53 protein-coding genes and 1 pseudogene (2 of these 54 running past the window's edge) are annotated in these 55,666 nt (G+C 68.1%); 26 read left to right on the top strand and 28 right to left on the bottom strand.

The window, feature by feature from the left end:
- Positions 1-188: the 3' portion of a VF530 family protein gene (locus AC07OC_RS15775; RefSeq protein WP_492253574.1), read on the top strand. Its footprint begins 148 nt before the window's first position; 188 of the gene's 336 nt are visible here — the last part of the coding sequence; its start codon lies off the left edge, out of view; it ends in the stop codon at positions 186-188.
- Positions 189-213: 25 nt separating this feature from the next.
- Here AC07OC_RS15775 and AC07OC_RS15770 read toward each other — a convergent pair whose 3' ends face one another.
- The 3 genes and pseudogenes from AC07OC_RS15770 to AC07OC_RS15760 form a co-directional block, all read right to left on the bottom strand.
- Positions 214-999: a trans-sulfuration enzyme family protein gene (locus tag AC07OC_RS15770; RefSeq protein ID WP_494601692.1), complete on the bottom strand. Its 786-nt coding sequence runs from the start codon at positions 997-999 to the stop codon at positions 214-216.
- Positions 1,000-1,090: 91 nt separating this feature from the next.
- Positions 1,091-1,414 (bottom strand): annotated as a pseudogene (locus tag AC07OC_RS15765) (PLP-dependent transferase); the annotation flags it as partial.
- Positions 1,415-1,463: 49 nt separating this feature from the next.
- Positions 1,464-2,387 (bottom strand): carbon-nitrogen hydrolase family protein, encoded by a 924-nt coding sequence (locus AC07OC_RS15760; RefSeq protein WP_218340211.1) that lies wholly within the window; start codon positions 2,385-2,387, stop codon positions 1,464-1,466.
- Positions 2,388-2,469: 82 nt separating this feature from the next.
- Between AC07OC_RS15760 and AC07OC_RS15755 the strand changes: the two genes are divergently transcribed.
- Positions 2,470-3,432: a LysR family transcriptional regulator gene (locus AC07OC_RS15755; protein WP_218340210.1), complete on the top strand. Its 963-nt coding sequence runs from the start codon at positions 2,470-2,472 to the stop codon at positions 3,430-3,432.
- A 54-nt stretch (positions 3,433-3,486) separates the two neighbouring features.
- Here AC07OC_RS15755 and AC07OC_RS15750 read toward each other — a convergent pair whose 3' ends face one another.
- From AC07OC_RS15750 to AC07OC_RS15740, 3 genes are all read right to left on the bottom strand, one after another.
- Positions 3,487-4,446 carry an alpha-E domain-containing protein gene (locus AC07OC_RS15750; RefSeq protein ID WP_218295432.1) on the bottom strand — a complete coding sequence of 320 codons (960 nt, stop codon included), beginning with the start codon at positions 4,444-4,446 and terminating at the stop codon, positions 3,487-3,489.
- Between the two features lies 1 nt (position 4,447).
- Complete coding sequence (locus AC07OC_RS15745; protein WP_218295433.1) at positions 4,448-5,959, bottom strand: circularly permuted type 2 ATP-grasp protein; 1,512 nt, start codon at positions 5,957-5,959, stop codon at positions 4,448-4,450.
- Between the two features lie 116 nt (positions 5,960-6,075).
- Positions 6,076-8,625, bottom strand: coding sequence for a DNA internalization-related competence protein ComEC/Rec2 (locus tag AC07OC_RS15740; RefSeq protein ID WP_494601690.1), 2,550 nt, complete (start codon positions 8,623-8,625; stop codon positions 6,076-6,078).
- Positions 8,626-8,781: 156 nt separating this feature from the next.
- Between AC07OC_RS15740 and AC07OC_RS15735 the strand changes: the two genes are divergently transcribed.
- Positions 8,782-9,246 (top strand): RidA family protein, encoded by a 465-nt coding sequence (locus AC07OC_RS15735; protein WP_494601688.1) that lies wholly within the window; start codon positions 8,782-8,784, stop codon positions 9,244-9,246.
- Positions 9,247-9,295: 49 nt separating this feature from the next.
- Here AC07OC_RS15735 and eno (AC07OC_RS15730) read toward each other — a convergent pair whose 3' ends face one another.
- The 4 genes from eno (AC07OC_RS15730) to AC07OC_RS15715 form a co-directional block, all read right to left on the bottom strand.
- Positions 9,296-10,588 (bottom strand): phosphopyruvate hydratase, encoded by a 1,293-nt coding sequence (gene eno, locus AC07OC_RS15730; protein WP_494601686.1) that lies wholly within the window; start codon positions 10,586-10,588, stop codon positions 9,296-9,298.
- Positions 10,589-10,593: 5 nt separating this feature from the next.
- Entirely contained in the window at positions 10,594-12,051 is a 1,458-nt protein-coding gene (pyk, locus tag AC07OC_RS15725) for a pyruvate kinase (protein ID WP_494601684.1), read from the bottom strand.
- A 79-nt stretch (positions 12,052-12,130) separates the two neighbouring features.
- Positions 12,131-13,093, bottom strand: coding sequence for a porin (locus AC07OC_RS15720; RefSeq protein ID WP_369642911.1), 963 nt, complete (start codon positions 13,091-13,093; stop codon positions 12,131-12,133).
- Between the two features lie 150 nt (positions 13,094-13,243).
- Positions 13,244-13,948, bottom strand: a complete 705-nt coding sequence (locus AC07OC_RS15715) for an acid phosphatase (protein ID WP_218340205.1) — start codon at positions 13,946-13,948, stop codon at positions 13,244-13,246.
- A gap of 375 nt (positions 13,949-14,323) precedes the next feature.
- Here AC07OC_RS15715 and AC07OC_RS15710 point away from each other — a divergent pair, with 375 nt between their 5' ends.
- The 5 genes from AC07OC_RS15710 to AC07OC_RS15690 all read left to right on the top strand — a co-directional run bounded on the left by AC07OC_RS15710 (position 14,324) and on the right by AC07OC_RS15690 (position 20,645).
- Entirely contained in the window at positions 14,324-15,643 is a 1,320-nt protein-coding gene (locus AC07OC_RS15710) for an ABC transporter substrate-binding protein (protein ID WP_218295808.1), read from the top strand.
- Positions 15,644-15,653: 10 nt separating this feature from the next.
- Positions 15,654-17,405, top strand: coding sequence for an ABC transporter permease (locus tag AC07OC_RS15705; RefSeq protein WP_218295440.1), 1,752 nt, complete (start codon positions 15,654-15,656; stop codon positions 17,403-17,405).
- A gap of 34 nt (positions 17,406-17,439) precedes the next feature.
- Positions 17,440-18,525: an ABC transporter ATP-binding protein gene (locus tag AC07OC_RS15700; protein WP_218295441.1), complete on the top strand. Its 1,086-nt coding sequence runs from the start codon at positions 17,440-17,442 to the stop codon at positions 18,523-18,525.
- Positions 18,526-18,656: 131 nt separating this feature from the next.
- Positions 18,657-19,742, top strand: coding sequence for an ABC transporter ATP-binding protein (locus AC07OC_RS15695; protein ID WP_494601682.1), 1,086 nt, complete (start codon positions 18,657-18,659; stop codon positions 19,740-19,742).
- Between the two features lie 21 nt (positions 19,743-19,763).
- Positions 19,764-20,645: a LysR family transcriptional regulator gene (locus tag AC07OC_RS15690; protein ID WP_218295443.1), complete on the top strand. Its 882-nt coding sequence runs from the start codon at positions 19,764-19,766 to the stop codon at positions 20,643-20,645.
- Between the two features lie 120 nt (positions 20,646-20,765).
- On the opposite strand, the gene AC07OC_RS15685 is transcribed toward AC07OC_RS15690, so the two are convergent.
- The gene (locus tag AC07OC_RS15685) at positions 20,766-22,544 is read right to left on the bottom strand and encodes a methyl-accepting chemotaxis protein (RefSeq protein ID WP_492244066.1); all 1,779 of its coding nucleotides are present in this window, start codon (positions 22,542-22,544) and stop codon (positions 20,766-20,768) included.
- A 418-nt stretch (positions 22,545-22,962) separates the two neighbouring features.
- On the opposite strand from AC07OC_RS15685, the gene AC07OC_RS15680 reads away from it, so the two are divergent.
- Positions 22,963-23,346, top strand: a complete 384-nt coding sequence (locus AC07OC_RS15680) for a hypothetical protein (RefSeq protein WP_494601680.1) — start codon at positions 22,963-22,965, stop codon at positions 23,344-23,346.
- Between the two features lie 29 nt (positions 23,347-23,375).
- Here the strand turns inward: AC07OC_RS15680 and AC07OC_RS15675 are convergent, their stop codons facing one another.
- The 4 genes from AC07OC_RS15675 to AC07OC_RS15660 all read right to left on the bottom strand — a co-directional run bounded on the left by AC07OC_RS15675 (position 23,376) and on the right by AC07OC_RS15660 (position 29,812).
- Positions 23,376-24,479 carry a DNA glycosylase AlkZ-like family protein gene (locus tag AC07OC_RS15675; protein WP_494601678.1) on the bottom strand — a complete coding sequence of 368 codons (1,104 nt, stop codon included), beginning with the start codon at positions 24,477-24,479 and terminating at the stop codon, positions 23,376-23,378.
- A gap of 117 nt (positions 24,480-24,596) precedes the next feature.
- Positions 24,597-26,954 (bottom strand): DNA topoisomerase IV subunit A, encoded by a 2,358-nt coding sequence (parC, locus tag AC07OC_RS15670; RefSeq protein ID WP_494601676.1) that lies wholly within the window; start codon positions 26,952-26,954, stop codon positions 24,597-24,599.
- Positions 26,951-27,799, bottom strand: a complete 849-nt coding sequence (locus AC07OC_RS15665) for a lytic transglycosylase domain-containing protein (protein WP_218295447.1) — start codon at positions 27,797-27,799, stop codon at positions 26,951-26,953. The genes parC and AC07OC_RS15665 overlap by 4 nt, the downstream gene beginning before the upstream one ends.
- 27 nt (positions 27,800-27,826) lie before the next feature.
- Entirely contained in the window at positions 27,827-29,812 is a 1,986-nt protein-coding gene (locus AC07OC_RS15660; RefSeq protein WP_494601674.1) for a DNA topoisomerase IV subunit B, read from the bottom strand.
- A gap of 237 nt (positions 29,813-30,049) precedes the next feature.
- Here AC07OC_RS15660 and AC07OC_RS15655 point away from each other — a divergent pair, with 237 nt between their 5' ends.
- The 6 genes from AC07OC_RS15655 (at position 30,050) to AC07OC_RS15630 (ending at position 35,063) form a co-directional block, all read left to right on the top strand.
- Complete coding sequence (locus tag AC07OC_RS15655; RefSeq protein WP_218295449.1) at positions 30,050-31,267, top strand: MFS transporter; 1,218 nt, start codon at positions 30,050-30,052, stop codon at positions 31,265-31,267.
- A gap of 9 nt (positions 31,268-31,276) precedes the next feature.
- The gene (locus AC07OC_RS15650; protein WP_494601672.1) at positions 31,277-31,465 is read left to right on the top strand and encodes a hypothetical protein; all 189 of its coding nucleotides are present in this window, start codon (positions 31,277-31,279) and stop codon (positions 31,463-31,465) included.
- A gap of 80 nt (positions 31,466-31,545) precedes the next feature.
- On the top strand, positions 31,546-32,100 hold the full coding sequence (locus tag AC07OC_RS15645; RefSeq protein WP_369642919.1) for a class I SAM-dependent methyltransferase: 555 nt from the start codon (positions 31,546-31,548) through the stop codon (positions 32,098-32,100).
- Between the two features lie 30 nt (positions 32,101-32,130).
- On the top strand, positions 32,131-33,027 hold the full coding sequence (gene dapA / locus AC07OC_RS15640; protein WP_369642920.1) for a 4-hydroxy-tetrahydrodipicolinate synthase: 897 nt from the start codon (positions 32,131-32,133) through the stop codon (positions 33,025-33,027).
- A 45-nt stretch (positions 33,028-33,072) separates the two neighbouring features.
- Positions 33,073-34,167 (top strand): NlpB/DapX family lipoprotein, encoded by a 1,095-nt coding sequence (bamC, locus tag AC07OC_RS15635; protein ID WP_369642921.1) that lies wholly within the window; start codon positions 33,073-33,075, stop codon positions 34,165-34,167.
- 104 nt (positions 34,168-34,271) lie between these two features.
- Positions 34,272-35,063: an MBL fold metallo-hydrolase gene (locus AC07OC_RS15630; protein WP_494601669.1), complete on the top strand. Its 792-nt coding sequence runs from the start codon at positions 34,272-34,274 to the stop codon at positions 35,061-35,063.
- A 153-nt stretch (positions 35,064-35,216) separates the two neighbouring features.
- Here the strand turns inward: AC07OC_RS15630 and AC07OC_RS15625 are convergent, their stop codons facing one another.
- From AC07OC_RS15625 to AC07OC_RS15615, 3 genes are all read right to left on the bottom strand, one after another.
- Positions 35,217-35,480, bottom strand: coding sequence for a hypothetical protein (locus AC07OC_RS15625; protein ID WP_218295454.1), 264 nt, complete (start codon positions 35,478-35,480; stop codon positions 35,217-35,219).
- Positions 35,481-35,681: 201 nt separating this feature from the next.
- On the bottom strand, positions 35,682-36,203 hold the full coding sequence (locus AC07OC_RS15620; protein ID WP_494601667.1) for a hypothetical protein: 522 nt from the start codon (positions 36,201-36,203) through the stop codon (positions 35,682-35,684).
- 31 nt (positions 36,204-36,234) lie between these two features.
- A complete protein-coding gene (locus AC07OC_RS15615) occupies positions 36,235-37,365 on the bottom strand; it encodes a JmjC domain-containing protein (RefSeq protein WP_218295456.1) in 1,131 nt (376 codons plus the stop codon).
- 53 nt (positions 37,366-37,418) lie between these two features.
- Between AC07OC_RS15615 and AC07OC_RS15610 the strand changes: the two genes are divergently transcribed.
- A complete protein-coding gene (locus tag AC07OC_RS15610) occupies positions 37,419-37,943 on the top strand; it encodes an FKBP-type peptidyl-prolyl cis-trans isomerase (RefSeq protein WP_494601665.1) in 525 nt (174 codons plus the stop codon).
- Positions 37,944-38,015: 72 nt separating this feature from the next.
- Here the strand turns inward: AC07OC_RS15610 and AC07OC_RS15605 are convergent, their stop codons facing one another.
- The 4 genes from AC07OC_RS15605 to coaBC all read right to left on the bottom strand — a co-directional run bounded on the left by AC07OC_RS15605 (position 38,016) and on the right by coaBC (position 40,871).
- Positions 38,016-38,522, bottom strand: a complete 507-nt coding sequence (locus AC07OC_RS15605; protein WP_218340193.1) for an outer membrane lipoprotein — start codon at positions 38,520-38,522, stop codon at positions 38,016-38,018.
- 192 nt (positions 38,523-38,714) lie between these two features.
- Positions 38,715-39,161 carry a dUTP diphosphatase gene (gene dut, locus AC07OC_RS15600; protein ID WP_218295459.1) on the bottom strand — a complete coding sequence of 149 codons (447 nt, stop codon included), beginning with the start codon at positions 39,159-39,161 and terminating at the stop codon, positions 38,715-38,717.
- The gene (locus AC07OC_RS15595) at positions 39,161-39,625 is read right to left on the bottom strand and encodes a hypothetical protein (protein WP_369642924.1); all 465 of its coding nucleotides are present in this window, start codon (positions 39,623-39,625) and stop codon (positions 39,161-39,163) included. Before AC07OC_RS15595 ends, dut begins: the two co-directional genes overlap by 1 nt.
- Positions 39,626-39,647: 22 nt before the next feature.
- A complete protein-coding gene (gene coaBC, locus AC07OC_RS15590) occupies positions 39,648-40,871 on the bottom strand; it encodes a bifunctional phosphopantothenoylcysteine decarboxylase/phosphopantothenate--cysteine ligase CoaBC (RefSeq protein ID WP_494601662.1) in 1,224 nt (407 codons plus the stop codon).
- 91 nt (positions 40,872-40,962) lie between these two features.
- Between coaBC and pyrG the strand changes: the two genes are divergently transcribed.
- The 6 genes from pyrG to AC07OC_RS15560 all read left to right on the top strand — a co-directional run bounded on the left by pyrG (position 40,963) and on the right by AC07OC_RS15560 (position 46,231).
- A complete protein-coding gene (pyrG, locus tag AC07OC_RS15585; protein ID WP_218295461.1) occupies positions 40,963-42,621 on the top strand; it encodes a CTP synthase in 1,659 nt (552 codons plus the stop codon).
- 10 nt (positions 42,622-42,631) lie between these two features.
- Positions 42,632-43,489, top strand: a complete 858-nt coding sequence (kdsA, locus tag AC07OC_RS15580; protein WP_494601660.1) for a 3-deoxy-8-phosphooctulonate synthase — start codon at positions 42,632-42,634, stop codon at positions 43,487-43,489.
- A 3-nt stretch (positions 43,490-43,492) separates the two neighbouring features.
- Positions 43,493-43,783: a DUF1330 domain-containing protein gene (locus AC07OC_RS15575; RefSeq protein ID WP_218295463.1), complete on the top strand. Its 291-nt coding sequence runs from the start codon at positions 43,493-43,495 to the stop codon at positions 43,781-43,783.
- Positions 43,784-43,966: 183 nt separating this feature from the next.
- On the top strand, positions 43,967-45,253 hold the full coding sequence (gene eno, locus AC07OC_RS15570; RefSeq protein ID WP_218295464.1) for a phosphopyruvate hydratase: 1,287 nt from the start codon (positions 43,967-43,969) through the stop codon (positions 45,251-45,253).
- A 104-nt stretch (positions 45,254-45,357) separates the two neighbouring features.
- The gene (locus AC07OC_RS15565) at positions 45,358-45,636 is read left to right on the top strand and encodes a septum formation initiator family protein (protein ID WP_218295465.1); all 279 of its coding nucleotides are present in this window, start codon (positions 45,358-45,360) and stop codon (positions 45,634-45,636) included.
- A gap of 85 nt (positions 45,637-45,721) precedes the next feature.
- Entirely contained in the window at positions 45,722-46,231 is a 510-nt protein-coding gene (locus AC07OC_RS15560; protein WP_218340189.1) for a hypothetical protein, read from the top strand.
- Positions 46,232-46,251: 20 nt separating this feature from the next.
- On the opposite strand, the gene AC07OC_RS15555 is transcribed toward AC07OC_RS15560, so the two are convergent.
- The 3 genes from AC07OC_RS15555 to AC07OC_RS15545 form a co-directional block, all read right to left on the bottom strand.
- A complete protein-coding gene (locus tag AC07OC_RS15555) occupies positions 46,252-46,746 on the bottom strand; it encodes a CZB domain-containing protein (RefSeq protein ID WP_218340188.1) in 495 nt (164 codons plus the stop codon).
- A 164-nt stretch (positions 46,747-46,910) separates the two neighbouring features.
- Positions 46,911-47,906 carry an Hsp33 family molecular chaperone HslO gene (hslO, locus tag AC07OC_RS15550; RefSeq protein ID WP_494601658.1) on the bottom strand — a complete coding sequence of 332 codons (996 nt, stop codon included), beginning with the start codon at positions 47,904-47,906 and terminating at the stop codon, positions 46,911-46,913.
- 26 nt (positions 47,907-47,932) lie between these two features.
- On the bottom strand, positions 47,933-48,457 hold the full coding sequence (locus tag AC07OC_RS15545; protein ID WP_218340187.1) for a gamma carbonic anhydrase family protein: 525 nt from the start codon (positions 48,455-48,457) through the stop codon (positions 47,933-47,935).
- A gap of 95 nt (positions 48,458-48,552) precedes the next feature.
- Here AC07OC_RS15545 and AC07OC_RS15540 point away from each other — a divergent pair, with 95 nt between their 5' ends.
- The 3 genes from AC07OC_RS15540 (at position 48,553) to AC07OC_RS15530 (ending at position 52,161) form a co-directional block, all read left to right on the top strand.
- Positions 48,553-49,356 carry a ferritin-like domain-containing protein gene (locus AC07OC_RS15540; protein ID WP_218295470.1) on the top strand — a complete coding sequence of 268 codons (804 nt, stop codon included), beginning with the start codon at positions 48,553-48,555 and terminating at the stop codon, positions 49,354-49,356.
- A gap of 91 nt (positions 49,357-49,447) precedes the next feature.
- Positions 49,448-50,713, top strand: coding sequence for an EAL and HDOD domain-containing protein (locus tag AC07OC_RS15535; RefSeq protein WP_218340185.1), 1,266 nt, complete (start codon positions 49,448-49,450; stop codon positions 50,711-50,713).
- Between the two features lie 167 nt (positions 50,714-50,880).
- Positions 50,881-52,161 (top strand): EAL and HDOD domain-containing protein, encoded by a 1,281-nt coding sequence (locus AC07OC_RS15530; protein WP_218340184.1) that lies wholly within the window; start codon positions 50,881-50,883, stop codon positions 52,159-52,161.
- 319 nt (positions 52,162-52,480) lie between these two features.
- Here the strand turns inward: AC07OC_RS15530 and AC07OC_RS15525 are convergent, their stop codons facing one another.
- The 3 genes from AC07OC_RS15525 to AC07OC_RS15515 form a co-directional block, all read right to left on the bottom strand.
- Positions 52,481-53,443: a Bug family tripartite tricarboxylate transporter substrate binding protein gene (locus AC07OC_RS15525; protein ID WP_218340183.1), complete on the bottom strand. Its 963-nt coding sequence runs from the start codon at positions 53,441-53,443 to the stop codon at positions 52,481-52,483.
- A gap of 57 nt (positions 53,444-53,500) precedes the next feature.
- The gene (xerD, locus tag AC07OC_RS15520) at positions 53,501-54,400 is read right to left on the bottom strand and encodes a site-specific tyrosine recombinase XerD (RefSeq protein WP_218340182.1); all 900 of its coding nucleotides are present in this window, start codon (positions 54,398-54,400) and stop codon (positions 53,501-53,503) included.
- Positions 54,401-54,463: 63 nt separating this feature from the next.
- Positions 54,464-55,429, bottom strand: coding sequence for a tripartite tricarboxylate transporter substrate binding protein BugE (locus tag AC07OC_RS15515; protein ID WP_218295475.1), 966 nt, complete (start codon positions 55,427-55,429; stop codon positions 54,464-54,466).
- Positions 55,430-55,552: 123 nt separating this feature from the next.
- Here AC07OC_RS15515 and AC07OC_RS15510 point away from each other — a divergent pair, with 123 nt between their 5' ends.
- On the top strand, positions 55,553-55,666 hold the start of the coding sequence (locus AC07OC_RS15510; protein WP_218295476.1) for an AEC family transporter. The gene runs 792 nt beyond the window's last position; 114 of the gene's 906 nt are visible here — the first part of the coding sequence; it begins with the start codon at positions 55,553-55,555; its stop codon lies beyond the right edge, outside the window.

Here is a 55,666-nt window from a genome sequence, read left to right as displayed (position 1 = left end):
TGGTCGGGCTGGCCGACTACTTTGGCTGGGATGAACTCGGCCGGCAAATCCCCATCCGCTGTTTCCAGAGCGACCCCAGCGTGGGCTCCAGCCTGAAATTCCTGCGCAAGACGCCGTGGGCGCGCGAGAAGGTCGAAAGCCTGTACCTCTTCATGCTGCGCGACCAAAGGCGCAACGCCCAGGAGTAGCAGCAGCAGGAGGCCCTCGCCGGCGTCAGCCCAGCGCCTGCACCACGTCGGCCTGGAGGTCCTGCACATCCTCGATGCCGATGCTCATGCGCACCAGCGCATCCGACACCCCGTTGGCGCGCCGCACGGCCTCGGGCATGCCGCGGTGGGTGGTGGATGCGGGGTGGCAGGCCAGCGAATCGGCATCGCCCACGGACACGGCCTGGGTCACGATGCACAAGCGGTCGAGGAAGTGCCGCGCGGCCTCGCGCCCGCCCCGCAGGTCGAACGCCAGAATGCTGCCGAAGTGGTGCATCTGGCGCGCCGCCACCGCATGCCCGGGATGGTCGCCCAGGCCGGGGTAATACACGCGCTCCACCGCGGGATGGCGGTCAAGGCCGTGGGCCAGCGCATGCGCCGATGCGCAGGCGGCCTGCACGCGCAGCGGCAGCGTCTTGAGCCCGCGCAGCAGCATCGCCGCCTCGTGCGGGCTGAGGCACCCGCCCAGCTGGCCCATGCCCGCCGAAAGAATCGCATTCATCAGCTCCACGGAGCCGACGGCCGCTCCGCCGGTGGCGTCGCCGTGGCCACTGATGAACTTGGTCGCCGAATGCACCACCACATCGATGTCCAGCGCCCGGGACCGGGTGAGGTAAGGCGTGGCGAAGGTGTTGTCGGCGATGCTGATCGCGCCCGCCCGCCGGGCCACCTGCGCCACCTGCTCCAGGTCGATCACTTCCAGCGTCGGGTTGCTGGGCGTCTCCACGTAGACGATGCGCGTGCCCGTGGGGAGGCCCTCCCGCAAACCCTCCACGGTGGCGAAATGCCGCACGCCGATGCCCAGGCGCGGCAGCAGCGTGCTGCATCACGCCATCGGTGCCGCCATAGAGCGTGCCGACGCAGGCGACGGTATCGCCCGCCGAGAGCAGGCCGATCAGGCTCGCGCTGATGGCCGCCATGTCGCTGGCGAACCCGACGGCGGCGGGGGCGCCTTCCAGCAGGGCCATCTTGCGCTCGAAGGCGGCGACGGTCGGGTTGGCGAAGCGGCTGTAGACGTAGCCAGGCGCGTCGCCATTGAAGCGGCTCACGCCCGCATCAAAATCGTCATAGGCAAAGGCCGAGGTTGCGACGATGGGTGTCGCGATGGCCCCCGTGCCGGGATCGGGTGCCTGGCCCGCATGGACCGCGAGGGTGCGGAAACCCCAGGCGTGTGATGGATCGGGGGCGGGGGGAATCTGTGTGGTCATGGCGTATGCGGCTTTCCTGGCACTCTCACTGCGGGCCTGGGCCGCGCGCTCAGTCGGTGAACGCCACGGTGTGCCTGGCGCGGCGGTCGACCTGCAGATTGAAGATATCCGGCCGTGCATAGTGGCCGACCACATCGAAGTCATAGCGCGCGCGCACCAGCTCCTCCACATCGATCTGCGCGGTGAGCAAACCTGTCCGGCCCTGCAGCGGACCCGCCAGCACGTCGCCCAGCGGCCCGACGATCACGCTGTTGCCGCGGATGAGCGGCCGGTCCGGCTCCCACCCCGGCGCCTCCACCCCCAGCTCGCGCGGCGACGGCTGCACCTGGCAGGCGCTGATCACGAAGCAGCGCCCCTCGTGCGCGATGTGGCGCATGGAGCACTGCCAGATGTCGCGTTCGTCCACCGTGGGCGCGCACCAAATCTGCACACCCTGCGCGTACATGGCGGTGCGCAGCAGCGGCATGTGGTTCTCCCAGCAGATCACGCCGCCCACGCGGCCCGCGGCCGATTCGACGACCGGCAGGGTGGAGCCATCTCCCATGCCCCATATCAGCCGCTCGGTGCCGGTGGGCATCAGCTTGCGGTGCCTGGCCACCAGCCCCTCCACCGGGTCGAAGTACAGGGCAGTGCAGTACAGCGTGCTGCCCGCGCGCTCGATCACGCCGAGCACGAGCGTGGCGCCGGTGCGTGCCGACAGGCCAGCCAGTGCCTGCGTCTCGGGCCCTGGCACGTCGATGGCGCTGGCGTGGTACCGGGCGAAGGCCTCACGCCCTTCCGGCAGGCGATAGCCCAGGCGCGTGCCAAAGATCTCGCCCTTGGGGTAGCCGCCCAGCAGGGCCTCGGGCATGACCACCAGCCGCGCGCCCGATGCCTGGATATCGGCCTCATGGGCGAGCACATCGGCCAGCGTCTGCGCGGTACCCGCGGGGGAAGAGCCGATCTGCAGGGCGGCAACGGTCGTGAGGGGCATGGTGGAAGTCCTTGGGAGAAAGAGGTCCCCCAGTGTTGCCAAAGCCCTAAGATGAATCAATCCGCCACCGTTGCTTAGTGATATGAATGATATTGATATCGGATTTGATCTCAACGTCCTGCGCGTCTTCGAGGCCTTGCACGAGGAAGGTGGGGCCACGCGCGCGGCGCTGCGGCTGGGCGTGACCCAGTCGGCCGTGAGCGCGGCGCTGGCACGGCTGCGCCATGTATATGGCGACCCGCTGTTCACCCGCACCGGCCGTGGCCTGGCGCCCACGCTGCGCGCGCAGGAGCTCAAGCCCGTGATCAGCGAAGCGCTGAACAAATGCAGGGAGAGCCTCGCCCTGGGCTCCACGCCCCAGGCGCGCTATCAGGGGCGGTCCGTGGTGATCGGCATGTCGGATGATTTCGAGATCGCGATGGGCCAGGCGCTGGTGAGGGCCGTGGCGCAGCACGCGCCCGGCCTGCGCCTGGCCTTTCGGCAGACGCACAGCCAGATCGTGGCCGAGATGCTCATGGCGCGCGAGATCGACCTGGCGATCACGGCCGGCGGATTCGCCACACGCTGGCTCAGCCACCAGGCGCTGGGCGAAGGGGGGTACGCCTGCCTCATCGACGCAGTGGCGCCGGGCCCCGTCGCCAGGGCGGGCAAGCGGCGCGGCGGCGCAGCCCCGCCCGGCCTGAGCGTGGAGGACTACGTGCACCGCGAGCATGTGCTCATCTCGTCGGGCGGCTTCATCGGCGTGGTGGACGAGGTGCTGGCCGCCACGGGCCACAAGCGCCGTGTGATTGCATCCACCACGCATTTCGCCGCCCTGCCCTACCTGCTGGCGGGAACCCGCGCGGTCGCCACGCTGCCCGCGCATGCGGCCCAGGCGATCGCGCGGATGACCGGCCTGCAGGTTCTGCCCTGCCCGATCGCCATGCCGCGCTATGCCATCGAGCTCGGCTGGCGCACCGATGCGCTCCGCGATTCGGCGGTGGCGCATGTCCGCACCATCGTGGCGCAGCAGTGGCCCCAGGGATCTGCTGCCATGGGGGCCTGAGCCCCCGGCCTGCGCCCGCCTGCCGTGCGGGGTTTCTTTCGGTATCGCGCCGGCTCAGTCGCCCGTGGTCACCAGGAAGTCGCGGCTGATGCCCCCTCCCAGGTCGTTGACCCGGTCAAGGAACTGCGTGAGGAACGCGTGCAGCCCTGTCGACAGGATTTCGTCGATGCGGCCATATTGCAGGTCGGCCAGGAGGCGGCCCGCGCGGCGCTGCGTTTCAGCCGACTGCTGATTGGCCACGACGCCCAGGTTGTCCACCACTTCGCGCAGGCAGGCGTGCAGCGAGCGGGGCATGTCGCGGCGCAGGATCAGCAGGTCGGCCACGCGGCCGGGGGTGATCACGTCGCGGTAGACCTTGCGGTAGACCTCGAAGGCCGAGACGCTGCGCAGGATGGCGCTCCAATGGTAGAAGTCGTTCTCCTGGTTGCGCTCGCTGGCCCGGCCGAAGAAGTCGTTCTTCACCGCATGGAACTTCACGTCCAGCAGGCGCGCGGTGTTGTCCGCCCGCTCCAGGAACGTGCCCATGCGCAGGAAATGAAAAGCCTCGTCCTGCAGCATGGTGCCCAGCACCACGCCGCGCGACAGGTGCGAGCGGTACTTCACCCATTCGAAGAACTGCCCCGGATCCCGTTCGAAGGCGCTGCCTTCGAGCTGGCGGTGCAGTTCCAGCCAGGTCTGGTTCTGCGTCTCCCACACCTCGGTGGTGAGGGCGCCACGCACGGCCCGCGCATTTTCGCGGGCGGCACGCAGGCACGAGAGGATGGACGAGGGGTTGTCGCCGTCGCGCACCATGAACTCGAGCACGCGCTGCGGCGTGACCTTGCCATGCTTGGCGGCATAGGCCGGGATCAGCTCGCTGATGGACAGCAGCCCTTCCCAGCCTTCCTGCGCCACGTCGGCGGACTGGGGCAGCAGCGAGGTTTCGTAGCTCACGTTGAGCATGCGGGCGGTGTTTTCCGCCCTTTCGGTGTACCTGGACATCCAGAACAGATGGTCGGCGGTGCGGCTCAGCATTTCAGAATCCTCCCTGTGATTGCGTCATGCCGCCCATGGATTGCGACTGCAGCGCCGGCGCGGCGGTGTGCTCCCCCAGCACCCAGGTGTCCTTTGTCCCGCCGCCCTGCGAGGAATTCACCACCAGCGAACCCTCCTGCAGCGCGACGCGCGTGAGCCCCCCCGCCACCATCTGCACCTCGCGGCCGCTGAGCACGAAGGGGCGCAGGTCGATGTGGCGCGGCGCGATGCCGCTCTCCACGTAGGTGGGGCAGCTGGACAGGCTGAGCGTGGGCTGCGCGATGTAGCCTGCCGGGTTGGCCAGCAGCGCGCGGCGGAAGTCCTCGATCTCGGCCTGCGTGGCCGCCGGGCCGATGAGCATGCCGTAGCCGCCCGCGCCGTGCACTTCCTTGACCACCAGGTCCTTCAGGTTCGCCAGCACGTGCTGCAGGTCGTCCTGCTTGCGGCACATCCAGGTGGGCACATTCTTCAGGATGGGCTCCTGGCCCAGGTAGAAGCGGATCATCTCGGGCACGTAGGGGTAGACCGACTTGTCGTCGGCCACGCCCGTGCCCACCGCATTGCAGATGCCGACATTGCCGGCGCGGTACGCCTCCATGAGGCCGTGGCAGCCCAGCGTGGAGTTGCGGCGGAACACCTGCGGGTCGAGGAAGTCGTCGTCCACGCGGCGGTAGATCACGTCCACCCGCTGCAGGCCGCGCGTGGTGCGCATGTAGACGAACTTGTCCTTGACCACGAGGTCCTGCCCTTCGACCAGCTCCACGCCCATCTGCTGGGCCAGGAAGGCATGCTCGAAGTACGCGCTGTTGTGCATGCCGGGTGTCAGGACCACCACCGTGGGCTCGTCGGCCGTGGCGGGCGCGCTGGCGCGCAGGGTCTCCAGCAGCATGTCGGGGTAATGCGCCACCGGCGCCACCTTGTGCAGGCTGAACAGCTCGGGGAAGAGCCGCATCATCATCTTGCGGTTCTCGAGCATGTAGCTCACGCCGCTGGGCACGCGCAGGTTGTCCTCCAGCACGTAGTACTCGCCCTCGCCCTGTGCATTGGGGGCGCGCACGATATCGATGCCGGCGATGTGCGCGTAGATGTTCTTGGGCACCTGCACGCCGGCCATCTCCGGCCGGTACTGGGCATTGTTGAGGATGAGATCGGCTGGCACGATGCCGGCGCGGATGATGTCCTGGCCGTGGTACACGTCGTGGATGAAGCGGTTAAGGGCCGTGACCCGCTGCACCAGCCCCTGCTGCATGCTGCTCCACTCGTGGGCCGGGATGATGCGGGGAATCAGGTCGAACGGGATCAGCCGCTCGTTGCCCGCCCCGCCCTCATCCTTGGCGCCGTAGACGGCAAAGGTGATGCCCACGCGCCGGAAGATCATCTCGGCCTCGGCCCGGCGGGCCTGCATCACGTCAGGGGGCTGTTTGTTCAACCACTGCGCATAGCGCTTGTAGTGTTCCCGCACATCGCTGCCATCGAAAGGCAGCATGGCGTACATCTCGTCAAATTTCTGCATGAACTGGCCTCCTGCTGTCAGGATAGCAAGTTGTACGCCCGCACTCCCCGAACCAGCTCAAAATCTTTCCGGGGCCCCGTGCATCGGCAGGCCGGCGGACCCGCCGCGCCCGCAGATCACTCCGGCCACGGTGCCATGCGATGCTGCCAGTACCGCGCGCCGACGTCGCGTTCACACGCCACCCGCGCGGGTTGCGCCGACGACCACGCGGCAGCCCCGCAGCGGGACGACTCCACGACCCGGATCCCCCGCTCCCGGTAGCGCTGCAGCACCTCGGCCGCAGGGTGGCCAAAGCGGTTGCGGTATCCCGCCTGCACCAAAGCAGTGCGCGGTGCCACGGCCTCCAGAAACGCCGGCGAGGACGAGGTCTTGCTCCCGTGGTGGGGCACGAGCAGCACGTCGGCCTGCACCGCGGCGCCCCGCGCCAGCAGGGCCTGCTCCTGGGCGGCCTCGATGTCACCGGCCAGCAGCGCAACGGAGCCCGTTTCCCCTTTTTCTGCGGCGGCCGCGATGCGCAGCACGCAACTGAGCGCGTTGGGCCGGACGGTGGGCGCGGCGGCGTCTTGCGCCCCCGGGTGCAGCACCTCGAAAGACACGCCATCCCATGTCCACCGCTGGCCCGCCACGCAGGGCCTGACGGGGCGCAGTGCCTGCAGCGTGTGCCCAGCCTCGATCGAACCAGTGAGTTCGGCCCCCGACTGCTGGGCCAGCACCGCCGCCGCGCCGCCCGTGTGGTCGGCATCGCGGTGGCTGAGCATGAGCACGTCCACGCGCTCGCCCAGCGCCCGCAGCAGCGGCACCAGCACGCGGTGGCCCGCGTCGCTTTCGCGGCTGAAACGCGGCCCTGCGTCGTACAGCAGGGTGTGGGTCGCGGTGCGCACCAGCACCGCATTGCCCTGGCCGATGTCCGCCGCCAGCAATTCGAACTGTCCCGCCGCCGGCCGCGCGGGCTGCCAGCACAGCGCGGGCCACAGCAGCGGAAGGGCCAGCCACCGCAGACGCCAGGGCAACCTCGCGGCCACAAGCGCCCCCCCGGCCACGGCCAGCACGCCGGCCCACAGCGGCGCCGCGGGCATGTGGAGCACGGCCCAGGGCCACTGCGCCAGCCATTGCAGCAGTACCGCCAGCGGCTGCAGGCCGAAGGCGGCCAGGCTCCAGAGCGGCGGCCACAGCACCCCGCCCAGTGCCAGCGGAGTGACCACCAGGGTGACCCAGGGAATCGCCACCAGATTGGCGGCAAAGCCCACCACGGACACCTGGCCGAACAGCAGCAGGGTCAGGGGCGTGAGGGCCAGCGTCACCACCCACTGCTCGCGCACCAAGGCATGAAAACGCTGCCTGACGCTGGATGGATAAGCGCCATCAGCTACTGAATTAGTAGCAAACAAGATACCCACGGCGACAAAGCTGAGCCAGAAGCCTGCCTGCGCGAGCGCCCAGGGGTCCGCCACCACCACGGCCGCGCACGCCAGCAGCCACACCTGCGGCCACGGCCAGCGGCGGCCGCACAGCTGCAGCAGGGCGATGGCGCCCAGCATGGTCACCGTGCGTTGCGCAGGCACGCCCCAGCCGCTGAAAACGGCGTACGCCGCGGCCAGCGCCACCCCGGCGGCCAACGCGGCGGACGGCGCGGGCACCGCCAGGCACAGCCGCGTGGACCTTCGCCACAACGCCCCCACCGCCAGCGCGGCCAGCCATGCGAACAGCGTGATGTGAAGGCCCGAAATGCTCATGAGGTGCGCGACGCCCGTGGCGCGGAACACGTCCCAGTCGGCACGGTCGATGGCACGCTGGTCACCCGTCACCAAAGCCGCCACCACGCCCGCGATGCGTGCGCGGGCGGGGTCGTCGCCGTGCACGTCGCGGGCCAGGCGGTCCAGGATCGCGTCGCGCACGGATTGCCGCAGCCGCTCCACGGGATGCCGCCAGGTCGATTGCAGATGCACCGGAGGCTCATCCCTGGGGCCCGCGCGCACATATCCCGTGGCCTGCACCCCCTGCTCCCACATCCACAGTTCGTAGTCAAACCCGTGCGGGTTGCGCAGCCCGTGCGGAGCCTTCAGCCGCACCGTCAGCGCCCAGCGGTCACCCGCCTTCAAGGCGGGCGGCTGGCGCTGCAGGTCCACCGCTCCGCCGGGATCAAGGAACGGCCCCCCGTACCAGGCCACCTCGATGCGCGTGGGCAGGGCCACGGGGGAGCCGTTCAGGCGCGCGGCCTCCACGTCCATGCGCAGCCGGGTTCCGGCCTCGTTGGCCTGCGGCATGGCGGCCACCACGCCGGTGACACGGATGTCCTGCCCTTCCAGCGCGGGCGCCAGGCCTTCTTCCAGGTAGTCCACGGCCCGCAGCCCGGCCCCCGCGAACATCGCCAGCGCGCCGGCGCACAGCGCGAGCACGGTGGCCGCCGCGCGGGCCCCGCGCCCCGCCGCCGCACGAGGGCGCCCGTGGACCGCGCGCGCGCACCACCCCAGCGCGCATGACACCACCAGCAGCGCCGCATAGGCGGCCGCGGACCACAGCGCGGGCTGCTGCAACTGCAGCGCAGCACCCGATACCGCCCCCAGCAACAATGCGGGCACCAGCCAGGGCACGGGGGCCGCGGCGCCCGCGCCGACCGTGCCCGCGGGGGCTGGCGCAATCGCATTAGTGGTGCTTATGGCGGGCATGGGCTGATGCTAATGCGGCGCCAGGGCCGCTGCCGCTGGATTCCGCGCACCGGGCTGTGTAACACTCGCGGCCACCCCCGGTGCCGCCAGCATGGCCGGCAGCGCCGCACCGGCCGTCCCACCATCCCTTTCACTGACTTCATACCGAGGAAGACCATGAGCGTTTACGACAAGCTGAAGGAACTCAACATCACCCTGCCCCCCGTGTCGGTGCCCGCGGCCGCCTACGTGCCCTACGTGCAGACGGGCAATCTCGTGTTCCTGAGCGGCCACATCGCGCGCAAGGACGGCAAGCCCTGGGCGGCGCAGTTCGGCCGCGACATCGGCACCGACGAAGGCAAGCAGGCTGCCCGCGCGGTGGCCATCGACCTGCTGGGCACCCTGCAGGCGGCCTGCGGCGGCGACCTCACCCGCGTGCGGCGCATCGTCAAGCTGATGAGCCTGGTGAACTCCACGGGCGACTACACCGAACAGCATCTGGTGACCAACGGCGCCAGCGAGCTGCTGGGCCAGGTCTTTGGCGAAAACGGCGTCCATGCCCGCAGCGCCTTCGGCGTGGCGCAGATCCCCATGGGTGCCTGCGTGGAAATCGAGTTGATCGCCGAACTGGGACAGGGCTGAGCCCCGGCGGACAGCGGGCGAAGCGCCCCTGCGTGCAGGCGCTTCGCGGTCAAGGCCGAACCGGCACGGGGAAAGCCCCGGCGCCCGCATAGACACCCGCGCTGCCCAGCTCTTCCTCGATCGCCAGCAGGCGGTTGTACTTGGCGACGCGGTCGGAACGGCACAGCGAGCCGGTCTTGATCTGGCGCGCGCGGGTGGCAACGGCCAGGTCTGCGATCGTGACGTCTTCGGTTTCTCCCGAGCGGTGCGACACGACGGCCGAGAACCCGGCCCGCGCCGCCATGTCGATGGCGGCCAGCGTCTCGCTGAGGGTGCCGATCTGGTTGGGCTTGATGAGGATGGCGTTGGCCGCGCCGTCGGAAATGCCGCGCTCCAGGATCGCGGTGTTGGTGACGAACAGGTCGTCGCCCACCAGCTGAACATGCTGGCCGAGCCTGCGCGTGAGCAGCGCCCAGCCCTCCCAGTCGCTCTCGGCCAGGCCATCCTCGATGGACAGGATGGGGTAGTGCGCGACCAGTTGCGCCAGGTAGTCGACGAACTCGGCCGGCGTGTAGGCCTTGTGCTCCCCAGCCAGCTCGTAGCGGCCCTCGTGCAAAAGCTCGGAACTGGCGACGTCCAGGCCGAGCCAGATGTCCTTGCCCGCGCGCAGCCCGGTCGTTTCGATGGCCGCCAGGATCATGTCCAGCGCGGCGGCGTTGGAGGGCAGGTCGGGCGCGAAGCCGCCCTCGTCGCCCACCGCGGTGGTCCTGCCCTGTGCCTTGAGCAGGCTCCTGAGCGCATGGAACACCTCGGCGCCCTGGCGCAAGGCTTCCTTGAAGCTGGGCGCCTGCACGGGCAGGATCATGAACTCCTGGATGTCCACGTTGTTGTCGGCATGCGCCCCGCCATTGATGATGTTCATCATCGGCACCGGCAGCTGGGGCGCCACGCCGCCAGTGGCGAGCGCGCGGTACAGCGGCAGCTTGCGCTGCGCGGCGCGGGCCTTGGCGGCCGCCAGCGAAACCGCCAGGATCGCATTGGCACCCAGGCGTGATTTGTCCGCACTGCCATCCAGCGCGATCATGTGCCGGTCCAGCGCCCCCTGGTCGCTGGCGTCCATGCCGCGCAACGCCTGGCGCAGTTCGCCATTGACGTGCGACACCGCCAGGGCGACACCCCTTCCGCCATAGCGCCGCATGTCCCTGTCGCGCAGCTCGACCGCCTCGCGCGACCCGGTGGAGGCCCCGGAAGGCACGGCCGCAAAGCCGCTGCTGCCGTCCTGGAGCACGACCGTGGCCGCCACCGTGGGGTGGCCCCGGGAGTCCAGGATCTCGATGCCGCGAATGTCCTTGATGGCTGTCATGGTGCTCAAGCCTTTGCGATGTGGATGAAGTTGGTGCTGCCCACGACGCCGAAGGGCGTACCGGCGGCGATGCACAGCTGGTCACCGTCCCGGGCAATGCCCTCCTGGCGCGCCACGCGGCGGGCCTGCTCGACGAGCTCGGGCACGCCGCTGACCGGCGCATCGGCATGGACCGAGTGGATGCCCCAGGCCAGCGCCAGGCGGCGGGCGATGTGCATGTCCGGGGTGATGCTGAGCACGGCAGCGGCCGGCCGCTCCCGCGCCGCACGCAGCGCCGTCGCCCCTGAGCGCGAGTAGGTCACGATGGCGGCCATGGGCAGCAGTGCCGCCGCCGTGCGCAGGCATTGGCAAATGACATCGGCCACGCCGCCGTCCAGCGCGCGCGACGAGGCTTCCACGATCTCGCGGTAGTGCGGATCGGACTCCACCTCGCGGATGATGCGGCCCATCATCGCGACCGCCTCGCGCGGGTAGCGGCCAGAGGCCGACTCGGCCGACAGCATGACGGCATCGCTGCCCTCGTAGACGGCCGTCGCCACATCGGAGGCCTCGGCGCGTGTCGGCACCGGCGCATGGACCATGGAGTCCAGCATCTGCGTGGCGACGATGACCGGCTTGCCGGCGGCGCGGCAGGCGCCGACGATGCGCTTCTGGATGCGCGGCACCTGCTCTGCCGGCAGCTCCACCCCCATGTCGCCGCGCGCGACCATGATCGCGTCGGCCCGCGCGATGATCGCGTCCAGGGCATCGATCCCCGCCGGTTTCTCCAGCTTGGCCAGCACACCGGCGCGCCCTTGCACGATGGCATGGACTTCGTCCAGGTCCTCGGGGCGTTGGACGAAGGACAGCGCCACCCAATCCACCCCCAGCGACAGGCCAAACGCCAGGTCGGCCCGGTCCTTGGGCGTGAGCGCCGAGATCGGCAGCAGGACCGATGGCACGTTGACCCCCTTGCGCTCGGACAGGGTCCCGCCCGCCATGACCACGGTGTCCGCGAACCCGGGGCCGCAGTCCGTCACGCGCAGCCGCAGCTTGCCGTCGTCGAGCAGCAGGTCCGTACCGGCGACCAGGGCCGCGAAGATCTCGGGGTGCGGCAGTGGCGCCCGGCTGGCGTCCCCGGGGCGGTCTTCCAGGTCGAGCCTGAAGCGCGCACCGGCCCGCAGCTCGACTGGACCATCGGCGAACGTGCCGATGCGCAGCTTGGGGCCCTGCAGATCCTGCAGGATGGCGATCGGCCGGCCACGCTCCTGTTCGATCCGCCGGATCATCTCCAGGCTGGCGCGGTGCTGGGCATGGCTTCCGTGGCTGAAGTTCAGGCGGAACACATCGGCCCCGGCGTCGAACAGGGCCCGGATCGTGGCGGCGTCGGAACTGGACGGGCCCAGGGTGGCGACGATCTTGGCGCGGCGGTCGCGGCGCGAGGCGGCGGCCCCGCTCAAGGGGGAGACGGCAAGCGTGGTCATGGGTGAAGCTTCCTGGAAGGGTTGCGGAATGCGGCGGCTGGCCGGCAGCGCCCTTGCGGGCAGTGCCGGCCCTTGGCGCTCAGAAGTTGTGCTGGAGACCGACGTCGTAGCCGAGCTTTTCCGTGGCCGCCTTGCTGTCGCGGGCCACGTTGGTGTACAGGAAGGTCCGCCTGGACAGGTGGTGGAAGTAGCCGATGCCGAACTTGCGGGCTTCCGAACGCAGCGAACCATCCGGCTTGCGCGTCTTGGCAGTGACGAAGCCGGCCTTGATTTCACCCACCCCCACCCCGTAGGTCACGCCCAGCAGCATGGACTTGAAGTCGTCATTGCGGGTCGTCACGCCCCGGGCCAGGCCGAGGGCCAGCCGGGCCTGGCCGACCTTGTAGGCCGCGCCCAGGCTCAGCAGGTGGTCGTCCGCATGGGCGGGGTCTTCCCAGCCGATGGCCAGCAGCACCGGGCCGACGTGGGTGTTGGCCCCGACCGAGAACGGACGGCGGGGCCCCGCGTTGGAAGCCTCCTGCTGGGCCTCGGCGGACGAGACCGCGATGTGCAGGTCCTTGCGCCGCAAGTCATAGCGCACGGAGTCGGAGACACGGGTCTTCGAGATGCCGCCACGCCATGCGGTGCGCAGCTGGGCCACGGTGTCGCCGCCCCAGGGATCGATCACGTTCTGCACCGTGGAGTAGGCGGCGGTGTACTGGCGGCCCAGGTTGACCGTGCCCCAGGCGGCGTGCCCGATGCCCAGGGTCGAGTAGCCCTGCCAGAAGATGTTCGGATTGGCGGGTTGGCCCGTGTCCGGCGAGAAACGGTGCTCCAGCCCGAAGGCGGCGTGCCAGCCCCCGCCCAGGTCCTCCTGGCCGCGAAAGGCCAGGCGGCTGCCCGCCCCGTCCAGCATTTCACTGGACGTGGCGCCGATGTTCTTGCCGATCCCGAGGTCCAGCTTGCCGGACAGCGTGAGGTTGGAGGACTGGGCCTGCGCGGGCACGGCGGTGGCACCGAGCGCGGCGGCGAGGAGGAGTGACTTGTGGATGTTGCTGTGCATGGTGGAAATCCTTGGGGTCTTGTGAAGCCACGCCGGGCGCGCTGCGCCACTGCATGCGGTGTGCATGCAGATCGACGGCGGTGGTGGCGCGGTGTGGCGGGGGGGGGACGCTGCGGGGATCGCAGCGGCGGCGATGTGGGCGGCCGGCGCTCAGGGCAGTTCGAGCACCCGGCGCAGTTCAGCCTTCGCGGCCTCGAAGTCGGCGCGGTAGCTGGGGTTTTGCGGCGCCAATGCGGCGATCAGCACGGCCAGTTGCCTGCCGGCCTCCACGTCGCTGGGGTAGTGCACCCCGCCCAGCACCCGGTTGTCGCCAAACTCCCTGGCGCGCGCCAGGATCTGCGGACGCCACTCGGGCACCATGTCCGCCAGCGCCATGCCGGTCAGGAAACCGAAGGCGGCATGGCCGCTCGGATACGAGCCGCTATGCGAATACTTGGCCACCGGTTGCAGGCGCTTGTCCACCACGGGCGGACGTTCGCGCTTCCAGAGCTCCTTGCCTTGCTTGTTGAAGCCGCTCTCGGTCTTGTACAGCCGCTTGAAGAAGGCAGCGACCAGGGGCAGGCCCTGCTCCGTGAACTTGGGGCCCATGACATCGGCAAACCGGAACACGCTCTGCTCCAGATCGGCCACCGACCTGGCCGCCTGTTCGGGTGTCCGCAATCGCTGCAGTTCGAGCATCAGCTCGATCTCCTTGCCCGCCACCTCCGCGGGTGGGGGCGGCGCCATGAAGCGGGTGGAATCGAGTTGCGCGGCATCGAGGTAGACAGCAGGCGCCTCGCCCTTGGCCAGGGCAGCGTTGCCAGTCAGTGCCAGCAGCGAAAAGCAGACGCTGAGCAATAGCTTGTTCATCTTCATGGAGGTCTCCAGTGGTGGGTATGGATACGCCGATGCGGTGGCAGGCCGTGGGGCCCGTGCCATATCGAGCCGGGCGAAGCCTACGGAATGCGCTCGCGGGAATCCAATCACCATTTCTGATGCCCAGGATCAGCGTGGCCTCGCGGGAGGCAACGCGCCTGTGGCGCCCTCGCGGCAGGGCGCGCCGGCCTGGGACTTTCCCGGATGTCCCCCGGCAGGCCCGCCACCCGGCACCACCAGGCGCATGCACGGCTTGATGATGCGCATCACAAAGTCTGATTGGACGCACTTGCCGGTTTTGGCGGAGCATTCACCCGACCCAAGAAGACCTGTCGGCACCCGCCGCGCATAACGTTGAAGGAGACATCCGTGACAATCCGCCCCATTCTCAAAACTGCCGCGTTGGCGGCATTCCTGCTCGCCGCCGGGGCCCAGGCCGGCACCGTCTCGGTGGTGACCTCCTTTCCCAAGGAACTGACCCAGGCCTACAAGACCGCCTTCGAAAAGGCCCATCCCGACATCAAGCTGGAAATCCTCAACAAGAGCACCACCGCCGGCGTGGCCTATGTGCGCGAACTCAGCGCGGGGCAGCGCCCCGAAGTGTTCTGGGCGTCGGCGCCCGATGCGTTCGAGGTGCTGGGCAAGGGCAAGCTGCTCGAGCGCATTCCGGACCTCGCCAATCCCGCGGTGCCCAAGGACATCGCCGGCTATCCCATCAACGATCCGGACGGCTTCTACCTGGGCCAGGCCCTGGGGGGCTATGGGCTGATGTGGAACACCCGCTACCTCGCGGCCAAGAAGCTTCCCACGCCCGCCGAGTGGGCGGACCTGACCAAGCCGGTCTACCACAGCCACGTGGCCCTGAGCTCGCCCTCCCGCTCGGGCACGACGCACTTGACGATCGAGGCCATCCTGCAGGGCGAGGGCTGGGACAAGGGCTGGAACCAGGTGCTGCAGATTGCCGGCAACTCGGCCGCGATCACCGAACGCAGCTTCGGCGTGCCCGACGGCGTCAACAACGGGCAGTTCGGCATCGGCCTGGTGATCGACTTCTTCGGCCTGAGCGGCAAGTATTCGGGCTTTCCGGTGGAGTTCGCCTACCCGTCGGTCACCGCGGTGGTGCCGGCCAACATTGCGCTCATCAGCGGGGGCAAGAACCCGGCCGAGGCGCGGCGCTTCATCAGCTTCGCACTGTCCAGGGAAGGACAGGAACTGCTCACGCTCCCGCAGCTGGCGCGCCTGCCGGTGCTGCCGCCGGACAAGATGAAAATGCCCGCCGGCTACCCCAACGCCTTCGAGGTCGCCAAGCGCGCCAAGGTGAAGTTCGATCCCGAGCTGTCCGCCGCGCGCTACTACGTGGTAACCGCCCTGTTCGACCAGGTGATCACCTTCCGCCACAAGGAACTGCAGGCGGCCACGCTGGCCATCCACCAGGCCGAGGCAGCCCTGGCCGGAAAACCCAACACCGAGGCCGCCAACCGCGTCAGGCGGGCGCGCGAACTGGCCTTCACGCCCCCCGTGACCGAGGCCATGGCCAAGGACCCGGCGTTCCTGAACCTGTTCACGTCCAACAAGAAGAACGCGGACACCAACAGGGAGGTGACGGCCACCGAAGGCGGCTGGAACAGCAAGGCGCTCGACAACTACCGGATGGCGCGCCAGCTCGCCGAAGAAGCCCGGGCCCTTGCCAAGTAAAGGACCACTCATGTCGCGCATCTTCCATCTGGCCCGGCCGGGCGCCTGGCTGGCGGCCGGCCTGGTGCTGGCCTTCCTGCTGCTGTTCCTGGTGCTGCCCGTCGCCTGGGTGTTCTTCTCGGCCTTCGTCAACGCCGACGGCAGCCTGACCCTGGGCCATTTCGCGGCCTTCTTCCACCAGCCGCTGATGACCGAGGCTTTCTGGAACAGCCTCTACGTCGCCACCATGGCCACGATCGCGGCGGCGCTGATCGCCGTGCCGCTGGCCTATTTCACGGTGCGCTTCGAGTTCCGCGGCGCGCTGCTGATCCAGACCCTGGGGGTGCTGCCGCTGATCATGCCGCCCTTCGTCGGCGCGGTGGCGATGCAGCTGATCTTCGGCCGCTCGGGCACGGTGAACCTGCTGCTCGAGCAGCACCTGGGTTTCACGGTTCCGATCATGGACGGCCTCAACGGCGTGATATTCGTCGAGGCGCTGCATTACTTCCCCTTCATCCTCATGAACCTGACGCTGGCGCTGCGGAACATCGATGGCGCCATGGAGGAGGCGGCATTGAACCTGGGCTGCCGCGGCTGGCGCCTGTTCCGCCGGGTCATCTTCCCGCTGGCGATGCCCGGCTTCGTGGCGGGGGCGTCGCTGGTGTTCGTCAAGGTGTTCGACGACCTGGGCACGCCGCTGGTGCTGGGCACCACCAACATGCTGGCGCCGCAGGCCTACCTGCGCATCACCCAGGTGGGCATCGACGACCCGCTGGGCTACGTCATCAGCGTGCTGATGATTGCCTTCTCGATCGCGGCCATGGCGCTGTCGGCCCGCGTGCTCAAGGGCAAGGACTATGCGACCACGCAAAAGGGCGGCGGCGCCATCCAGCGCCGCAGGCTTTCCCCGCTGGGCACGGTGCTGGCTTACGCGTGGATCGGCTTCATCCTGCTGCTGACGCTGTCCCCCCACATCGGCGTGCTGCTGCTGTCGTTCGCCTCCGTGTGGAGCTTCGCCCCGCTGCCCGACGGCTTCACGGCGGCCCACTACGCCACCGTGTTCCAGGACGCTGGCGGCATGATCTCCAACACCCTGCTGTACTGCGGCATGGCGGCCGGCATCGACGTGCTGCTGGGCACGACCATCGCCTATCTGATCATGCGCACCCGGTTGCCGGCCCGCCAGTGGCTGGACTGGATCGCCACGGCGGCGCTGGCCGTGCCGGGGCTGGTGCTGGCGATCGGCTACCTGCGTTTCTTCAAGGGTGTCCTGGTGCCAGGCACCGACGTGCTGCTCACCAGCACCTGGGTGGTGATCATGATTGCCTATGCCGTGCGCCGGCTGCCCTATGCCCTGCGCTCGTGCGTCGCCGCGCTGCAGCAGGTGCACATTTCGCTGGAGGAGGCCGCCGAAAGCCTCGGCGCGACCAAGATGCGCACCATCCGGCGCGTCGTCGTGCCGCTGATGGCGGGCGGGATCCTGGCTGGCTTCGTCACCAGTTTCATCACGGCGGCGGTCGAGCTGTCGGCCACCATCCTGCTGACCTCCTCGCAATCGCAGGCGCCCATGAGCTATGGCATCTACCTGTACATGCAGAGCATCGCGGGCCGTGGCCCTGGCGCAGCACTGGGCGTTCTGGCGATCGCGGTCGTCGCGATCGGCACCTATGCCTCCCACGTGATCGTGGAGCGCACCGGCAGCCGCCTGAAGCAGCGGCCAGTCGATGAAGACCTGCCTCCCCTGCCCATCCTCCCCGCAGAAGTTGCTCCGGTCCGCACCTGAGCCCTGCCCTTCCCCCCGATTGGAGACAAGCACCATGAAAAAAATCAGTGTCCAATGCCGCGGCATCCGCCTGGCCTATGGCAGCAACGAAGTCCTGAAGGACATCCACATGGAGATCAGGCCGGGCGAGTTCTTTGCGCTGCTGGGGCCGTCCGGTTCCGGCAAGTCCACCCTGCTGCGCCTGATCGCCGGCTTCAACCAGCACCAGCACGGAGAGCTGCTGATCGACGGGCGCGACGTCACCGGGATGGCGCCCTGGCAACGCAACGTGGGCATGGTGTTCCAGAGCTATGCGCTGTGGCCGCACCTGAGCGTCTGGGACAACGTGGCCTTCGGCCTGGTGGAGCGCCGGGTCTCCAAGGCCGAGCAGGTCCGCAAGGTCGAGGCCGCGCTGGCCACCGTGGGCCTGGAGCGCTTTGCCCGGCGCCGGCCGGGCCAGCTGTCCGGCGGGCAGCAGCAGCGCGTGGCGCTGGCGCGCACCATCGTGATCGAGCCGCAGGTGCTGCTGCTGGACGAGCCCCTGTCCAACCTGGACAAGTCGCTGCGCGTGCAGATGCGCCAGGAACTGCTGCAGCTGCAGCGCCGCCTGGGCATCACCACCATCTTCGTCACGCACGACCAGGAAGAGGCCATGACCACGGCCGACCGCATGGCGGTGCTCGACAAGGGCGTGGTGCAGCAGGTGGGCACGCCCCAGGACCTGTACGACCTGCCTGCCAACGAGTTCGTGGCCGGCTTCGTCGGCACCATGAACCTGCTGCAGGGCACGGTGCAAGCCCGCGACGGGCATGACGTCACCCTCGACATCGAGGGTGTGGGACGGCTGCAGGTGCCCGCGCACGGCCATGCCCCGGCCAGCGGACGGGCGGTACTCAGCTTCCGGCCGCATGCGCTGCAGATCGATGCCGCGGCGGCACGCAGTGACATGCGCTACGTCTGGATGAACGGCATCGTCGAATCCAGCGAGTTCCTGGGCGAGGCCACGCGCTACCAGGTCCGGGTGGGGACGCAGTCCGTGGCCGTGGACCAGCCGCACCACCTGGGCGCATCCAAGTTCGTGGCCGGCAGCCCCGTGGGCATTGGCCTGGAGCCGGCGCAGACACGGCTGCTGCCCGCCTGAATCGAGCCCCCGGCTCAACCCCCGGGGCTTTTCCCTACCAGGCATTAGTCCCGATGCGTAGAAGCGGCCATCGCAACGACACTCGTGGCAATGGCTTGTGCAACCGCCAGACATCAGGAACAGCAGCGCGCATGAACAGGGTCAGTGTCAGATGTGAGCAACTGCAGCTCTCCTACGGCAGCGTCGTGGTGCTGGACGGCGTGACGCTGGAGATCGAGCCAGGCGAGTTCTTCGCCCTGCTGGGGCCCTCCGGCTCCGGCAAGTCCACCCTGCTGCGCGTCATCGCGGGCTTTCTCCAGCACCAGGCCGGGCGGCTTGTCATCGACGGGCGGCAACTCACCACCGAGCCCGCATGGGAGCGGCGCGTGGGCGTGGTGTTCCAGAACTACGCCTTGTGGCCCCACTTGAACGTGCGGGAGAACGTCGCCTTCGGGCTGGTGGAGCGAAGGCTTCCCGGCAAGGTGATCGAGCAGCGCGTGTCGGAGGTGCTCGACCAGGTGGAACTGGGCGCCTTCGCCCACCGCAACCCGAGCGAGCTGTCGGGCGGCCAGCAGCAGCGGGTCGCGCTGGCGCGCACGCTGGTAACCCAGCCCCAGGTGCTGCTGCTCGACGAGCCCCTGTCCAACCTCGACCGTTCACTGCGCGTGCAGATGCGCCAGGAACTGCTCAAGCTGCAGCGGCGGCTGGGCATCACCACGATTTTTGTGACACACGACCAGGAAGAAGCAATGACCAGCGCCGACCGGATTGCCGTCCTGAACAACGGGCGTGTGCAGCAGATCGGCACCCCGATCGCGCTCTACGACTACCCCGCCACCCCGTTCGTCGCCGGCTTTGTCGGCACCATGAACATGCTGGAGGGAACCGTCCGCTGCAGCCGCGGAAACGCCGTTTCCCTTGACGTCCCGGGCTGGGGCGAGATCGTGATCAGCTCCGATGCGGTGCCCGAGGATGGCCGCCGCGTCATCGTGGCCATCCGGCCGCAGACCATCCGGCTCGACGTGGCGGACGCGCGGCTCGACGCGCGCTTCGTGTGGCTGCCAGGCATGGTCGAGACGGTCGAGTTCCACGGTGCATTTGCGCGCTACCAGGTGCAGGTCGGCCCGCATGCCGTGGTCATCGACCAGCCACACCACGCAGGCCTGTCGAAATTTCCGGCCGGCGGTGCGGTGTCGGTCGGCATCGATCCCTCCCTGGTCCGCCTGTACAGCAGATGAGCCGTGCGCAGCGTGTGAGCGATGGAACTCTATCAAGTCCGGGCCTTTGTCACCGTCGCGCGCATCGGCAACGTCACCAAGGCGGCCGAAGCACTGCACGTCACCCAGCCGGCGGTCACCGGACAACTCAAGAGCCTGGAGCAGAGCCTGGGCGTGACCCTGTTCGACCGCAGCGCCGGCCGGCTCACGCTCACGCGCACCGGTGAACTGCTGCTGCCCAAGGCAGAGGCGTTGCTGGCCGCGGGCAGCGAACTGAGTTCGGTGGCCCGGCAGCTGCGCGGCGAGCTGACGGGACGCATTGACTTCGGCCTGCCCAGCGAGCCTGCCGACTTCCTGCGGCTGGGCGAGATGGCCGCCAGCGTGCACCAGGCACTGCCCCTGGTGGAGCTGCGCACGCGCAGCTACTCATCGCTGCAATTGCTGGACCTCATCCGCGCCGGCACACTTTCCGCGGGCTACTTCATCGACGCCAATCCGCCGCGCGACCTGCAATGGGTCGCCTTGCGTTCGGTGACCTACCGGGTGGCGGTGCCTGTGCGGATGAGCGAGTCCGTGCAGCGGGGCGGGTGGCGCACGCTGGCCGAACTGCCCTGGGTCGACGGCCTGGCCGACTCCCACATCCACCAGTTGATGCGGGCACTGTTCGAGCGCCAGGGCCTGGCGCCGCGCATTGTCATGCAGGCAGAGGAAACCAGCGGGCTGGACGCCTATGTGCGCGCTGGCAGCGGGTGCGCGCTGCTGCGCGAAGAGGTCGCAGTCCGGGGCAGCGAGCGCCAGGACTGGATGATCTGGGGGCCTGCGCAGCTTGATGCAAAACTCTATCTCGTCACCTCGGCGGAAGGGGCCAGCGATCCGCTCACGGTGGCGCTGACGTCGATGATCCGCGGGGTCTGGAATCAATAGGCAATAGGCGGGCGGGAACGCCGCGCTGCCCGTGCCCGCAATGCTGGACGGCCAGATCGAGTGGCCCCGCCGCGCGGCATGCCCCGCGGCGGCCCAATCACCGCACACAGGCAGCAGGGGTCAGAAGGACTCCCATTCCTCTTCAGACCCTTGGGCCACCGCCGGCTTGCGGCTGGAAGGCCCGGACACGGCAGGCGCCGCCTGCGCCTTGGCCGCCGCCGGCCGGTGGGCCGCTTTGGCCGCCGGGGCTGCGGAGGGAGGCCGCGGTGCCGTGGCGGAAGCCGCGGGCAGGGGCGCCCGCTGGGCGGCCGCGGCACGGGCGGCGCCAATGGCCGCCTGCGCCGGTCCATGGCTGGCGGCATTCACCTTGAACATCGACACCACCTGCGCCAGCTGGTCCGCCTGCTCCCGCAGGCTCTGCGCGGCGGCGGCGCTCTCCTCCACCAGCGCCGCGTTCTGCTGGGTCATCTGGTCCAGGTTGCCAATCGCCTGGTTGACCTGCGAGACCCCGGCGCTCTGCTCCGAGGAGGCGGCGGTGATCTCGCCAATCATGTCCGTCACCCGCTGCACCGACTGCACGATGTCGGTCATGGTGGTGCCGGCATCGGTCACCAGCCGCGAGCCCGCCTCCACTTTTTCCACCGATGCGCTGATGAGCTGCTTGATTTCCTTGGCGGCCTCGGCACTGCGCTGCGCCAGGCTGCGCACCTCGCTGGCCACCACGGCAAAGCCACGCCCCTGCTCGCCCGCGCGCGCCGCCTCCACCGCCGCGTTCAGCGCCAGGATGTTGGTCTGGAACGCGATGCCGTCGATCACGCCGATGATGTCGGCGATCTTCTTGCTGCTGTGGTTGATGTCCTGCATGGTGACCACCACCTGGGTCACGACCTCGCCGCCACGGCGCGCCACGCCCGTGGCGCCCGCCGCGAGGCTGCTGGCCTGCTGCGCGCTGCCCGCGCTTTGCTGGATGGTGCTCGTGAACTGCTCCATGGCCGCGGCTGTTTGCTGCAGGTTGCTGGAGGTCTGCTCCGTGCGGGACGACAGGTCATGGTTGCCGGTGGCGATCTCGGCGCTGGCGATGGCGATGCTGTCGGTGCTCTGGCGCACCTGGTGCACCATCCGGCCCAGGGCGCTGCTCATGGTGTAAAGCGAGCGCAGCAGGTCACCGAACTCATCGCCCCGGGTCACGGATTCCTGCATGCTCAGATCGCCACCCGCGATGCGCTCGGCCAGCCCGCTGGCCTGCTCCAGCGGCCGCTGGATGCTGCCGATCAGGTAGTAGGCGCCCACCACGATGGCCAGCAGCAGCAGGCCCACGGCCACGGCGGCGATCTTCACGGTGAGCATGCGCGACGCGGCCATCTCCCGCTGCCGGACCTCGGCGGTCTGTTGCTGCTGCTGCACGAAGTCCCGCAGTGTCTGCAGGTAGGCGGCCACGGCCGGGTTGTACGACTGCTTGACCAGTACCACCGCCTGGTCCTGCTGGCCATCGCCCTTGAGCTTGCGGGCCTGGCCGCGCAGGTCCGTCATCGTCTTGCGGGCGGCGGCGATCTTGGCCATCTGCGCCTTGTCGGCTTCGGACAGCGCCATGGATTCGAGCGATTTCTGCACCTCGCTGATCTGCGCGGAAGTCGCCGCGATCAGGTCCTTGAACTCGGCCTCGACGGCGGTGTCGCTGCTCACGATCAGCGCCTGCGTGCGCGCCGCATTGGTCTCGGTGAGGCCGGACCAGCGCAGCGCCGCCTGCACACGCGCCTCCATGTCCTTGGTCATCATGTCCGCCTCGGCCTGCACCTTGGCCGAGCGATAGCCGGAAAACCCCACCACCGCCGCCAGCAGCACCACGATCAGCAAGACCGCCATCCAGAGTTTATGGGCCATCCGGAATCGCTTGGGCATGGTGTTCTCCTGCAGCCTTGTGTTGGCGCGCAGATATTTGCACGCTGTTACACCATTGCACAAACCCGGGCCTGATGCATGAGGGTCATCCCCAGGGCCCGCGCTGCACGGCAAGACCCCGCATTGCAGCCCCGAACCACGCTGTGCAAGGGCTCAGGGCAGCAGGGGCGCCCGGGTGCCACCTGGCCCAGCCATCCGGCCCTTCCAGGGCGGCGAATCGGGCTATCTGCGAGATAGCTGGCAATGGGCGAGGCCCACGCACTGGGGCTGCACGCACGGGCCGCTTTGCCGCCAAGCCGGCGGCAGGATCAACACCGGTCTTTCACGGACCGGCATGGCAACCCTACCGTGGTCGGGTTCACGCGCGGCGGCGCAGCCGTCAAACTGGCCCGAATCCATCTCCCAAGGCCACCATCACATGACAACCTCCCGCACGTTCCGCTGCGCGCACCTCGGCGCCCCCTTCCTGATCGCACTGGGCCTGTCCGGATGCGCCGCCACCATCAGTCAGGAGGGCCTGGAACAGCGCACCTCGGCGGCCATAGGCCGCCAGGTGGGCGCCTTCACCATCACCCACAAGAGCGAAGAAACCGGCGGACGCATCAACTACACCGCCAAGACCACCGACGGCGCCACCTACCAGTGCTACATGTACTCCGCCACGGGGTTCCAGAAAGCCATGTCGTTCGGACAGACGCCGAATTCGGATGCCATCTGCACGCCGATGGCGGGCAAGGCGGCGGCACCTGCAGCCGCCCCGGCCTCCTGCAACGCGCTCAGCAAAGCCGCGGGCAAATGCTGAAGCGCTGATCCAGGCACGGCAGCAGGCCGTCAGGCCCCGGCGCCCAGGAAGGTTTCGAAGCGCGCCAGCTCTTCGTCCAGCGCGCGCCGAAAAACCGCGCCGCGGGGCGGGCGGCCCGCCACAAAACCCAGCGCGTGCCGCAGTTGCCCGCGCTCCATGCGCAGGTTGGCCCAGCCCACCATCTGTTCGCCCCACAGCACGGGCAACGCATAGTGGCCCATGGTGCGCCTGGAGGCGGGCACATACGCCTCGAACCGGTACGCCCAGCCCCACAGCATCTCGAAGCGGCGGCGGTCCCAGACCACGGGATCAAACGGTGCCAGCAGCCGCACCCCCGCGTCCGGCTGGTGGCGGCGCGATGCCGGGTTCTCCTGCGCGGGCCAGAACCAGGCCGTGCCGTCGACCACCGCATGGCCGTAGCGCGACTGCGCGGCCTTGGCCACCGCGCGCGCTTCGGCCGCCAGTTGTGGGGCGCCGTACCGCAGCAAAGTGACGAGGTAGCCCAGGCTGGGCGCGGGCAGCGGCGCATACAGCGCCACGATGCGGTCAACCAGGGCTTCGGCACGCGCCATGCGGGCGGCGGGGCTGGCATCCTGCCCGGGGTGCTCCACCGGCGCATACACCCGGGTGCCCGATTCGCGGCGGCACACCCGCAGCCAGCCGTGGTGGTGCATGGCATCCAGCAGGCGGGTGCTCGCGTTGAGCTCTCCGCCCCAATAGCCCGCCACGCGGCCATGGTGCGCAAACGCCTCGCTGACCTCGCGCGGGTGCACCACGCCCCGCTCCTGCACGAAGGCCAGCACCTCGCGCGCGCGCCCGGTGGTGGCCACATCCCAGGGCCGGCGCGGCGTGCGCGGGTGCAGCAGCGCCAGCATGTCGCGCGACACGAAGCCGTAGTTGACGAAGGCGTCTTCCTCGATGCCCAGCCGTTCGTAGCGGCGCTCCAGGTCACCGGCGCGGTAGCCGCGCACCCGCATGCGCAGGATCAGGTCCTGCGCCCGCGCGGGGGCCCGCATCGGGTCGGCCTGCACAAAACCAAGCTTGCGGATCGCGCCGGGCAGCGTCAGCGGCTTGAACAGGCTGCGTGCAATCGCGTAGCGGCGCAGATCATCCAGCGTGGGTGAGCGCGCCATCGCTTGGAGCGTGTTCAACGTCTTTTTGGAGTCGCACAAGTACCTTGACCCAAGGGTTGGAGTGAAATCGGGCGATTGCACTCCAATGCAACCTCCCAGAAGGCATTGAACACGCTGTTACTCCACGCGCGCCACGGCCGCAGGCTTGAAGCCCAGGTCGGCCGCCTTGCCCTTGCGCCCGCGCGCGGCCCGGGCGTTGTTGAGCGAGCGGATCTCCAGGGTCTCCTCGCGCTCCTTGCCACCCCGGCCGATGCCCTCGATGCGGATGCTGCGCGTATAGGCCGCGGCACCGGCCAGCGTGTCCTTGGCCTCCAGGTCGATCAGCATCAGGCCACGGCCGCCATTGGCCATGGTCTTGAGCTCGGTGATCTCGAAGGTCAGGATGCGCCCGCCCGCCGAGGCGCAGGCCACGTGCGTGGCCGGCGCGAGCGGCTGGCCGCCGGTGCTGCCCGCCGCATGCGAAGGGGGGCACACGGTCTCGCCCTCGCCCAGCGTGAGGAAGGCCTTGCCGCCCTTCTGGCGCGAGACCATGTTCTCCACCGAGGCCAGGAAGCCATAGCCGCCCGAGTTGGACAGCAGCAGGCTGGCACTGGCCGGCCCGGCGAAGTAGTGCAGGAGCTGCGTGCCCGACTCGAGCTCGATCAGCGTGGTCACGGGCTGGCCGTCGCCCCGCGCGCCGGGCAGCACCGACACCGGCACCGAGTACACCCGGCCATTGCTGCCGAAGGCCAGCAGGGTATCCACCGTGCGGCACTCGAAGGTGCGGTACAGGCCGTCGCCGGCCTTGAAGGCAAAGCTCGCCGCCTCGTGGCCATGGCCGGTGCGCGCACGCACCCAGCCTTTTTGCGAGACCACCACGGTCACGGGCTCGTCCACCACCTTGACCTCGGCCACGGCCTTCTTCTCGGCCTGGATCAGCGTGCGGCGCGGGTCGGCGAAGGTCTTGGCGTCGGCCTCGATCTCCTTGACCATCAGGCGGCGCAGCGAACCCGGGTTGTTCAGGATGTCCTCGAGCTTGCCCTGGCTCTCGCGCAGTTCCTTGAGCTCCTGCTCGATCTTGATGGCTTCGAGCCGCGCGAGCTGGCGCAGGCGGATTTCAAGGATGTCCTCGGCCTGGCGATCGCTGAGATTGAAGCGCGCGATCAGCGCGGCCTTGGGATCCTCGGCCGCACGGATGATGGCGATCACCTCGTCGATGTTGAGCAGCACGGTCTGCCGCCCCTCGAGGATGTGGATGCGGTCCAGCACCTTGCCCAGGCGGTGCTGCGAGCGGCGGGTGATGGTGCCCTGGCGGAAGGAGATCCACTCCTCCAGCATCAGGCGCAGCGACTTCTGCACCGGCCGGCCGTCCAGGCCCACCATGGTCAGGTTGATCGGCGCCGAGGTCTCCAGGCTGGTGTGGGCCAGGAGCGCGGTGACCAGCTCCTGCTGCGGCGTCTTGCCGGTCTTGGGCTCGAACACCAGGCGCACCGGCGCGTCCTTGCTCGACTCGTCGCGCACCACGTCCAGCACGGCCAGCATGCTGGCCTTGAGCTGGGTCTGGTCCTGGCTCAGCGCCTTCTTGCCGGCCTTGACCTTGGGGTTGGTGATTTCCTCGATCTCCTCGAGCACCTTCTGCGAGCTCACGCCCGGGGGCAGCTCGTTGACGACGAGCTGCCACTGGCCGCGCGCGAGTTCCTCGATCTTCCAGCGCGCGCGCACCTTGAGGCTGCCGCGGCCGGTGCGGTAGGCGTCGGCGATGTCGGACGCAGCGCTGATGATCTGCCCCCCACCCGGGTAGTCGGGCCCGGGCACCAGGGCCAGCAGGTCTTCGGCGCTGAGCGAAGGTGTCTTGATGAGCGCAATGCAGGCATCGGCGATCTCGCGCAGGTTGTGGCTCGGGATCTCGGTGGCCAGGCCCACGGCGATGCCGCTGGCGCCGTTGAGCAGCGCGAACGGCAACCGCGCGGGCAGCTGGCGCGGCTCCTCCGTGCTGCCGTCGTAGTTGGGCATGAAATCGACCGTGCCCTCGTCGATCTCGTCGAGCAGCAGGCTGGTGATGCGCGACAGGCGCGCCTCGGTGTAGCGCATGGCCGCGGCGCCATCGCCGTCGCGGCTGCCGAAGTTGCCCTGGCCGTCGATCAGCGGGTAGCGCTGGGCAAAGTCCTGCGCCATGCGCACCAGGGCGTCGTAGGCCGACTGGTCGCCGTGCGGATGGAAGCGGCCCAGCACGTCGCCCACCACGCGGGCGCTCTTGACCGGCTTGGCCGCCGTGTTGCGCGTGGGGCCGCTGTAGCCCAGGCCCATGCGGTCCATCGAATACAGAATGCGCCGCTGCACGGGCTTGAGGCCGTCGCACACATCGGGCAGCGCACGGCCCTTGACGACCGACAGCGCGTATTCCAGATAGGCGCGCTGGGCATAGCCCGCCAGGCCCAGGGAGTCGCCTCCGTCATCGCCGGCGGTGGTGAAATCGAGAGTGGGTTGGTCGCTCATTCGTTGGGTACAGTTTCTGGGTTCACGTTCTGGGGGGCGCTTTGCGTCTGCGCCACGCGGGTGGGCGGCAGGTTGCCCCGGTTCTGCGCGCCCCCCGAAAGCTCCATGCGCACGCGGCCGGGCACGGCGCGCTGCGCCAGCACCGGCGCTGGCGGCTTGAGCTGGGCGTACAGGCCCAGCACGGTGCGCACATAGTTCTGCGTTTCCTTGAAGGCCGGAATCTGGTTGCCCGCCTTTTGCACCGCGCCTTCACCGGCGTTGTAGGCGGCCACGGCCAGGTCCATGCGGCCGGGGAACAGGTCCAGCAGGTGGCGCAGATAGCGCGTGCCGGTGGGCACGTTCACGGCCGGGTCGGCCAGCTTCTGCTCCACCGAGCGCCTGGCATCCGCGCTCACGCCAAAACGGCTGGCCGTGGCGGGCATCACCTGCATGAGCCCGACGGCGCCCCTGGGCGACACGGCCGTGGCGTCGAAGCCGGATTCCGTGGCGATCACGGCCTGCAGCAATTCGTAGTCCACGCCGTGCTTGCTGGCGGCGGCGCGCAGGTGGTGCTTGACGCGCTTGTAGTCGGGCGCGATGTCAAAAAAGGCCAGCAAGCGCGCGCCGGCCGCAGGCAGCGCGTAGGGCATGGGCGGTGCGTTGGCCGGGGCGTCGCGGGTCGAGTCGAAATCATTGCCACGAAAAAACAGCTGGTAGCGCGTGTCCACCTGCTCGGCGGCGAAATGCGTCACGCCCCGCTCGTCCACGTGCGCCCACAGGTCCGCCTGGGCCGATTGCTGCACAAAACATAGCAGCAAGCCCAATAAATACAAGCGTAAGAGCCTGTTTTTGTGTGGATTCCTCATCACAGACACCGTAGGTGGCGGGTCCGGTCAGATGTCGATCTCGACCGCATCGCCGTGCAGTTCCATCAGCTCGCGCCGCGAGGCCGCCTCGCCCTTGCCCATGAGCTTGGTGATCAGGCCTTCGGTGGCGGCGAAGTCCATGTCGCCCAGTTGCACCGGCAGCAGGCGGCGGGTGTCGGGGTTGAGCGTGGTTTCCCACAGCTGCTCGGCGTTCATCTCGCCCAGGCCCTTGAAGCGGCTGATCTGGCACTTCTCGCGGGCCACGCCGTCCTTGGCGCACTTGTCGAGGATGGCGGTGAGCTCGCCGTCGTCCAGCGCATACATCTTGGCGGCGGGCTTCTTGCCGCGCGCGGGCACGTCCACGCGGAACAGCGGGGGGCGCGCCACGTAGATGTGGCCGGTCTCGATGAGCTTGGGGAAGTGGCGGAAGAACAGCGTGAGCAGCAGCACCTGGATGTGCGAGCCGTCCACATCGGCGTCCGACAGGATGCAGACCTTGCCATAGCGCAGGCCCGTGAGGTCGGGCGTGTCGTTCGGGCCGTGCGGGTCCACGCCGATGGCCACCGAGATGTCGTGGATCTCGTTGTTGGCGAACAGGCGGTCGCGCTCCACCTCCCAGGTGTTGAGCACCTTGCCGCGCAGCGGCAGGATGGCCTGGCTTTCCTTGTCGCGGCCCATCTTGGCGCTGCCGCCGGCGGAGTCGCCCTCGACCAGGAAGACTTCGTTGTGGGCGATGTCGCGGCTTTCGCAGTCGGTGAGCTTGCCGGGCAGCACGGCCACGCCCGAGCCCTTGCGCTTTTCGACCTTCTGGCCGGCCTTCTGGCGCGTCTGCGCGGCCTTGATGGCGAGTTCTGCCAGCTTCTTGCCGTAGTCCACGTGCTGGTTGAGCCAGAGCTCCAGCGCCGGGCGCACGAAGCCGCTGACCAGGCGCACCGCGTCGCGCGAGTTCAGCCGCTCCTTGATCTGGCCCTGGAACTGAGGATCGAGCACCTTGGCCGAGAGCACGTAGCTGGCACGGGCGAACACGTCCTCGGGCAGCAGCTTCACGCCCTTGGGCAGCAGGCTGTGCAGTTCGATGAAGCTCTTGACGGCATTGAACAGGCCGTCGCGCAGGCCGCTTTCGTGCGTGCCGCCGGCGCTGGTGGGAATCAGGTTGACGTAGCTCTCGCGCATGGGCTGGCCGTCTTCGGTGAAGGCCACGCACCAGGAGGCGCCCTCGCCCTCGGCAAAACTCTCGTTGTTGCGGTCGGCAAAGCCCTCGCCCTCGAAGAGCGGGATCACCGGGTCGCCGCTGAGCGTCTGCATCAGGTAGTCGCGCAGGCCGCCCTTGTACTGCCAGGTCTGGGTGTCGCGCGTCTTCTCGTTGACCAGGGTCACGGACACGCCGGGCATGAGCACCGCCTTGCTGCGCAAGAGGTGGGTGAGCTCGCCCATGGGCAGCGCGCTCGACTCGAAATACTTGGCATCAGGCCAGGCGCGCACGGTCGTGCCCTGCTTGCGCTCGCCGGCTTCCAGCGCGCGGGTCACCAGGGCCTCGACCACATCGCCGGCCGAAAACACCAGCCGGGCGACCTTGCCTTCGCGGTGGCTGCTCACTTCCAGGCGGGTGGCCAGCGCGTTGGTCACGCTCACGCCCACGCCGTGCAGGCCGCCCGAGAAGCTGTAGGCACCGCCCTTGCCCTTGTCGAACTTGCCGCCCGCGTGCAGGCGGGTGAAGACCAGCTCGATCACCGGCGCGTTTTCCTCGGGGTGCATGCCGAAGGGGATGCCGCGCCCGTCGTCCTCGATGCTCACCGAGCCGTCGGCGTGCAGCGTGACCTTGATCTTCTTGCCATGGCCGGCCAGCGCCTCGTCGGCGGCGTTGTCCAGCACCTCCTGGATGATGTGCAGGGGGTTGTCGGTGCGGGTGTACATGCCCGGGCGCTGCTTGACGGGCTCCAGGCCCTTGAGCACGCGGATCGACCCTTCGGAATAGTCACTACTGGGGGACACGGAAGACGGTTTGGCAGACATAGCGGCGGATTGTAGTGCGGCAGCAGCGCAATAGCTGGATGAAAAAACAGTCATGACAACACTGGCAGCGTGCTCCGGGCCCCCCAGGCCCGGGGGCGGCGGCAGACAGAGTGGCTGGGGGCGGGTTGCAACACAAAGGACGGTCCCGCGCAGCAGGCCTGGCGGCAACCCCGCTGCCAACTGTATTGGTCCCCGGTGTATCAGCGCGTTTCGCCCAATCTCGCTACATTCCTGCGCATGCATATGAATCCTCCCAAACTGTCCATGTTCCAGGTGCTCGCATGCGGCGCGGCCATCGTGACCCTGTCCATGGGCATCCGCCATGGGTTCGGGCTCTGGCTCCTGCCCATCACGCAGGAGATGGGCTGGACCCGCCAGTCGTTCGCGCTGGCCATCGCCATCCAGAACCTGTCCTGGGGCCTGATCGGCATCTTTGCGGGCATGGCGGCAGACCGGTTCGGGGCGTTCCGCGTGCTCATCGGCGGCGCGGTGCTCTATGGCCTGGGTTTGGCGGGCATGGCGCTGTCGCCCACGACCACCCTGTTTGCGTTGACGGCCGGCGTACTGATCGGCGCCGCGCAGGCGGGCACCACCTACGCCGTGATCTACGGTGTGCTGGGCCGCCAGATCGCGCCGGAGCGCAGGTCCTGGGCCATGGGCGTGGCGGCGGCCGCAGGTTCGTTCGGCCAGTTCCTCATGGTGCCCGTGGAGGGCTGGCTGATCGCCGGACTGGGTTGGCAGCAGGCGCTGCTGGCCTTGTCGATGGCCGTGCTGCTCATCGTGCCGCTGGCCTTTGGCCTGCGGGAGCCGGGCTTCAAGGGCGCCGCGCCGCCCAAGCGCGAGCAGACCATCGTGCAGGCGCTGGGCGAGGCGTTCCGCTACCCGAGCTTCAACCTGCTGATGGCCGGTTATTTCGTGTGCGGCTTCCAGGTGGTGTTCATCGGGGTGCACATGCCCAGCTACCTGAAGGACCATGGCCTGTCGCCCCAGGTGGCCAGCTACGCGCTGGCGCTGATCGGCCTGTTCAACGTGCTGGGCACCTACGTGGCCGGCACCCTCGGCCAGCGCATGCCCAAGCGGTTCATCCTGGCCTTCATCTACTTTGCCCGCGCGGCGGTGATCACCGTGTTCCTGCTCGTGCCGCTGTCGCCGCTGTCGGTGTATGTGTTCTCGGCCGTGATGGGCACGCTGTGGCTGTCCACCATCCCGCCCACCAACGCCACCATCGCGCAGATCTTTGGCGTGCAGCACCTGTCGATGCTGGGCGGCTTCGTGTTCTTCAGCCACCAGATCGGCAGCTTCCTGGGCGTGTGGCTGGGCGGCTATCTGTATGACGCCACGGGCAGCTACGATATCGTCTGGTACATCGCCATCGCGCTGGGGGTGTTTGCCGGGCTGGTGAACCTGCCGGTCCGGGAAAGCCCCATCCCGCGCGGCGCCGCCCAGCCCGCCTGAACACGGCCCTTGCATCCGAACATCCTCATGTCCACCGCCAGCAGCGCCCCCTCGACCTCGCCCGGCCACGGCATGCCACGGCCCTGGCGCTGGCTGGCCTGGACAGTTGCCGTGGTGCTGTGCCTGGCGGTGTTTGGCATGTACACGGTGCCGGACTTCATGGTGATGCTGGCCGACCAGATGTGGGCGTGTTTCTGAGCCCGCGCCATCCACTTTCAAGTCTTTTTGGCCGCCAGCGCTTGATGAATAAGCGCTGATAGCTATATTTTCAATAGCAAATGCACGGTAACGAAGCCGCTTCCGACTGGGTCCGCCGCTGGTCCCACCTGATCGCGCCGGGCAGCACGGTGCTCGACGTGGCCTGCGGCGCCGGGCGCCACCTGCGCTGGCTGCATGGCCTGGGCCACCCCGTGGTGGGGGTGGACCGCTCTGCCGAGGCCCTGGCCGCCTGCGAGGGGCTGGGGGAACTCGTCCTGGCCGACATCGAGAACGGCCCATGGCCGCTGGCGGGCCGCCGGTTTGGCGCCGTGGTCGTCACCAACTACCTGTGGCGGCCCCTGCTGCCCACCCTGGTGGAGAGCGTCGCACCGGGTGGCGTGCTGATCTACGAAACCTTTGCGCACGGCAACGGCACCGTGGGCCGCCCTGCGCGGCCGGAATTCCTGCTGGCGCCCGGGGAATTGCTGAGCGCCTGCGCCGGGCTGCGCACCGTGGCCTACGAGGACGGCTTCCTGCAAAACCCCGACCGTTTCGTGCAACGCATCACGGCCGTGCGGGAACTCCCGCACGCTGGCGGCCCCTCGCGGAATCTTTTGGCCATGCCGCCTAGTTAGAATGCCCTTTTACCGTTTACCACTGCGGACATGACCTCTTCCTCCGTCCCCCTTACCGGCAGCATCGTCGCCCTCGTCACCCCCATGCACGAGGACGGTAGCGTGGACTACCCGGCCCTGCGCAAACTGATCGACTGGCACATCGCCGAAGGCACCGACTGCATCGGTGTGGTGGGCACCACGGGCGAATCGCCCACCGTCAATGTCGAAGAACACTGCGAAATCATCCGCGTGGCCGTCGAGCAATCCGCCAAGCGCGTGCCCATCATGGCGGGCTGCGGCGCCAACTCCACCGCCGAAGCCATCGAACTGGCCAAGTTCGCGCGCGGCGTCGGGGCCGACAGCCAGCTGCAGGTCGTGCCCTACTACAACAAGCCCACGCAAGAGGGCCAGTTCCAGCATTTCAAGGCGATCGCCGAAGCCACGGGCGACCTGCCCATCGTGCTGTACAACGTGCCCGGCCGCTCGGTGGCCGATATGCAGCACGACACCGTGCTGCGCCTGGCCCAGGTGCCCGGCATCATCGGCATCAAGGAAGCCACCGGCAACATCGAGCGTGCGCAGTGGCTCATCCGCGATGTGCCCAAGGGCTTCGCCGTGTATTCGGGCGACGACCCGACCGCCGTGGCGCTCATGCTGTGCGGCGGCCACGGCAACATCAGCGTGACGGCCAACGTGGCGCCGCGCCTCATGCACGAGCTGTGCGTGGCAGCGCTGGCAGGCAATGTGCAGCGCGCGATGCAGATCCAGTTACAGCTGATGCCCGTGCACAAGAACCTGTTTGTCGAAGCCAACCCCATCCCGGTCAAGTGGGCCGTGGCCCGCATGGGCCTGTGTGGTGGCACCATGCGCCTGCCCATGACACCGCTGGCCAGCAGCAACGAGGCTGTGGTCGAATCCGCGCTGCGCACCAGCGGCCTGATCTAATCCGGGCTGCGCCCGCTCCCCGAGACACTCTCCAAGGATTTCCGCGTGAAAGCTGCTACCACCCGCCTGAGCCTGCTGGCCCTTGCCATGGCCCTGTCCGCCTGCGCCGCCCTGGAGGGCGACAAGATCGACTACAAGAGCGCCGCCAAGGGCTCGACCCTGGAGGTTCCGCCCGACCTGACGCAGCTGTCGCGCGATTCGCGCTATGCCGTACCCGGCGGCCCCGTCTCGGCGGCCGCCATGCAGGCCGGCCAGGCCGCGCAGCCCTCGGGCACCGCCAACGCCGCCGCCATGCAACTGGGCGACGTGCGCATCGAGCGCGATGGCAACCAGCGCTGGCTGGTGGTCAACCGCCCGGCGGACAAGCTCTGGGAGCCCGTGCGCGACTTCTGGCAGGAAAGCGGCTTCAACCTGGCCCAGGCCGAGCCCAACGTCGGCATCATGGAAACCGACTGGGCCGAGAACCGCGCCAAGCTGCCACAGGACTTCATCCGCTCCACCATCGGCAAGCTCCTGGATTCGCTGTATTCCACCGGCGAGCGCGACAAATTCCGCACCCGCCTGGAGCGCAATGCCAATGGCGGCACCGAGATCTACATCACCCACCGGGGCATGATCGAGGTGTATGGCACGCAGACCAAGGACAACACCGTCTGGCAGCCCCGCCCGTCGGACCCGGAGCTTGAAACCGAATTCCTGCGCCGCCTGATGGTCAAGCTGGGCGTGAGCCAGGAACAGTCCAAGGCCGTGGTGGCAGCCCCCGCCCTGCGCACGCAATCCGCCCGCATGGCCACCGTGGACAACAAGCCCGTGGTCCAGCTGGACGAAGGCTTTGACCGCGCATGGCGCCGCGTGGGCCTGGCGCTGGACCGCACCGGCTTCACGGTCGAAGACCGCAACCGCAATGAAGGCACCTACTTCGTCCGCTATGTGGCGCCCAACGCCGACAAGAAGGAACCAGGGTTCTTCGGCAAGCTGTTCAGCGGCTCTTCGTCGGCCACGCCCCCGCTCAAGTACCGCATCGTCGTGCGCAGCCAGGGCGAATCCACCACCGTGTCGGTACTCAACGAAGCAGGCGCCCCCGAGTCCTCGGCCAACGCCGAGCGCATCGTGCGCGTGATCGCGGACGACCTCAAGTAACCCGCCGCATCGCCGCGCGGCACGCGTCTGCCTGCGTGCTGTGCGGAGTCCGCGAGGACCGGCCCCGGTCCGCCCCGCGGCACGACGCAATATCCTCGCCCTCCATGCTGCGTTTCAAGAACCTGGGGAGCGGCAGCACCGGCAATGCCACCGTGGTGGAAGGCCGCTGCGACACGCAGGTGCGCCGCCTCCTGATCGACTGCGGCTTCGGCATCCGGCAACTGCAGGGCCGGCTGGCGCAGGCGCAGCTGCAGATCGAGGACCTGGACGCGGTTTTCATCACCCACGAACATTCCGACCACATCGGCTGCGCGCAGGCCGTGGCCCTGCGCTACGGCATTCCCGTCTGGATGAGCCAGGGCACCTACGCCGCCCTGGGCCAGCCGGACTTTGGCGACATGCTGCGCGTCGCGCACGACATGGCACCGATCGACCTGGGCACGTTCGAGGCCCGGCCCTTCACCGTGCCGCATGACGCCCGCGAGCCGCTGCAGCTGCGCTGCTCCGACGGCGCCGCCCACCTGGGGGTGCTGACCGACCTGGGCCATGCCAGCGAGCATGTGCTGCGGCAGCTCGAGGGCTGCCACGCGCTGATGATCGAAGCCAACCACGACCCCGCGCTGCTGGCGGCATCCCGCTACCCCCTCTTTCTGAAGCGCCGCGTAGGCGGCCCCTTCGGCCACCTGGCCAACCGGGTCACGGCGGACATCCTTCGCGCCGTCCGCCATCCGGGCCTGCGGACGGTGGTGGCGGCCCACCTGAGCACCAAGAACAATGCGCCCTCCATCGCACGTGAGGCGCTGGCCCCTGCCATGGACTGGCCCGTGGAGGCCATCGCCGTGGCCTGCCCCACGGCGGGCACGGCATGGCTGCCGGTGGCGCAGGCGCCGAACTGACACGAGCGCGCCCACCGGCCACCCCGCCCGCCCCCCCACGGACGGCGCACCACAAAAACACGTTCCGCGCCCGGAAAAGAAAAAGCCCCGACCTTGCGGTTCGGGGCCTTCGGGCAGTGGCTGGTCTTGCAACCAGCCAGGGCCTGCAGCAAATTACTTGGCTGCGGAAGCGCCAGCGGCAGCGGTGGCAGCAGCGTCGGCAGCAGCCTTGGCAGCGTCAGCAGCAGGTGCAGCGGCAGCCGAAGCGGCGTCGGAAGCAGCAGGAGCTGCATCGGAGGCGGCAGGAGCAGGTGCGGGTGCAGGAGCTGGTGCTTCCACGGCAGCAGGTGCTGGTGCTGGAGCGGGTTCTTCCTTCTTGCCACAAGCGGCGAGTGCTGCAGCAGCGATCAGGGCGGCCAGAACGAGAGAGTTCTTCATTTCGATTTTCCTAGTTGGACAGACAGAATCTTGAAAAGCCGCGGCGTCGGGCTCCTGGAAGCCTCGGAACGCGTCGGCACAATGCGCTTTGGCTTGCACCTTTTCGGCGCAGCCGCTAATTATATTGGTATTTAGTCAATACTGACTAACACTGACGAAAGCTTTACACCCCATTGACACGGCGCAAAGCAGGTATTTCATCTACAGACCCAGGGTCGAGGCGGGAAAACCGGGCGAACTCTTGCCACGCACCCACTCGTTGAGATTCTCGCGCAGCAGCACCCGCCGCTCGGGTTCGCTGCCCGTGACGCCCACGCACCGCTCGGGGTCCAGGCGCTGCAGCACCCACTGCGGGGACCACAACGCGCTGGGGATATCGAGCGGGTCCGCCGCGGGGCTGCGGCGGCACGTGATGATGTGGTCCCAGGTACCGCGCCAGCGCACAAAACGGGCGTGGCGGCGAACCACATCGTCATAGCTGCACGCCAGCATCGTCAAGCGCCGGCTCCCGTGCGCCCAGTGCTGAAGGGCTTCTGCCACGCTGCGCTCACCCAGCGGCCAGTCGTGGAAGTTCGCGTCGCTGATCACGATTTCCGGCCACCCGTCGCGTGCGGCCGTGGCCATCGCGTCGCGCACCAGTTGCTGAAACGCCTCACGGCCGCTGAACCGCCCGGACGGCAGTTCACGCAGCGGATCCGCGGGGATGGAGGAAGCCTCGGTCATGGGAGCGTCTCCTTGGGATGCACCAGTCTTTTCAGCCTTCAGCCCATGCATGCGCCCAGCCGGCATCGCACCAGGACGACAACAGCTCGAGCGCATCGTCGCTCGCGCGCGCGAGTTCGCGGGCAGTCAGTTGGCGTTCGTCCGCCAGGCGGCGCATCAGCGTCGCGTCGCGGCCCGCGGCACGGTAGCTTTCGCCGTTGATGAACACGTGGTGGGTGTCATACATCATGCGGCTGCGGCGATCCAGGCGCACGCCTTCCAGCATCACGCCCGCGTCCCCGGGCTCGAACCACACGCTGGGCTTGGGCTCGGTCAGATATTCCCCGAGCGCACGCTCCAGCACCAGGGGTTGCGCCAAGGCGCGGGCCAGAGCGGTCCGCGCGAAATCGTGCAGCCCCGCCGGAATGGCGGCGGGCTGGGCAACCGCCGCCTGCTGCGCATCGCGGTACAGCAAGGGACTGCCCTCTTCATCGCCTGCATCCTCCGCCAGACGCACCAGCAGCTCCTGCGCGAGCTCGGCACGGGCCGGCGCCCGAAAGCCTATCGAATAGGTCATGCATTCGCCTTCGGCGATGCCGTCGTGCGCATAGCGGGGCGGCAGGTAGAGCATGTCGCCAGGCTCGAGAACGAACTCCTCTTCCGGCTCGAAGTGGGCCAGCACCTTCAGCGGAATGTCATCGCGCAGCGACAAGTCCTTCTGGCGGCCAATGCGCCAACGCCGCTTTCCGTGGGCCTGCAGCAGAAAGACGTCATAACTGTCGAAATGCGGACCCACGCCCCCGCCGTCGGCGGCATAGCTGATCATGAGATCGTCCAGGCGCGCCTCGGGCACAAAACGGAACTGCTGCATCAGCGCGTGCACAGCGTCGTTGTGCAGGTCCACCCCTTGCACGAGCAGGGTCCAGTCGGGCTGCTGCAGCGCCGGCAGGGCGCGGCGGTTGAACGGTCCGTGGCGCAGCTTCCAGGCGCCCTTGGCCAACTGCACCAGGCGGGACTCCACCCCCTCCTGGGAAGCCAGCGCAAAAAGCTCGGCACGCAGTACAGGCGGCGAAAACTGCGCGATGGCCTGCCGCACCAGCAAAGGCTTCTTCTGCCAGTGGCGGCGCATGAATTGCGCGGGGGTCATGCCGCCGAGCAGGGAAAGGGGTTGCTGGATATCCATGGGAGAGTGGCGCTCCTTTGCGGAGGCATTGGTCAAACTGCGACAATTCTCCTATGGAAATTACCCAACAATGCGTGGTCGCACTGACCTGGACGCTCAAAGACACCCTTGGCGAAGAACTGGATGTTCTCGATGACCCCGTGGAGTTCCTGGTAGGGGGCGACGACCTGCTGCCGCGCATCGAGGAAGCCCTGCAAGGCCACGGCCCGGGGGCCACGCTGGCTCTGCACCTGGAACCCGAGGACGCTTTTGGCGACTTCAACGATCAACTGCTTTTTCTGGAACCCCGGTCCCTGTTTCCGGCGGAGCTGGAAGAAGGGATGACGTTTGATGGAATGGCCCTGCCGGAGGGCTGCAACCCCGATGCACCGCGCAGCGGGCTGTACACCGTGACGGAGATCTATCCAGAGCACGTGGTTCTGGACGGCAACCACCCGCTCGCGGGCATCGCCCTGCGGCTGCAGCTGACGGTGCAGGCCGTGCGCGAAGCCACGGAAGATGAGATTGGCCGGGGCACCGCGGGCACCGGCTTCTTTCGGGTACAGCCGCGGGCGCCCGGCGGCTCCCTGCTGCATTGATTGAGCGGGTGAGCCAGGCCCGGGAATCCTGAACAGCTCAGGATTCCCGCGGTGGCGGCTGCGGGGTTCGGTTTACAGGCGCGAAATCTGGCCGTTGTAGAGGCGCACGCGGTCGCCGATGCGCAGATCGCCCGGACTGCTCACGTCGTAGGCACGATAGCCGCCCTGGTCCAGCTGGACAGAGAGCCGATAGCCCTGGGCATATTCCTGGCTGTTGTTGCGGCCTTCGATGGCATTGCCTGCCACGGCACCGCCCAGGATGCCCACGCCAGTGGCCGCCGCGCGGCCGGAACCCTTGCCGATCTGGTTGCCCAGGACCCCGCCCACGACCGCGCCCAGCACGGCGCCCGCGCCCGAGGTCTGCCCTTGCGAGCGGCCCTGCAGCACTTCGATGTTCGACACACGGCCATACTCGGTGCCCGCCGGGTTGTTCGGGTAGGCGGGCGCAGACTGGTATCCGCCCGAATAGCCTCCCGAATACTGGGGCTGGGGGGCCGACCGGTTGTGGCCGCAGGCCGCCAGGGATCCCACGAGGACAACGGCGCCCACAATGGCAAACGAACGCTTAAATTGCAGCATTTTTCAATCTCCTAAAGTCAGGGGCTGGCGCATGGTCCGACAATCCGGTCCGGGTACGCATGCCTTGATTGGAACAACGCGCAAGGGTCTTGTCGCGTGGACAAGGGGCTGAGGCCCTGTCCGTAACAGACCCTTCGAAAAGTAAGCCGTGTCTGACAGGCGCCAGCTCCCAGGCCAGAGGGACCCGCCCCTTCAGGCCTTGCCGGTGGACCCGTAGCCGCCCTCTCCCCGCTGGGTCGCCGCGAACTCGGCCACCACGTTGAACTGCGCCTGCACCACCGGCACGATCACCAGTTGCGCCAGCCGCTCCATCGGCTCCAGCGTGAATGCCGTGCCGCTGCGGTTCCAGGCGCTCACCATGAGCTGGCCCTGGTAGTCGCTGTCGATCAATCCGACAAGGTTGCCCAGCACGATGCCGTGCTTGTGGCCGAGGCCCGAGCGCGGCAGGATGAGCGCGGCATATCCCGGGTCCTTGATGTACACGGAGATGCCCGTGGGTACCAGCTGCCATGCGTTCGGCTGCAGGGTCAGCGGCGCGTCCAGGCAGGCCCGCAGGTCCAGGCCCGCGCTGCCGGGCGTGGCATAGGAGGGGAGTTGATCCGCCATGCGCGGGTCCAGAATCTTGACATCGATCTTCACTACTTCTTCTTTCCTGTCTTGCGCTGCTGGGCCACTTGCCGCAGTCGCTCTTGCAATGGTTGCACGCCTGGCGCGGCGCCTGGGGATGAAATGGCCCTGGGCGCCGCGTCCATCAGCCAGCCCAGCGCCCACCAGATGGCCGCCATGGCGACCAGGCCGGCCAAGGACCCCTGGCTGAACAGGAACAGCGCGATCCCCTGCGCGGCGATGAGCAGCAACAGCACCACGCGCACGGTTCGCAGCACGCCCATCAGGGGCCCGAGCGCCTGCGCGAGATCGGGCGGACCGGCGCGGGGGGTCGACCGGGAGCCGCCCGGGGACACCGGTGGCGCAGGGCCGGTGGCCCCCGGAGAGAGGACCTGGGCTTTCCTGGACGGGGCCGGCGCCGTCAGCCGCTCCACATAGCGCGCAAAGTCGCCGTCGGGCGGCGTGTCCCATTCAGGCTTGGTGGAGCCAGTTTTCATACAACCTCCGGGGAAACGAACGTCACGAATCCGATGGCGGCAACCGCGCCGCGATGTCCTCGATGAGCTGCCGCGCCAGCACCCGCTTGGACGCGCGGGGCAGCTCGCGGTGCCCATCGGCATCCACGAGCAGCAGGGCATTGTCGTCCTGTCCGAAGGTGGCGGGCCCGATATTGCCCACCAGCAGCGGCACCCCCTTGCGCGCACGCTTGGCCGTGGCATGGGCCAGGAGATCGTGGCTCTCGGCGGCAAATCCCACGCAGTACAGCTGGCCCGCCTGCGCACGCGGCGACCGCGCCACGCCCGCCAGGATGTCGGGGTTCTCCACAAAGCCCAGCGTGGGGGTCTGGCCGGAGCCGTCTTTCTTGATCTTCTGTGTGGACGGCGCAGCAGGCCGCCAGTCTGCCACTGCCGCCGTTGCTATAAAAATAGAAGCGTCATGCGCTTGCCCCTCAACCGCTGCCAGCATTTCCTGTGCAGACTGGACATTCAGGCGCTGCACCCCGCGCGGCGTGGGCAGATGCACGGGACCGGCCACGAGCGTGACATCGCCCCCCGCTTCGCGCGCCGCGCGGGCGATGGCAAAACCCATCTTGCCGCTGGAGAGGTTGGTGATGCCGCGCACCGGATCGATGGCTTCGAAGGTCGGTCCGGCGGTGACCAGCACCTTGCGCCCCGCCAGCACCTTGGGCGCGAAGAAAGCAACCAGCTCCTCGAGCAGCTCTGAAGGCTCCAGCATGCGGCCATCGCCAGTTTCTCCGCAGGCCTGGTCGCCATTGCCCACGCCCAGCACGCGGGCGCCGTCCCTGGCCACCTGGGCCAGGTTTCGCGCTGTGGCGGGGTGGGCCCACATCTCGCGGTTCATGGCTGGGGCCAGCAGCAGCGGCACGCGGTCGATGGGGCGTGCCAGGCACAGCAGGCTCAGCAACTCGTCGGCACGGCCCTGCACCAGCCGCGCGATGAAATCGGCGCTGCAGGGCGCGATCAGGATCGCATCGGCCTCGCGGCTGAGGTTGATGTGCGGCATGTTGTTGGGCTCGCGCGCATCCCACTGCGAGCCGTAGACGGGCCGCCCCGACAGGGCCTGCATGGTCACCGGCGTGATGAATTGCGCGGCCGCCTCGGTCGTCACCACCTGCACGGTGGCGCCCTCCTTGATGAGCTGGCGGCACAGATCGGCTGCCTTGTAGCAAGCCACGCCCCCGCTCAGACCCAGAACAATGTGTTTGCCAGCAAGCTCATTCATGCGGCGAATTTAGCAGACGGGGGTGACCCTGCCCCCGGGGGTGTCGCCGGGGTGCCATCTATAATCCCAATTTCCCACCACCAAAAAAGACATGACCAAATTTGTCTTCGTCACCGGCGGTGTGGTGTCTTCCCTCGGTAAGGGAATCGCCTCAGCCTCCCTTGCCGCGATCCTCGAATCGCGGGGACTCAAAGTCACCCTCATCAAGCTTGACCCCTACATCAACGTAGACCCGGGCACCATGTCGCCGTTCCAGCACGGCGAGGTGTTCGTGACCGATGACGGCGCAGAAACCGACCTGGATCTGGGCCACTATGAGCGTTTCATCGAAACGCGCATGAAGAAAACCAACAACTTCACCACTGGCAAGATTTACCAGTCCGTGCTGGAGAAGGAACGCCGCGGCGACTACCTGGGCAAGACCGTGCAGGTCATCCCGCACGTCACCAACGAGATCCAGGAATTCATCAAGCGCGGCGCCGGCATCGGCACGCCCGATGCCGTGGACGTGGCCATCGTCGAGATCGGCGGCACGGTGGGCGACATCGAGTCGCTGCCGTTCCTGGAAGCCGTGCGCCAGATGAGCCTGCGCATGGGCCCCAACAATGCGGCCTTCGTGCACCTGACCTACCTGCCCTGGATCGCCGCGGCCGGCGAGCTCAAGACCAAGCCCACCCAGCACACGGTGCAAAAGCTGCGCGAGATCGGCATCCAGGCCGACGCCCTGCTGTGCCGCGCCGACCGGCGCATTCCCGAGGAAGAGCGCGCCAAGATCTCGCTGTTCACCAACGTGCCCGAGTGGGGCGTGATCAGCATGTGGGACGTGGACACCATCTACAAGGTGCCGCGCATGCTGCACGAGCAGGGCCTGGACGGCCTGATCTGCGACAAGCTGCGCCTGAACACGCCGCCCACCAGCCTCAAGCGCTGGGACGACCTGGTGCATGAAACCGAGCACCCGCAAGGCGAAGTCACCATCGCGATGGTGGGCAAGTACGTGGACCTGTCGGACAGCTACAAGTCCGTCAACGAGGCCCTGCGCCACGCCGGCATGCGCAACCATGTGCGCGTGAAGATCGACCACGTCGACTCGGAGACCATCGACGGCGCCGATGCCGCCGCCAAGCTCGCCAAGTACGACGCCATCCTGGTGCCCGGCGGGTTCGGCGTGCGGGGCGTGGAAGGCAAGATCGCCACCGCCCAGTTCGCCCGCGAGCACAAGGTGCCCTATCTGGGCATCTGTCTGGGCATGCAGGTCGCGACCATCGAGTACGCCCGGCACGTGGCGGGCCTGGCCAACGCCAACAGCACCGAGTTCGACGCCACCACCCCCCACCCCGTGATCGCCCTGATCACCGAGTGGAAGGACGCCGACGGCACCATCAAGAAGCGCGACGAGAACTCCGACCTGGGCGGCACCATGCGCCTGGGCGCACAAAGCTCCGACGTGTCGGCCAACACACTGGCCCACAGCATCTATGGCGACGTGGTGACCGAGCGCCACCGCCACCGCTACGAAGCCAACGTGAACTACCTGGACCAGCTGCGCAAGGCGGGCCTCGTGATCTCCGCGCTGACCCAGCGCGAACAGCTCACCGAGATCGTGGAGCTGCCGAACAACGTGCATCCCTGGTTCATCGGCGTGCAGTTCCACCCCGAGTTCAAGTCGACGCCGTGGAACGGCCACCCTCTGTTCAACGCCTTCATCAAGGCGGCCGTCGAACACCAGCAAGCGGCTACTAAAGCCTGATTGGAGACCTATGCAGCTGTGCGGATTCAATGTCGGCCTGGACCAGCGCTTTTTCCTGATCGCGGGCACCTGCTCCATCGAAGGCCAGCAGATGTCGCTGGACGTCGCGGGCCAGCTCAAGGAGGTCTGTACGGCGCTGGGTATCCCCTTGATCTACAAGGGCTCGTTCGACAAGGCCAACCGCTCGTCCGGCAGCAGCAAGCGCGGCGTGGGGCTGGAGGCGGGCCTGAAGATCCTCGATGAAGTGCGCCGCCAGTTGCAACTGCCCATCCTGACCGACGTGCACGATGCGTCCCACGTCGCAGAGGTGGCCAGCGTGGTGGACGTGCTGCAGACGCCCGCCTTCCTGTGCCGCCAGACCGACTTCATCCGCGCGGTGGCGCAGTCCGGCAAGCCGGTGAACATCAAGAAGGGCCAGTTCCTCGCGCCCTGGGACATGAAGAACGTCATCGACAAGGCCCGCGCGGCCGCGCAGGAAGCCGGCCTCTCGGAAGACCGCTTCCTGGCCTGCGAGCGCGGCGTGAGCTTTGGCTACAACAACCTCGTGGCCGACATGACCAGCCTGGCCGAGATGCGCAACTCCGGCGCGCCGGTGGTGTTCGACGTGACCCACTCGGTACAGAAGCCCGGCGGCCTGGGCGCCGTGAGCGGTGGTGCGCGCGACATGGTGCCGGTGCTGGCCCGCGCGGGCGTGGCCGTGGGCGTGGCGGGCCTTTTCATGGAAACCCACCCCCGGCCCGCCGAGGCCTGGTCGGACGGCCCCAATGCTGTGCCTTTGAAGCACATGAAGGCGCTGCTGGAGACCTTGGTGGCGCTGGACGACATCACCAAGAAAAATGGATTCCTCGAAAACAACTTTGGAGCCTGAGACATGAGCAGTGGTTACGTCATCGCATCCGTCACCGTCACCAACCCTGAGCAGTACGAAGAGTACAAAAAGTGGAGCACCGTGGCCATGCAGGCGCATGGCGCCGAGGTGTGCATTCGCGGCGGCAAGGTGGAAGTGCTGGAGGGCGACTGGAACCCCGGCCGCACCGTGCTGCTCAAGTTCCCCAGCTTCGAGGCCGCGCGCGCCTTCTACGACACACCCGAATACCAGAAAGCCAAGGCCGCCCGCGAAGGCGCCGCCATCATGCGCATGGTGTGCGTCGAGGGCGTCTGATACGCGGCGGCCAGCTCACGCCGGTCGGGTTGTACCCGGTTCGTACCTGCAGGCTGATTCACTATCAAATCAGTAGCATAAAATGACTACAGACGCGCCCAAGCGGCCATTTTGCCATTTGGCCTGAACAAGCAAAGCCCGTCCCGCCCGTCTGAATGAATTTCAAAAACCTCAAGGAAAATCATGAGTGCCATTGTTGACATCGTAGGCCGCGAAGTGCTGGACAGCCGCGGCAACCCCACCGTCGAATGCGACGTGCTGCTGGAATCGGGCGTGATGGGCCGTGCCGCCGTGCCTTCCGGTGCGTCCACCGGCAGCCGCGAAGCCATTGAAATGCGCGATGGCGACAAGAGCCGCTACCTGGGCAAGGGCGTGCTCAAGGCCGTGGAGCACATCAACACCGAGATCAGCGAAGCCGTGCTGGGCCTGGATGCCTCCGAACAGGCCTTCCTGGACAAGACCCTGATCGACCTCGACGGCACCGAGAACAAGAGCCGCCTGGGCGCCAATGCCATGCTGGCGGTCTCCATGGCCGTGGCCCGCGCCGCCGCCGAAGAGTCCGGCCTGCCGCTGTACCGCTACCTGGGCGGCATGGGCAGCGTGCAGTTGCCCGTGCCCATGATGAACGTGATCAACGGCGGCGCGCACGCCAACAACAGCCTGGACCTGCAGGAGTTCATGATCATCCCCGTGGGCGCACCGACCTTCCGCGAAGCCGTGCGCTGGGGCGCCGAGGTGTTCCACGCTCTCAAGAAGATCATCCACGACAAGGGCATGAGCACCGCCGTGGGCGACGAAGGCGGCTTTGCCCCCAGCGTCGAGAACCACGAAGCGGCCATCCGCCTCATCCTGCAAGCCATCGAAGCCGCGGGCTACACGGCGGGCGAGCAGATCGCCCTGGGCCTGGACTGCGCCGCGAGCGAGTTCTACAAGGACGGCATGTATGTGCTCGAAGGCGAAGGCGGCCTGAAGCTCACCGCCCAGCAATGGACCGACATGCTGGCGGCCTGGGTGGACAAGTACCCCATCATCAGCATCGAAGACGGCATGCACGAAGGCGACTGGGATGGCTGGAAGCACCTGACCGAACGCCTGGGCGACAAGGTGCAGCTGGTGGGCGACGACCTGTTCGTGACCAACACCAAGATCCTGAAGGAAGGCATCGACAAGCGCATCGCCAACTCGATCCTGATCAAGATCAACCAGATCGGCACGCTGACCGAAACCTTCGCCGCCATCGAGATGGCCAAGCGCGCCGGCTACACCGCCGTGATCTCGCACCGCTCGGGCGAAACCGAAGACAGCACCATCGCCGACATCGCCGTGGGCACGAATGCGGGCCAGATCAAGACCGGCTCGCTGTCGCGTTCGGACCGCATCGCCAAGTACAACCAGCTGCTGCGCATCGAGGAAGACCTGGGCGAGATCGCGCACTACCCCGGCCGCGCTGCGTTCTATAACCTGAAGTAATGGCCCCCACGGTCGCCCACTGCCTGTGGCTCCCTGCCTCCCCAGGGGGCCGCGTGTTGCCTTGGGGCGGCCCGGTGGCAAAACCCCACGCCAAGGGGTAAGCGATGGTCTCCCGCATTGTTCCCGTCATCCTGCTGGCCTTGCTGGCAGCACTGCACGCCCAGCTCTGGCTCGGGCGGGGCAGCGTGCCGCGCGTCAACGAGATGCAGCGGCAGATCGACGTGCAGAAGGCGGCCAACGACCAGGCCCGGCAGGCCAACGAACGCTTGTCCTCCGAGGTGCATGACCTCAAGGAAGGGCTCGACATGGTGGAAGAAAAGGCGCGCAGCGAGTTGGGCATGGTCAAGCCCAACGAGGTCTACGTGCAGTTCACGCCGCGCTGAGCCGCGGCCACCGCGGCGCTATCCCGGCCCCGGCCTTGGAAAGGGGCGTGCCCCCTCCTTCTCCACCTCTCGCCCTCCTGCCATCGTGCCGTCCCAGCCCACCCTCGTTGTCCTGCTCGGCGCGCCCGGCACCGGCGCGCAGGTGCTGGCCGCCGCGCTGCAGGAACGCCTGCCCCCCGGGGCGGTGCGCATTCTGTGGAGCCACGACCTGGGCGGCCTGCATTCCACGGGCCAGGCCGATGCCACCCGCCACGTGCTGCTGATGGGGCTCGATCTGCCCTGCCCCGCGCGCGACCGGCCCGAACAGGAAGCCGCCGATGCGCGCCTGCGCACGGACCTCGCCCAGCGGGAGATGGGCTATCAGGTGGTGTATGGACATGGCGATCAGCGGCTCGCCAATGCGCTGAACGCCATCAAAAACATGGCTCCGGACGCCAGTCTGTGGAGCACCGGCAGCACTTCTGCACCCACACCGGCTGCTCGGCCCGCGCGCACGGCACGCCTGCGCGCCTGGAACTGCGAGAAGTGCAGCGATCCGGAGTGCGAGCACCGCCTGTTCACCGCCCTGACCGGCCGGAACGCCCGCGGCGCCTGACCCGCCATCCGGCCATTCCGTCAGGGCAGTGGCTGCTGCACCAGGCCGCGCTTGAGTTCCTTGAGGAGCAGCACGACCTGGCTGGAGCCGTAGCGGTATCCGCCGTTGAGCACCTGCACGGCCTTGTCCCATTCGCCCTGCTGGGCCAGTGCCACCAGCATTGCGGCCTGTTCGTGAAAATACTGGTGGCGCGCCATCAGCACGGCATAGGCGGGCTGGTCGCCCAGCAGTTCACCGCCCACGCCATGGAGCCACCGCCCCAGCGCGCCACGGTCGCCGCGTCGCACCTCCGAAGGGTCCAGGCCCTGGGTGGTGCGCCCTTCGAGGTAGTCCATGAGGTGCGCCTTCCAGCGTTCGTGGGCATTGATGGCTGCGTCGATGTCGAGGGCCGCGAGCACGGTGTCCGCGCGTTGCGAATCCTGTGCCCCTGCGCTGCCGCTGCCGCTGTCGCACAGCTCCAGCGACGGCCCGGCCTCCCGCCCGCGGGCGCCAAATACACGACGAAAAAAATCCATAGCCCCTCTTGCTGCGCCACACGGACAGGCGGCGCACGCGCACCCCAAGTGCGCGGCGACCGGCGGACATCGCGGGCGGCAACGCCCGGGGCCGTGTGGAGAGCGCCGATCTTAGGCGCGATGGCGGCGGGCGATTGTCAACGATGGTCAGCCGGCGCGGCGGGCTACTGCAGGATCCCGCTCGGCCCGGGCGGCTGGCTGGAGGACGGCGGCACGAAGATCTGCGCGGCGTCCACGGCGTCGAAACGGTACTGCTGGCCGCAGAATTCGCAGCCGACCTCGATGTCGTCGCGCTCGGACAGGATGCTCTCGGCCTCTTCGCTGCCCAGGTTGCGCAGCATGTTGCTCACGCGCTCACGGCTGCAGGTGCAGGCAAAACGCGGGCCGCTGTCACCCTGCTGGGGTTCGAAGCGCAGCAGCTTTTCCTCCCAGAACAGGCGGCGCAGGATGGTGTTCACGTCCAGGGTCAGCAGCTCCTCGCGCGTCAGGCTGGCAGCCAGGTGCGCGATGCGGTTGTAGTCCTCGTTGTGGCCGATCTGGTCTTCGTTCTCGCGGTGGGTCAGGCCCTCGGCCAGGTTGCCCTCGCCCTTGATCGGCATGCGCTGGATCAGCAGGCCCGCGGCCACCTGTTCGTTGGCGCCCAGGACCAGGATGGTGTCCAGCTGCTCGGACTGCAGCATGTAGTGCTGCAGTACATCCGACAGGCGTTCCAGCTTCTCGTGCCGGTCGCCATACAGCGGCACCACGCCCTGGTAGGGCTGCTGGCCGGGGTGGCGGTCCTTGGGGTCGAGCGTGATGGCGCAGCGGCCACCGCCGCCCACGTTCACCATCTGGCTCAGCGGCGCACCCTCGGGCACCTCGCTGTTGACCGTGGCGGTGGCGCGCAGGCTCAGGTCCGACTGCACCTCGGCCACGGCCAGCTTCACGGGGCCGTCGCCAAACACCTGCAGCACCAGCGCGCCGTTGAACTTGATGTTGGACTGCATCAGCACGCCGGCGGCGGCCATCTCGCCCAGCAGCTCGCTCACCGGGGCGGGGTAGGCGCCGGTGCCGGTATTGCCCGCGCGGCGGCGCAGGATCTCGGTCCAGGCATCGGTCAGGCGCACGATCATGCCGCGCACTGGCAGGCCGTCGAAGAGAAACTTGTGGAGTTCAGACACGCAAGGGTTCCAGAAAGGGTCGGCGTTCAGCCGATTTTGTGCAGGCCGCGCTGAAAGCGGCGCGCGTTGTCGATGTAGTGCTGGGCGCTCTGGCGCAGGCCCTCGATCTGCTCGGGCGTGAGTTCGCGCACGGCCTTGGCCGGGCTGCCGATGATCATGGAGCCATCCGGAAACTCCTTGCCCTCGGTCACCAGGGCGCCCGCGCCCACTAGGCAGTGCCTGCCAATCTTGGCGCCGTTGAGCACGATGGCCCCGATGCCGATCAGCGACTCGTCGCCGATGGTGCAGCCGTGCAGCATGACCTGGTGGCCCACCGTCACGCGCTCGCCGATGACCAGCGGCTTGCCGATGTCGGCATGCAGCACGCTCGCGTCCTGGATGTTCGAGCCCGCGCCGATGGTGATGCTCTCGGTGTCGCCACGCACCACCGTGCCAAACCAGACACTGGCATCCTCGCCAAGAACGACGTTTCCCATGACCTGGGCGCCTTCCGCCACCCAGGCCGAAGCCGCCAGTTGCGGCGCCACGCCGTCGAGTTCGTAAATCGCCATGCAAACACTCCAGAAAAATGAAGGCCGGAACCGGGCCTGCCAATGGTTACAAAGCGTGTGCAGTGTTCCGGGTGGCAGGGCCTAGAATTGTAAGGATGGAGCTTCGCCACCGTGCATTGCAGGTTTTGTGCCTTGCAGACCCTGAACAAAAAGCGGCCGCAGCGCTTGATCTGCAATCGCAAGCAGCTATTCTTTCCATAGCAGACAAAGCCCCTGAGGCCCCGCTGGATCCCGCGGCCCTGCCCGGCCGGCCGGAGCGGCCCCTGCTGCTGCGCCACACGCAGGTGGCCCGCCGCTCGCCCGCGACGGCCGAGGGGCGCGCAGTCCTCATCCATGCCATCGCGCACATCGAATTCAATGCCATCAACCTGGCGCTGGACGCGGTCTGGCGTTTCGACGGCATGCCCCGCGCCTACTACACCGACTGGATGCGCGTGGCGGGCGAGGAGGCACAGCATTTCCGCCTGCTGCGCGACCACCTTCGCGGCCAGGGGCACGACTACGGCGACTTCCCGGCCCACCAAGGCCTGTGGACGATGTGCGAGAAGACGCGGCACGACATCCTGGCGCGCATGGCGCTGGTGCCACGCACGCTGGAGGCGCGCGGCCTGGACGCCACGCCGCAGATCCAGGCCAAGCTGCGCCAGGTGGGCACGCCCGATGCGCTGGCCGCCGTGGAGATTCTCGACACCATCCTGCGCGAGGAGGTCGGCCACGTGGCCATCGGCAACCACTGGTACCGCTGGCTGTGCGAGCGCCGGGGCGTGGACCCTGAAACCCACTATGGCGCCCTGGTCAGGCAATACGAGGCCCCCCGCCTGAAGCCCCCGTTCAATGAAAAAGCGCGCCGCAGCGCCGGATTTACCGACGCCGAGCTGCGGTGGCTGCAACAGGTCTGATCCACCACCATGCGCCGACATGCGATGGCTCCTACAATCCGCGGCGCCTGCGGCCGCTGAAGCGGCAACACACTCACCCGAACCTCTGACCATGACTTCACTCTCCGCCCCTGGGGCCTCCCTCGCCCCGCCCCCCGGCACCCAGTCCTCGGTCGCGATGATCGCGCGGCAGGCCATCGTCAACGCGCAGCAGGTGGTGGTCGGCTACGAGCTGTTCAACCGCTCGCGCAGCGGCGCGGCGCACACGGCCGCCACCGACGTCATCCTGGTCTTCACCGCGCTCTCGCACGCGGGCACCGAAGAGCTGGTGGGCAAGAAACTCATCTTCGTCAACTGCACGCACGAGAGCCTCTCCGGCGGCCACCTCGAACTGGTGGACCCCGACAAGGTGGTGCTGGAGATTCCGCCCCTGGGCCACACCGCCGCCGAAGAGGTCGCCACGCGCATGCCCATCCTGGCCGAACTGCGCGAGCGCGGGTTCCACCTGGCGTTCAACCACACCGTGCTGCAGTCGGCCTATGCCCCCTGGCTGCCGCTGGCCGACTACATCAAGCTCGACCTGTCGGTGCTGGCGCCCGACCAGCTGGCCGTGCTCATCAGCTACGCGGGCCGCCACTGCCAGGCCGAACTGATCGCCGAGAAGGTGGAAACCGCCCAGCAGTACGACATGGTGTCCAGCCAGGGCGTGCAGATGTTCCAGGGCTACTGGTTCGCGCGCCCGGCCCTGGTCGAGGCCAAGCTGCTCACGCCCTCGCAGGCGAGCATCATCGAGCTCATCAACCAGGTGCGCAAGCAGGCCAGCACGGACGACATCGAGGAAGTGCTCAAGAAGGACGCGGGCCTGGCCTTCAACCTGATGCGCCTGATCAACTCCGCGGGATTCGGCCTGTCGCGCGAGATCACCTCCTTCCGCCAGGCCGTGATGCTCATGGGCCTCAAGAAACTGTTCCGCTGGGCGGCGCTGCTGCTCACCGCGTCGCGCACCAGTGGCACCCCCTCCTCCGTCGGCCAGACCGCCGTGGTGCGCGGCCGCCTGATGGAGCTGCTGGCCCTGGAAACCCTGCCCCCCGAGGAAGCCGACCAGGCCTTCGTGGTGGGCATCTTCTCGCTGCTCGACGTGATGCTGTCCATGCCCATGGAATCCGCGCTGGGGCTGCTCAACGTGCCCGAGCCCGTGGCGGCGGCGCTGCTGCGGCGCGAAGGCTTCCTCGGAGACCTGCTCACGCTGGCCGAAGCCTGCGAATCCAGCGACGACGTGGTATTCGACCGCACGGCCGGCTTGCTGCACCTCACCAGCCAGCAGATCAACTTCGCGCACCTGCAGGCCCTGGCCTGGGCGGACCAGCTCGCGGACTGAGCCCCGTTTGCGCGTCCCACGCCCCCGCCGCGCGGCCTGCGGGGCCGCACGGGGCACGCCGGCCTGCAGCCGCCGTGGCCGCCATCTAAATCCGCGCGGCCAGTTCGCGACGTGGCATGCCGGTCTAGAATCAGTGCAGACCCCAGCCCTTCACCACAGCGGACCCCATGTCGAGCACACCTGAACAAGACGCCCCGCAAGCTGATTCACCCACGGTTGAACCCGTGGATGAGAACATTGCCATCATTGCGCGACAGGCCATCGTGGACGAATCCCGCGCCGTCTATGGCTACGAGCTGTTCGACCGGTCCACGGCCTCGGACTCCCACACGGCGGCCAGCGATGCCGCGCTGCTCTTCAACGCCCTGTCGTACGCCGGCACCGAAGCCCTGGTCGGCAAGAAGACGGTGTTCATCAACTGCACCCACGACAGCCTTTCCGGCGGCCACCTGGAACTGATCCACCCCGAAAAGGTGGTGCTGGAAGTACCGCCGCTGCACGACACGGCCACCCCCGAGGAAATCGAAGGCCGGGTGCCCACCCTGGAGGCCCTGCGCACCCGCGGCTTTCGGCTGGCCTTCGACCAGCAGGCGCTGCGCCGCGCCTACACCAGCTGGCTGCCGCTGGCCGCTTTCATCAAGCTGGACATGATGGCCTTCAAGCCCGAACTGGCGGGGCCGCTGGTCAAGTTTTCCACCACCCACAGCAAGGCCACGCTGGTGGCCGAAAAAGTGGAGACCGCCGAACAGTACGAACTGATGCGGGGACTGGGCGTCAAGCTGTTCCAGGGCTTCTGGTTCGCCCAGCCGTCGCTCGTGAAGGCCACGACGATCCGCCCTTCGCAGGCCACCATCATCCAGCTCCTCAACCTGGTGCGCAAGCAGGCCACCACCGCCGAGATCGAGGACCTGCTCAAGAAGGACCCCACTCTGTCCTTCAACCTGCTGCGCTTCATCAACTCCTCGGGCTTCGGGCTCTCGTGCGAGATCACCTCGTTCCGCCACGCGGTGATGATCCTCGGCCTCAAGAAGCTGTTCCGCTGGGCGGCCCTCCTGATGACCACCTCACGCGCGGGCGGTGTGCCGCCGGCGGTGGGCCAGACCGCCGTGGTGCGCGGCCGCCTGATGGAGCTGCTGGCCGCCGAACTGCTGCCGCCCGAGGAATGCGACAACGCCTTCGTGGTGGGCGTGTTCTCCCTGCTCGACACCATGCTGGGCGTGCCGCTCGATAAGGCGCTGGAATCCGTCGCCCTGCCCGAACCGGTGATGGACGCGCTGCTGCGCGGCAGCGGCGTGTTCGCGCCCTTCCTGGAGCTGACCAAGGCCTGCGAGAGCGGCGATGAGGTGGCCTTTGCCAAGGCGGCCGACGCGCTGCACCTGTCCAACCGCCAGGTCAACTGGGCCCACCTGCAGGCCCTGACCTGGGCCGAGAGCCTCAACGAAGACTGAGGCACGCCGTCGCGGGGCCCCTTGGCCCGGCATTCGCACACCCGGGCCCTGGTCATCCAGGGCCCGCTGCGTTGTCATGCCGGTCAATTGTGTCCCCGGATGCCCGCCATGCGGAGGGTGCGCGCGTTGCCGGCGGCATCCAGCTTGCGGCGGATGTCCCCCAGGGCCAGGATGGCGGAAGGCGCCTGCGCGGGGACTGGATGCCAACCGGCGACGGCAGATCGGGCCGTGCGGGCGCCCCCACCGCCAGCGGCTGGAGCCTGCCCGCCTTGCCTTCAGGTGCTGAAAAGACCGCGCCCTCGGGCGGCAGGAGAATCCATCAATCGAGTTCGAGCTTGCGCTCGCGGATGAGCTTGGCCCATTTCTCGTTCTCACCCTTCACGAAGCTGAAGAACTCCACAGGGCCCAGCGAATGCACTTCGGACCCCGTGAACGCGAACTTGGCTTTCACGTCGGCCTGCGCCAGCACCTTCGCCAGCTCGGTAGCGAGCCTGTCCACGGTGTCCCTGGGCATGCCGGCCGGCCCCACCAGGCCCTGGAAGCCCACGGACTCCATCGCCGCGAAGCCCAGTTCACCGACCGTGGGCACATCGGGCAGCTGTGGATCGCGCCGGGGGCCGGTCACGGCCAGCGCCTTGAGCTTGCCGCCCTTGATCTGGGGCAGCAGCACCGTACCCGCGTCGATGAGCAGTTGCGTCTGGCCGCCGATCAGATCCTGCACCGCGGGCGCACTGCCCTTGTATGGCACGTGCGTCACGTCCAGCCCGGTGGCCTGGTTCATGAGCTCGCCATTGAGGTGGGTGGACGTGCCCGCGCCGCCCGAGGCGAAGTTCACCTTGCCGGCGTTGGCCTTGGCCCAGGCCACCCATTCCTTGAGGTCCTTGGCCGGGTGGTCCAGCCGGGTCACCGCGATGTAGCTGCCCTGGCTGATCTGGCCGATGTAGCTGAACTGCTTGAGCGGGTCATAGGGCATCTTGCGCTGCAGGTAGGGCGCGATGGCGAAAGGGCCGGTATTGGCCAGCAGGATGGTGTAGCCGTCCGGCGCCGCGCGCGTGAGCTCCGTGGCGGCCAGCATGCCGCCCGCGCCCGGCTTGTAGTCCACCACGATCTGCTGCTTGAGCGCTTCCTGCAGCGGCACCTGCACGGTGCGCGCGGCAAAGTCGATGCCGCCCCCTGGCGGGTAGCCCACGATGAGCCGGATGGGCTTGGCCGCGGGCCAGGCCTGCGCCATGGACAGGGTGGCGGCGCCCAGCAGCAGCGCGCCGGCAATCATTTTTTTCATGCATGTCTCCTGGTTGGTATCGAGGGGGTCGGTCACACGGCCTGTCTGCCTGCTGCGCTAGCCGCGTGGATGGTGCTGCGCGTGCAGCGACTTGAGCCGCTCCCGCGCCACGTGGGTGTAGATGGTGGTCGTGGAAATGTCCGCATGCCCCAGCAGCAGCTGCACCACGCGCAGGTCGGCGCCATGGTTGAGCAGGTGCGTGGCGAACGCGTGCCGCAGCGTGTGCGGCGAGAGCGGCGCGGTGATGCCGGCGACGGCCGCCCACTTCTTGACGATGACCCAGAACATCACGCGGGTCATGCCGCTGCCGCGCTGGGTCACGAACAGGTCGTCGGTCTGCTGGCCCGCAAGGATCTCGCCACGCGATTCCCGCAGGTAGCGTTCCAGCCACTGCCGCGCCTCTTCGCCAAACGGCACCAGCCGCTCCTTGCTGCCCTTGCCCATCACCCGCAGCACGCCTTCGTTCAGGCCCAGCTGGAAGGTCTTGAGCGTGACCAGTTCGGTCACGCGCAGGCCGCTGGCGTACATCAGCTCCAGCATGGTGCGGTCGCGCAGTCCCAGGGGGTTGCCCAGGTCCGGCGCCGCGAGCAGTGCCTCCACCTGCACCTGCGACAAGGTCTTGGGCACGCGCAGGGGCTGGCGCGCGGCGGTGAGCCGCACCGTGGGGTCGGCGGCGATCCGCCGCTCGCGCAGCGCCCAGTGAAAGTAGCGCCTGAGCACGGTGAGGCGCCGGTTGGCCGACGTGGCGCGGGTCTCGGCGTGGCGCGCCGCGAAGTAGCCCTGCAGGTGGTGTTCGGCCGTGCCGTCCAGCGCCAGGGCGGGTTGCTGCGCGGCCAGCCACTGCGCGTACAGCGTCAGGTCGCGGCGGTAGGCCGCCAGCGTGTTGCGCGAAAGGCCGTCCTCCAGCCACAGGGCATCCACAAAGGCATCGATCGCGTTCAGGCTGGGGGCAAGCATCCAAAAACGATAGCACGTAAAAAAGCCGCCCGGGCGCGGGCGGCTTCTGGAGTGCGCACGGAATTATTCGAGCGCCAGTTTCTGCTTGACCACCACGTCCTTGTACACGGCGAATTCCGCCTTGATCTGCTCGGCGAACTGCTCGGGCGTGTTGCCCAGCACGATGGAGCCGGTGTCTTCGATGCGCTTCTTCACGGCCGGATCTTCCAGCGCCTTGCGCACGGCGGCGTTGACCTTGTCCACCACCTCCTTGGACAGGCCCTTGGGGCCCACGATGCCGTAGTACGCCATGCGGTTCACGGGCTCCAGGCCCATTTCCTTGAACGTGGGCACGTTGGGCAGGGCGGCAACGCGCTGCGGCGCGGCGACCACGATGGGCACCAGGCGGTTTTCCTTGATGAAGGGCAGCGCCGAGGGCAGGTTGTCGAAAATCATGGGCACCTGGCCGGCCACGGTGTCATTCAGGGCGGGGCCCGCGCCACGGTAGGGGATGTGCGTCACGAAGGTGCCCGAGAGGTTCTTGTACAGCTCCATCTGCAGGTGGCCGATGCCGCCCGTGCCGGACGAGGAGTACGAATACTTGCCGGGCGACTTCTTGATCTCGGCCACGAACGCCTTGTAGTCCTTGGCGGGGAAGCTGGGGTGCACCGCAATGATGTTGGGCGTGGCCGCGATGTTGATGATGGGCGTGAAGTCCGTCAGCGGGTTGTACGGCGTCTTGGGATTGATGGCGGGATTGGCCGCCGTGGTGGACACGGTGGCCACGCCCAGCGTGTAGCCATCCGGCGCCGAACGGGCGGTTTCCGCCGCGCCCACGATGCCGCCGCCACCGGCCTTGTTTTCCACGATCACGGATTGGCCCAGGGCCTTGCCCAGCGGGTCGGCGATCACGCGCGCAATGATGTCGGTGGTACCGCCGGGCGCGAAGGGCACCTGCAGCTTGATGACCTTGTTGGGGTAGCCCTGGGCGGCAGCGGACCCTGCGGCGGCGGCCAGTACGGTCAGCGCGAGCCATTGACGACGATGCATTGAGTTCTCCTTCATGGGTGACAGACAGCCTGGATGGTATGCGCAACCGGTGTCCTGGCAGCCTGCGGATTCCACATAAGGGCTAACCCGCAGAACACGACACGGATCAAGTATTCTCCGTGCGTGAATTACGCCCAGCTCCTGCTTCCCGACTTCTCCCTCATCCTGTGCGGCTACCTCATCTGCCGCTACACCGCCCTGAACCGCTCGGTATGGCAGCCGGTGGAGAGCCTGGTG

Source organism: Acidovorax sp. GW821-FHT10E04, from assembly GCF_059415185.1.
The sequence above is the reverse complement of the archived record's forward strand: the minus strand, read 5'-3'. Positions and strand labels throughout refer to the sequence as shown.

Bases quoted from the DNA above. Each gene is read 5' to 3' on its own strand.
- AC07OC_RS15615 (WP_218295456.1), bottom strand. From the start codon at position 37,365: ATGGATATCCAGCAACCCCTTTCCCTGCTCGGCGGCATGACCCCCGCG.
- AC07OC_RS15745 (WP_218295433.1), bottom strand. From the start codon at position 5,959: ATGCAGAAATTTGACGAGATGTACGCCATGCTGCCTTTCGATGGCAGC.
- AC07OC_RS15535 (WP_218340185.1), top strand. From the start codon at position 49,448: ATGACTTCACTCTCCGCCCCTGGGGCCTCCCTCGCCCCGCCCCCCGGC.
- AC07OC_RS15685 (WP_492244066.1), bottom strand. From the start codon at position 22,544: ATGCCCAAGCGATTCCGGATGGCCCATAAACTCTGGATGGCGGTCTTG.
- AC07OC_RS15750 (WP_218295432.1), bottom strand. From the start codon at position 4,446: ATGCTGAGCCGCACCGCCGACCATCTGTTCTGGATGTCCAGGTACACC.
- AC07OC_RS15645 (WP_369642919.1), top strand. From the start codon at position 31,546: ATGCACGGTAACGAAGCCGCTTCCGACTGGGTCCGCCGCTGGTCCCAC.
- AC07OC_RS15620 (WP_494601667.1), bottom strand. From the start codon at position 36,203: ATGACCGAGGCTTCCTCCATCCCCGCGGATCCGCTGCGTGAACTGCCG.
- AC07OC_RS15630 (WP_494601669.1), top strand. From the start codon at position 34,272: ATGCTGCGTTTCAAGAACCTGGGGAGCGGCAGCACCGGCAATGCCACC.
- AC07OC_RS15715 (WP_218340205.1), bottom strand. From the start codon at position 13,948: ATGAAGATGAACAAGCTATTGCTCAGCGTCTGCTTTTCGCTGCTGGCA.
- AC07OC_RS15690 (WP_218295443.1), top strand. From the start codon at position 19,764: ATGGAACTCTATCAAGTCCGGGCCTTTGTCACCGTCGCGCGCATCGGC.
- eno (WP_218295464.1), top strand. From the start codon at position 43,967: ATGAGTGCCATTGTTGACATCGTAGGCCGCGAAGTGCTGGACAGCCGC.
- kdsA (WP_494601660.1), top strand. From the start codon at position 42,632: ATGCAGCTGTGCGGATTCAATGTCGGCCTGGACCAGCGCTTTTTCCTG.
- AC07OC_RS15695 (WP_494601682.1), top strand. From the start codon at position 18,657: ATGAACAGGGTCAGTGTCAGATGTGAGCAACTGCAGCTCTCCTACGGC.
- AC07OC_RS15515 (WP_218295475.1), bottom strand. From the start codon at position 55,429: ATGCATCGTCGTCAATGGCTCGCGCTGACCGTACTGGCCGCCGCCGCA.
- AC07OC_RS15545 (WP_218340187.1), bottom strand. From the start codon at position 48,457: ATGGCGATTTACGAACTCGACGGCGTGGCGCCGCAACTGGCGGCTTCG.
- AC07OC_RS15700 (WP_218295441.1), top strand. From the start codon at position 17,440: ATGAAAAAAATCAGTGTCCAATGCCGCGGCATCCGCCTGGCCTATGGC.
- AC07OC_RS15760 (WP_218340211.1), bottom strand. From the start codon at position 2,387: ATGCCCCTCACGACCGTTGCCGCCCTGCAGATCGGCTCTTCCCCCGCG.
- AC07OC_RS15660 (WP_494601674.1), bottom strand. From the start codon at position 29,812: ATGTCTGCCAAACCGTCTTCCGTGTCCCCCAGTAGTGACTATTCCGAA.
- AC07OC_RS15610 (WP_494601665.1), top strand. From the start codon at position 37,419: ATGGAAATTACCCAACAATGCGTGGTCGCACTGACCTGGACGCTCAAA.
- AC07OC_RS15755 (WP_218340210.1), top strand. From the start codon at position 2,470: ATGAATGATATTGATATCGGATTTGATCTCAACGTCCTGCGCGTCTTC.
- AC07OC_RS15575 (WP_218295463.1), top strand. From the start codon at position 43,493: ATGAGCAGTGGTTACGTCATCGCATCCGTCACCGTCACCAACCCTGAG.
- AC07OC_RS15675 (WP_494601678.1), bottom strand. From the start codon at position 24,479: ATGGCGCGCTCACCCACGCTGGATGATCTGCGCCGCTACGCGATTGCA.
- AC07OC_RS15540 (WP_218295470.1), top strand. From the start codon at position 48,553: ATGGAGCTTCGCCACCGTGCATTGCAGGTTTTGTGCCTTGCAGACCCT.
- AC07OC_RS15705 (WP_218295440.1), top strand. From the start codon at position 15,654: ATGTCGCGCATCTTCCATCTGGCCCGGCCGGGCGCCTGGCTGGCGGCC.
- AC07OC_RS15565 (WP_218295465.1), top strand. From the start codon at position 45,358: ATGGTCTCCCGCATTGTTCCCGTCATCCTGCTGGCCTTGCTGGCAGCA.
- parC (WP_494601676.1), bottom strand. From the start codon at position 26,954: ATGAGCGACCAACCCACTCTCGATTTCACCACCGCCGGCGATGACGGA.
- AC07OC_RS15680 (WP_494601680.1), top strand. From the start codon at position 22,963: ATGACAACCTCCCGCACGTTCCGCTGCGCGCACCTCGGCGCCCCCTTC.
- xerD (WP_218340182.1), bottom strand. From the start codon at position 54,400: ATGCTTGCCCCCAGCCTGAACGCGATCGATGCCTTTGTGGATGCCCTG.
- AC07OC_RS15605 (WP_218340193.1), bottom strand. From the start codon at position 38,522: ATGCTGCAATTTAAGCGTTCGTTTGCCATTGTGGGCGCCGTTGTCCTC.
- coaBC (WP_494601662.1), bottom strand. From the start codon at position 40,871: ATGAATGAGCTTGCTGGCAAACACATTGTTCTGGGTCTGAGCGGGGGC.
- AC07OC_RS15665 (WP_218295447.1), bottom strand. From the start codon at position 27,799: ATGAGGAATCCACACAAAAACAGGCTCTTACGCTTGTATTTATTGGGC.
- dapA (WP_369642920.1), top strand. From the start codon at position 32,131: ATGACCTCTTCCTCCGTCCCCCTTACCGGCAGCATCGTCGCCCTCGTC.
- AC07OC_RS15655 (WP_218295449.1), top strand. From the start codon at position 30,050: ATGCATATGAATCCTCCCAAACTGTCCATGTTCCAGGTGCTCGCATGC.
- AC07OC_RS15530 (WP_218340184.1), top strand. From the start codon at position 50,881: ATGTCGAGCACACCTGAACAAGACGCCCCGCAAGCTGATTCACCCACG.
- AC07OC_RS15720 (WP_369642911.1), bottom strand. From the start codon at position 13,093: ATGCACAGCAACATCCACAAGTCACTCCTCCTCGCCGCCGCGCTCGGT.
- pyrG (WP_218295461.1), top strand. From the start codon at position 40,963: ATGACCAAATTTGTCTTCGTCACCGGCGGTGTGGTGTCTTCCCTCGGT.
- AC07OC_RS15525 (WP_218340183.1), bottom strand. From the start codon at position 53,443: ATGAAAAAAATGATTGCCGGCGCGCTGCTGCTGGGCGCCGCCACCCTG.
- AC07OC_RS15555 (WP_218340188.1), bottom strand. From the start codon at position 46,746: ATGGATTTTTTTCGTCGTGTATTTGGCGCCCGCGGGCGGGAGGCCGGG.
- pyk (WP_494601684.1), bottom strand. From the start codon at position 12,051: ATGACCACGCTTGCCGTCTCCCCCTTGAGCGGGGCCGCCGCCTCGCGC.
- eno (WP_494601686.1), bottom strand. From the start codon at position 10,588: ATGACAGCCATCAAGGACATTCGCGGCATCGAGATCCTGGACTCCCGG.
- AC07OC_RS15595 (WP_369642924.1), bottom strand. From the start codon at position 39,625: ATGAAAACTGGCTCCACCAAGCCTGAATGGGACACGCCGCCCGACGGC.
- AC07OC_RS15735 (WP_494601688.1), top strand. From the start codon at position 8,782: ATGAGCGTTTACGACAAGCTGAAGGAACTCAACATCACCCTGCCCCCC.
- AC07OC_RS15625 (WP_218295454.1), bottom strand. From the start codon at position 35,480: ATGAAGAACTCTCTCGTTCTGGCCGCCCTGATCGCTGCTGCAGCACTC.
- AC07OC_RS15740 (WP_494601690.1), bottom strand. From the start codon at position 8,625: ATGCCCGCCATAAGCACCACTAATGCGATTGCGCCAGCCCCCGCGGGC.